The organism is Paraburkholderia fungorum, assembly GCF_003610895.1.
GTDB classification, from domain to species: Bacteria; Pseudomonadota; Gammaproteobacteria; order Burkholderiales; family Burkholderiaceae; genus Paraburkholderia; species Paraburkholderia fungorum_B.
On sequence record NZ_MCAS01000004.1, the window covers coordinates 57,672 to 115,342 of the forward strand.

Sequence of the window (57,671 nt, forward strand, 5' to 3'; positions counted from 1 at the left end):
AACTCCAGTACTGACGAAGTCAGCACGAATCGCTCGCTCTCTGGCAAGCGGAACAGAAAGCCTGCACTGACGAGTGTGGCGGTAATCCGCGAGACCGTGGGTTTCGGAATGCCCGTCAGTTCGGCCAGCTCGCGGTTGCTGAGCGGCGCGTCGGCGGCGGCGATCGACCGGAGCACGGTCAGGCCGCGTGCTAACGCAGTGACTTCGTCGCCCGAGCCGTCCTTGTCTTTGGCTTGGACTCCGGCATTTCGGGAGGGCGTGGGTCGGTTCATGTCATTTTTATGGAACTATATTTCAGTTTTCTGTTCGCGCGCCTATCGGTATGCGTTGTGCAAAGGCCGCGTCGAAGCCCCAAAATGGGGCATACACACCCATTTTTCATCTGAAGATTCATTGTATCGGAATATTTTGCCGCAGCGAATGAAGCCTCTTTAGATTTTGCTTGACTTAGTCAGCATAACCATAAAAAATGGAATCTCATTTCGAAAGACGGTTTCAGGTTCTATATTTTTGAATTTCTGAACCAACCGTGGGTCACGGAGTGTCTGGTCGAGAGTCTTGAATAGCCCCCCGTAACAGTCCACGTAGTTGTCTGTCTCGAGCTTCGAGTCCAGCGCACTAAATCGCGCGTCCGTCCAACTTTCGAATACCGTCTCTCAGGTTCTAGCACGGCCCTCGGAATGGCTAGAACTTTTCAAGGCGTCACGGAAACGTGACGCCTTTTTTTTATTTGTATTGCGGCGCACAACAGAGTCTGCGGCACTCTTGAAAGCATGAGTGATTGGCCGGGCGAATCTGGGTGGGCTAGACTGGCTTGAGCAACCGGAAGGAGAGATCTGGATGATACGCAAGACGCTCAATGCTTCGCAGCTCCAGCAGGAGGTCAACCGGCGAATCCATCGACTGCAGGAAATCGTCGAGGATGGTGTGAAGATCCGTGTGCCGCGGCCGCAGTTGCAAGAGGCTGACAAGACCGGCTGCAACTGGAGCATGACTCACTTCGGCAATGCGGTCGGCTTCGAGCGAGACATCGAGGGCGTGCTTAAGGCCGTGCGTGCGGAATACAACCTCAATACCGAAGTGAAAGACACCGGCAATCCGTTTGGGGACTAACGGCGAAAGGCGTCGATTCGTTGTTCGTTCCTGATGACGCGAGCTCTAATGGCTCATGCGAACGCCGGAACTTATCAATTAGGATAATTAAGTTATAAGCTCGGGGCGAACCGTGGCAGGAGGTGATGTGGGCGGAGAGCTGATGGGAAATCATCTGGTTATCCTGCGTGGCACCCAGATTGGGTGAAATCTCCGCAAGAGGCGCAGGAGCATAACCGCTCCGCACGTTGCAGCAGAACCTGCCGCGGAATCGGACCGTAACGGTGAAAACTGCCGTTCGGCCATGAGATTAAAGTTCTGGCTGCCGCACGTGCTCAATACACTAAGGTCTCCATCTGGACATCTGTGAGGAGCGACCGTGGAATTGACCGATTTCGACACACTGACTTTCGACTGCTATGGCACCCTGATTGACTGGGAGAGCGGCATCTTCGAAGGGCTGAAGCACCTGCTCGAGCGCGCGAAGACGCCGCTTACGCGGGACCAGGTTCTGGGAGCCCATGCCCGTCACGAGTCGTCGCAACAGAAGTACACGCCGGCAAAGCGCTATCAGGAGCTGTTGCCCATCGTCTACAAGCGACTGGCCGAAGAGTGGGGCCTGCCGTTCACGCACGAGGAGTGTGTGGCGTACGGTCGCTCGGTGCGGAACTGGCCGGCATTCGCGGATTCGGCAGAAGCGCTGCAGTACCTGAAGAAACACTACAAGCTGGTCATCCTGTCGAACATCGACAATGAAAGTTTCACGTACAGCAACGCCCGGCTGAACGTTGAGTTCGACGCTATTATCACGGCTGAAGACGTCGGCTCCTACAAGCCGTCGCCGCGCAACTTTGAGTACATGCTCGAGAAGCTCGGTGAGCGTGGCATCAGGAAGGAAAAGATTCTGCACACCGCCGAAAGCCTCTTTCATGACCACAAGCCCGCGAACGAGTTCGGTTTGGCGTCGTGCTGGATTTATCGCCGGTACTCGCAGCCTGGCTTCGGCGCGACGATGAACCCGGGCGCGCAGCCGAATATCGACTTCCGCTTCAACAGCATGGCGGATCTCGCGAAGGCGCACCGGGAAGCACTGGCGAAGCAGTAAGACAATGTTGTCTCGTTCGCATCGTCGACGCGGCCGTGCCGAGGTTCACGGTGCGGACGAGACCGTTGCTGCAGGACGGGATTGATTTCAAGCGACTGGAACATAGGGGGCGCTGTGGCTTTGACTGACTTCAAGGCACTCACATTTGACTGCTACGGGACGCTGATTGACTGGGAGTCGGGTATCGCATCGGGTCTGTCGGCGTTGGTGTCCCGGGCCACTGAACCTCTCACGCGTGATGAAATCCTTGAAGCACACGCACGTCACGAGTCGTATCAGCAGAAACTGACGCCAGCCATGCCCTATGACAGACTGCTTCAGGTGGTCTTCAAGCGGCTTGCCGAGGAGTGGGGCGCGCGCTACTGCTGGGATGAAGCCGTTGCCTACGGCGCGTCGATAGGCGATTGGCCGGCGTTTCCAGACTCGGCCAGCACGCTGCAATATCTGAAGAAGTATTTCAAGCTGATCGTCGTATCCAATGTGGACAACCGCAGCTTCAGGACGACGAACGAGAAGCTGGCTGTCGACTTCGACGCAGTCGTGACGGCGGAGGATGTCGGTTCATACAAACCATCGCGAAACGTCTTCGAGTACCTGTTCTCAACGCTATCGTCGATGGGCATTGAGAAGAGCGATACACTGCACGTCGCGGATAGCGTCTACCACGATCATGAGCCTGCGAGCGCATTGCAACTTCGTTCGTGCTGGATTCAGCGCCGCTATGAACAGCGTGGGTCCGGCGCAAACGTGAAGTATCTGGTCGAACCATCCGTTGATTACAGGTTCACGAGCATGGCTCAACTGGTCAAGGCGCACCACGAGGACCTGGCTCGCTGATAGCAAGGCCGCCTTCGATTGACACACCCGCCAATTCGAACAAGCACGATATGCGACAAAAGCTTGACCGGACCGACATCAAAATCCTTGCCGAACTGCAGAAGAACGGCAACATAACGAACACCAACCTGGCTGGTGCCGTTGGGTTGTCCGCCAGTCCTTGTCTGCAACGTGTGAAGCGCCTCGAAGCAGCGGGAATCATCTCGGGCTACGGCGCGCAATTGAACTTGTCCAGGCTGACCAGCACGGTGACCGTGTTCACCGAAATCATGCTGCATGACCACCGGCGCGAAGACTTCACGCGCTTCGAAGCAAATCTGCGGGACTTCGATGAGATTACGGAGTGCCACCTGGTGAGCGGCGGATACGACTACTTGCTGAAGTCCATCGTCAAGAACATCGGGCACTACCAGGAAGTCATCGAAAAGCTGGTTGACCGCAATATCGGCATCGAGAAATATTTCAGTTATATCGTGATTCGGTCACCCTTCGTCAAGCAGACAATGCCGCTCGAGAAGCTGCTGTCTGAAGACGAGGATTAATGGAGCATGTGTGGTTTGGCTTGCCAAGTGCACGTACCGTCCCGGTTCCTGACACATTTGCTATGTCATGATGGCAAGTGTGAATACACAGAAGACGGCTGCGGGAGGTCAAAGTGACAGATGGCAACGGATTAGCGGGCGGTCCTGGGCACAAAGCGGAATCGCTGGAAACACTCGCCGGGTATTTGGAGCGGGCCCTCGATAGCGCAACGAGCATCGTGATGATGCGACATACGGACGGCGCCTGTACGGTGTATCTGGGCGACCCCTCCGGTCTGCCTGAAGACCTGAAGCAGATAGGCACGATCGCAACATTGCTCGCGAACGACATGCTTGAGTCGACCTCTTCGGGGGCCAATCAGTTGCAGATCGGCGGCCAGGTCTATCGATTTGTCCGCAGCTTTACACAAGTCGGTGACGCTGCGGCGATCGTCTTTTCAACGGAGTAGGCAGCCGCCTGTCGCTGCCGGGCCGGACCTCTATACGCCAGTGAGCGGCGGCGGTGGGTCGCTCACTGGCTATTCATACTGGCATCAAACGTGAAAGAACTGCGCGACAATGCTGGCGCCAAGGAAAGTACCCGCGTTGGCGACGAACGATACGAGCACGATTCGCCAGCCTAGCTTGCGGAACGCCGGGATGTCCTTTGCAATGGACAATCCGGCAAACGTCAGCATCGGTGTCGTGACCCCGAGGAAGTCGTTCTGCGCGCTGTAGGCTGCAATCTGCGTGGCCCAAGGGCAGAGCGGCGAGGTCAGAAACATCGCCGCGATCGATACCCAGCACACCGCTGGGATCTTGCGTCCTGTCACCGTGGCAAGCGCATCACCCGCAACCGTCGCAAGCACCATGATCAGCATGCCCGGAAATGCGACGATTGGGCTTGTGCCGTGGGTCATCCAGTCGCAAATCAAGGCAAACAGCGCGGTCATGCCCCAGGCCAGCAGCTTGCCGCGATAGCTCAATTCGGGCGCGGCGGTCTCGACGTCGCCGAGTTTTGGCCGGGCCTCCTCGACAGCGCTGGTCGCCTCCGATGCCTGGGTCTTGCGGCCAATAATGGGTTCAAGCAGCCGATAGCCCCAGATAGCCATAGGCAGCGAAATGAACAGCGTGAAGTATGTGCCGACCGTGGTCGTAATGAGGTTGCTTGCCGCCGCAAACGTCAGCACAGTCTTCGCCATCTCCGGCGTTTGCTGCGCGGCAATTGCTCCGGATGCAGCGGCCATCATCGAACCTGAACCCACGCCTGAGCCCATCGCGAGCGCGAGAGGGTTGAAGATATGCAGGCTCGCTACAAACCCGGCGAAGATTGCGATGAACACGGCGCCGAAGACTGTACCGGTCAGATATTCTGCAAGCACCCCCCGGCCTTCGGCGGAGTTCATGCCATATTTTTCGCCAATGATGGCGAGACTCGGTTCGCGTCCGACCGAGAAGGTCGCACCGATCGCTTCACGCTTGATGCCCAGGAGGAGTGCGAGCGGCAAGCCCAGCAGAATGGTGCCGACAAAGTGGCCGAGTTCCTGAAAAGCCAGCGCCCAGCCGGCCGCCGCGAGTTTGGGCAACGCACTGCCGACCATCAGGCCGAGTTTGGAAACGAAGAGAAGCAGCGCGGGTTGCAGAATAGCGGCTGCGAGAAACTGGGTCTTCACGTCAAGCCGCGCGACGCCACCCCAACGGCCGCTGGCGAGGCCAAGCGCTGCGCCCATCAGCAGCGCCCAGATCATCGGCAGCAGGACAACCTTGCCCGGTCCGATCTTGAACGTAAACGACCCGATAAGCTCCGCGACAAGAAGAATGACCGCTGCGTAGAAGAACAGCTTGGTGGTCCTCATCCCGCTGTCGCCGGAGCGTTCCGCATATAACGTGTGTGCCATCTTGAGCTTGCCTCCAGACCTCTCCTCGCTGTTGAAGCAGCAGCGAGGACAGGTGTCGCGTTAAAGGTAGCCGAATGCCGTCGACGGCGCTTTGGCGGTTTCAACCCACACGCTCTTTGTCTGCGTGTATTCGTAAAGTGCCTCGACGCCACTCGAACGACCGTAACCGCTCAGACCATATCCGCCGAACGGCGACGCGACGTTGATGGTCTTGTAGCCGTTGATCCAGAAAGTGCCGGCGTTAATCTCGCCCGCAACACGGTGCGCGCGGCCGACATCGTTTGTCCAAACCGCACCGGCCAGACCAAACTCGGTATCGTTCGCAATACTGATCGCCTCCTCCTCCGAGTCGAACGGAATGGCCGCGACGACCGGGCCGAAAATTTCGGTTCGGGCCACGTCCATATCGTTAGTGACATTCGCGAGGACAGTCGGTGCGACGAAGTAGCCGCCGTCAGAGCGTTCAGCGGACCCTGCTGCAAGTGTGGCGCCTGCTGCAACACCGCTCGCAATCATCTTCATGACATGCTCGTATTGCGTGCGGTTGTTGATAGGACCGACTTCCGTGGCGTCGTCGATGGGCGAGCCCACCTTGATTTTCTTTGCGCCGGTCGCGACCATGCTCACAAATTCGTCGTACACAGAGCGTTGCACGATCAGGCGTGAGCCTGCGACGCAGCTCTGACCCGCACCGGCGAAAATGGCGGCCTGCGCGGTGAGCGCGGCTCGCTTCAGGTCGGCGTCTTCGAAAATGATGTTGGCCGATTTACCGCCAAGCTCCAGAACACATGGCAGCACACGCTTCGCTGCCGCTTCGGCAATGCGGACTCCCGTAGCCGGCGAGCCGACGAACACCACTTTCTTGATGACCTTGTGTGCGATGGCGGCCTGAGCGACCGTATGGCCGAACCCCGCCAGCACGTTGATGAGTCCCTTCGGCGCACCGGCGCGTTCGGCCAGCATGCCGACCACCAGCGACGTGAAGGGCGTCAGTTCCGAGGGCTTCAGCAAGACGGCGTTCCCCATCGAAATCGCCGGCGCCAGTTGCCATCCACACGTGAAAACAGGGGCGTTCCATGGCGTGATCTGGAGGACCGTTCCGGCCGGTTCGCGGCGCGTGTAGTTCAGGTGCGAAGTTGGGACGGGGATCACTTCACCATAGAACTTATCGGTCCAGCCGCCGTAGTATTCGAACATCTCGGCAACCTTGGCGACTTCGCCGCGGCAATCGCGAATCGGCTTGCCCGAACCCAGCGACTCGAGCCGCGCCAGATTCTCAGTATCTTTGCGCAACTCCCGCGCGATTTCGAACATGACGCGGCCGCGTGCGGCATGAGTCAGCGCCCACCACTGCTTCTGCGCACGTTGTGCCGCCTCGGCCGCAAGTTCGACCACCGCTGCGCCGCCGTCCTTGTATGCAAGGCTCGGCTTGCCGGTCGCTGCGTCGTACAGCTGGATGAGTTCGCCCGTGCCTTCCACCAGTTCTCCGCCCACGTATGAACCGATAGTCGTCGCGTTCGGGAAGAAGTGTACGAATGCGGCCAGCAGGTTTTCAGCTGCGTTGTTTTCCATTTCGATGCTCCTTGACCGGGTTACTTCTGTTCGACGAACTGAACAATGCGGTTGAAGTCTTCGGCATCGCCGATGAATTGCGCGCTTTCCGCCCACAGGCGCCCGGCTTCAACCGCGATGGGGGCGTTCACGCCCTGGCTCTTCAGCAGGTCCATCGCGAGGCGCAGATCCTTGCGCATCAGTTTCATCGTGAACCCCGAGTCGAACGTGTTGTTGAGAATCCAGGTCGGGTAGTTCGTGAGCGTCGCGCTGTTGCGCCCGGAGCCGCCGCTGAGCGCTTCAATCAGCTTCCCGGGATCGACGCCTACCGATTCAGCCGCGCGCACGGCCTCACTGGTTGCCAGCAGGTGGATGCCGGTGAGCAGGTTGTTGATGATTTTGGTGACATGGCCGGCGCCGACCGGGCCGACGTGTACACGTTTGGCGCTCATCACGGCGAGAATCGGCTCAACTGCGGCAACGTCTTCGTCAGAGCCACCGAGGACCATCGTCATCGTTGCGCTCGCCGCGCCCTTCGGGCCGCCGCTGACCGGGCCGTCAACCATACCGACCTTGACTTCCCTGAGTGCGGCCGCGACTTTGCGCGTGCTGTTCGGCTCGGCTGTCGTGGTGTCCACAACGATGAGACCCGGCTTTGCGCTTGCCGCCACACCGCCGTGGCCCAGAACCACCTCTTCAACGATTGCGGAGGTGGGCAGGGAGAGAATGAGAACGTCGGAGTCACGCGTGATGTCCGCAATGGAGGCGCGGGCAGAGACGCCTTCTTCCTGCAGCCGCTCGGCAACGCCTGGCGCCGCGTCGAAACCCAGCACGGTGTAACCGCCGCGCTTGAGCGAGAGGGCCATGCCGCGCCCCATGTTTCCAAGTCCGATGACACCAACTGTCTTCATAAGTGCACTCCGTTGCAATGACACCGCCGGCCGAATAGAGGTATCCATTTGCGGCCGTTTGCGGTTTTGGAGTGGCCATAGTCAGCTTTTGCGCCCCTATAATCAATCAACGCCAATATTGGAATCGTTCTGTTTTTTCGAACAGGGAGCTATGGCAGACAACCTTACAGAAAGCCGAATCGTCTATTTTTTCGAGGCGGTTCGATGCGGAACCATTCGCGCTGCTGCGGACTGGCTGAACGTGGCGCCTTCGGCGGTGAGCCGGCAGATTGGCTTGCTCGAGTCGGAGCTCGACGCGACTTTGATCGAACGCCATGCCCGCGGCGTCAAGCCGACGGAAGCGGGCGAATACCTGATCGAGTATTTCCGCGAGCAGCTTGCGCACAAGGACGACCTGATCTCGCGATTGCAGGGGCTGCGCGGACTTCGAACCGGCCACGTGAGTGTCGTGCTCGGGGAGGGCTTCGTGTCGGACGTTCTGGCGGGCCCGATGCAGCAATTCTGCAAGCTGTATCCAGGCATCAAGGTCAATCTCGACCTCGGCAGCACTAATGACGTAGTGCGGCGAATCTCGGAGGACGAGGGGGAAATCGGTCTCGTGTACAACCCGCCTGCCGAACCCAAGCTGGTTGCGCGCGCTTTCAAGCGCCAGCCTATGATGGCCATCGTCGGTCCTCACTTCCGGCGCTCGAGCAAACAGAAAGCAATGACCGTGCAGGAGCTGGCGGCTTATCCGATCGCTGCGACACATCCGACCTACGGAACCCGGCAAATGCTGCAGGCCGTCGAGTTTGCCGAGAAAATTCGCCTGGACCCGGTCGTGACGACGAACTCCATCAGCATCCTGAAGCAGTTCGCAAGGTCTGGCCTCGGCGTTGTCGTGCTGCCGGCATTTGCGGTCACGACTGAAATGGCTGCGGGCGAACTTCACGCAATCGAAATCGACCATCCGATCTTCCAGAATGCGGAAGCTCACCTGGTCACGCGCGTTGGGCGCAAGCTGTCGGTCGCATCGAACAAGATGCTTCAGATGATGACCTCGCAGATGGGTGCTTTCCGCTGAGGTGCGATGCGCGGCCGGGCGGCTGCCAACAGAAGAGGACTGGGAGACGCTATCCACGAAGGCAGGCACCGCGCACTCAGCCATCTAATTTTCAGAACAAATCTCTGATTCGACGGCACTTGCTGTTCTTTTTGGACATCGCAGACTCTCACAAAAAGGAGGCAAGGCGTGACCACCATTGAAGCCCAGGAACTGTGGGAGACAGTTCGTACCGAAGCGGAGCGCGAAGCAACGCTGCGGCCGATGTTGCGACGGTACTTCGACGCGGCTGTGCTAAAGCACGAGACGCTGGGTGAGGCGTTCGCGTCTCTTCTGGCGGCGGAACTCATGCGCGTCGACAGCGCTTTGCCCGACTTCGCCGAGGAGTTCGGCGCGCTTAGCAGACAGCGGGCGCTTGAGATCGGCGCGGCAGCCGATATCGCCAGGATTTCGTCCTCAAACCCCGCGTGCCCGAATGCGCTGACTGCGTTCCTGTCGTTCCGCGGTGTCCACGCCATTCAGTTTCACCGCATTGCGCACGCATACTGGGCAGCGGGCGAGAAGACATTCGCCGTGTTGCTGCAGAACTGGTGCGCCAAGTCATATAACGTCGATATCCATCCTGCTGCGCGCATCGGCAAAGGTCTCTTCGTGGACCACGCAATGGGCATCGTCATCGGCGAGACGGCGGTGGTCGAAGACGGTGTCAGCATCTGGCATGGCGTCACGCTGGGCAGCACCTTCGCCGAAGCAGGCGACCGGCATCCGAAAGTGCGGCGGGGCGCCACGCTCGCGGCCAACGCGACGATACTGGGAAACATTGAAATTGGCGAAGGTGCGGTCATTGCTGCCGGCAGCCTCGTTCGTACGTCTATTCCCGCGGGCATGATTGCCGCTGGTGTTCCAGCAAAGGTCATCAAGCCGGTTTCCGGCACCTATGCCGCTATAACCGCCCCATCCATAAAGGACTAGCGAATGATTCCTCCAGACCAGCATCGGCTTGGGATTGACCACCCCGTGATTTCCGTTCGAAACCATCCCGAGGCGGTCGAGAAGTTCATTCGCCTCGGTTTCTCGCCGAGTCCGATCTCTTATCACCCGTGGGGTTCGGTGCTGACGTTGATGATGTTCGAGAACAACTTCATCGAGCTCATCGGTATTGACGACCCCTCGAAGTTCGGCACGGGTGAAGTTGACGGGTTTTGCTACGGCCGCACCCTGGGTGAGTTTCTGGCGCGCTCCGAAGGACTGGGACTCGTCGCGCTGCATAGCAAGGATATCGAAGGCGACTTTGCCGCGGTGAAGGCGAGCGGTTTGCCAACACAGCAACGCGTCGATTTTCGCCGCAAGCTGACCAAAGCCGACGGCACCCCGGACGAAGCGGTCGTGTCACTCGGAATGGTGATGGACACCGGGTTGGGCGATGTGTCGAACTTCCTGTGTCAGCAGCATCGACCGGAGTTCATCTGGCGCAAGGATTGGCAGAATCACCCAAACGGGGCCAACGCCGTCCTGGAGGTCGTGTACGTCGCTGCCGAACTGGGTTCTCTGGAGGATAGATGGTCGAAGCTCTTTGGCGCGAAGCAAACAACCCGAGTCGACGGGCACGTCGAGGCTGATACGGGCTGCGGCAAGGTGGTCGCGCTTACACCGGAACAGGCAGCGGCGCGGTTTTCGACCGTCGGTCTGCCGGTCAGTTACACGGAGAAACCGCATGGCATCGCTTTGCAAGTGCGGGTTCGCGACATTGCAGTGACCGAACAGGTCTTGGGGGAGAACGGCGTCAGCTATGTTCGAACCAGCAAAGGAATTGCGGTAACGCCGGACTCAGCCGGCAATGCGATCATCGAGTTCGTTCAGACGGACTGAGCCGGGAACCGCTGTTTTCTTCTTCAACAAGCGCTTCTGGCGGGTGTTGCCGTCCGGGTGCAAAGACCGCCTCTTAACTACGTGGATCCGCCGCGCTGTAATTGCCGATGCTTGACGTTATCCACCAGCAGTCGCCGCATTGTGGTCAGTAACATTGCCCCATCTACGGGCTTGCGAAGGAACCCATCGTAACTAACGAAGGCGGGCGGACTCGGTTCTCCGGAAACCAGTATGAAAGCAACGTCGGCCAGACCGGGGAGGGTGCGCAAGCGGTGACACAGTTCGCTCCCCGACATTACCGGCATGCGCCAGTCGGCGACCACGATATCGACGGGGGATTCGATGAACATGGCCAATGCCGATTCGCCGTCACTCGCGCTTCTGACTTCGAATCCGTCTGCGATGCAGTTCGCCTCCCATGCTGCAAGGGTTTCCGCGTCGTCGTCCACCAACAGCACGCTTGCCATACCTGAATGTCCGAGTCGCCAATGGTTATTTGGCAGCTTGATGCCGGATAAAGTTTCACGCGGTTTCTGCTACGGTTTCAACGCTGGGCACACTCTCAGCGCGCAATCAACAAAGACGCCACTCCGCTTATGCTTTACACATTCCGGACTGGCGCCCTGTCTTTCGAGCTTTGCCGCGACGGACGGCTTCCTCGGCTTGCGGTTCGCCAACCATCACTTTCAGAAGTCCGTGACGGGCGCGGTAATTTCAGGCCTCGGGTGACTGACGGACTGACGTGAGGCACACCTGGGTCAATCGAGTTGCACCGGTTGGCCTCGGCGTTTCAGTCCACAAGACGGTTTTTGAAAAGCTGCCCCTGCTTCATGATGAGGTCCAGATGGCGCCCTTGCTCACCCAGCAGACCTATGTTTTTCAACGGGTCGCCATCGACGACCAGCAGATCGGCGACGGCGCCCGGCGCCACCACGCCTAGCTCGCCCGTCCTGTTCAAAACTTCTGCCGCCACGGACGTCGCCTGACAGATAACTTCGTAGGCCGAAAATGCGCGTGTGCGCAACATCAGCTCTTCGCTCTGGCGTTGATGCATCGTACCCAACAGGTCGGAACCGTACGCCATCTTCACCTTGTTGCGCTTGTAGATTTCCAGCGAGTCCAGACCCTTTTGCAGTACCGCGGCGTTCTTCACAAGGGAATCCGGCGGAAAACCAGCTTCAGCGCCATCGGTTCTGCAGGCTTCGTAGGTAATCAGGGTCGGCACGACGAAAGCACCTCGCTGTGCCATCACGTTGGCGGCATCGTCGTCGACGAGGTTGCCGTGCTCAATCGTGCGAACACCGAGCTCGACAGCGCGCTTGATTGCTTGAGCCGTGTAGGCATGCGCCATGACGTATGTCTGGTGTTGACGAGCTTCCGCGACAGCGGCGCGAATCTCGTCCTCGGAGAATTGCAGATTGCCAATCGGATCTGTTGGAGACGAGACGCCGCCGGACGCCATGATCTTGATTTGCGTTGCGCCTTGACGGATTTCCTGCCGGATCGCGCGGCGAATGTCGTCGACACCATCCACGATGCGGCCAATCGCACCGTAGTACTGTGAGCAGGGACAGTTGTCGGGGCCGTGATCCAGCCGGACACGAAAGTCTGCGTGGCCGCCGGTCTGGGAGAGAGCCTTGCCTGAGGTGAAAAGACGAGGGCCTTCAGCAAGCCCGGTCTCCACTGCTTGCGCAAGCGCGTAGTCGGCGCCGCCTGCATCGCGAACGCTTGTGAAACCTCGCTCCAACATTCCGCGCAGAATTGGTACCGCGCGGAACAACGCGAAAGCGTTGGGGAGCTTCGCGTTTGCGCCCAGGTTGGCCATGCTTGCCATGACGTGGACGTGGCAATCAATCAGCCCTGGCATCAACGTCTTGCCCTTGATGTTCAGGACCTTCGCCTGCGAGCCAGGCTTGATGTTTGCCGCGACTTCCCGGACAACCCCGTCTTCAATCAGAACATCGTAAGGCTGGTCGTCTTCGTTGTGGTTGACGTCGACAATCCGGCCGCTCTTCAAAAGTGTAAGCATCGTTTCCTCTTTCAAAAAGGCGAAACGTCGAAGCGGAAGAGAATCCGGCTTCGACGGGTTTCGCGCTGCGAGAATCTGCTATGCCGCGCGTGTGCGTGTGCGTGTGCGTTCGCGGCGTGGCGTGGCGTGGCGCAAGTTGTGTCAGAAGTCGTCCAGAGGTTTGGGGTAGACCATCGCGCCAAGGAAGCTCAGCAATGCGGCGAAGGCGACATAGCCGGCCGGTGCCAACTTGCTTCCGGACCAGGCAATAAGGAGCGTGATGACAAACGTCGCAAAGCCGCCAAAAATGGTCACCGCGACGTTGTAAGCGAGGGATAAGCCAGTCGAGCGCACGCGGCTTGGAAACATCTCCGCGAAGACAGCGAGAATTGGCGCCGTGTATGCCGAGATGAGCACCCCGAAGACGAGTTGAAAGATGACCAGCGAGGTCAACGAAGGACTGCGCACAATGTAGGCGAACATCGGAAACGCGAGCACCCCAATCAGCAACGCCGAACTTGCAACGATGAATCGGCGTCCGATGCGGTCCGACAGCCACCCGAACATGGGTGAGGCCACCAGAATGACGGCGCCGCCTATGAGCCCTGCGCGGAAGCCGAGACCCTGCGGCAAGCCCAGTGACTTCACGACGAAAGTCGGCATGTAATACAGCAGCACATAGGTACACACAGTCCACAGGATGACGAGTGAAATGGTTGCGAATGTCTGGCGCGGATACTCGCGAATTACCTCGCGCAGCGGCGTGTTGGACTTGGCCGCGTGCTTGAAGGTCGGCGTTTCGTCGAGTCCACGACGGATGAACCAGCCGACCGGTCCAATCAGCAGACCAAGAGCGAACGGGATGCGCCAACCCCAGGATTCCAGCGCTTCTGGACTCAGTTCGGAAGAAATGAAAACGCCAACGGCGGCCCCGGCGAGCACGGCAAAGCCAATGCTCGATTGGATATAGCTCGCGTAGAGACCACGAGAGTTTGCCGGAGCATACTCGGAGAGAAACGTTGCGGCCGTACCCATTTCGCCACCGTGCGCGAAGCCCTGAATAAGGCGGCCCACCACCAGCAGAATCGTCGCGCCGACACCAATCTGCTGGTACGTTGGCGCGCATGCGACGATGGCAATTCCGAGTGCCATCAGCATGATCGAGAGAGACAAGGCCTGCTTGCGGCCAACCCGGTCGCCGTAAATACCCAGAACAATGCCGCCAAGGGGCCGTATGAAGAAGCCCACGCCGAATGTAAGGGCGGCGAGCAACAGTGAGAGGACTGGGTCGTGAGTCGGGAAAAACAGCTTCCCGATCGTCACCGAGAAGAAGCTGTAGCTGGAGAAGTCAAAGACTTCCAGCGCCGTGCCGATGACAGTGGCGGCGACTGCTTTGCCCTTGTCGGCCTTGCCGGCAGCCATCGCCGGGTCGGCGGTCGTTCTGGTTGTGTTCACGAAGAACGCTCCAGTTGGTCTACTCAGGCCGAGACCCGAGGTGGTGTCGTGGCAACCACGCTAACCGTCAGGTGGTTGGTTTTTGGTCATTGGATGCGCAATTTAGCCCTTTGATACGCTGTTCTGCGCCATCCATGAACCACAGCGTACCAAATTGCAAAATTATTGGATATATTTAAGAACCACTGGATTGGCAGGGTATACCCGTGGAAAGAGGTGCTTCGGTTCTGCACGCAGCAAGCAACCCAGCTCTCGCGAACCGCTAAACAGCGATGCTTTTGCCATCGCATTCATGGCAGAGCGCGCTGGGAATGTTCCAGAGACAGGTTGGGTCACCGATCTTGCGCATCTGGCTGGCTACCATGCATCACTGATCCGAAATCGCCTCGAATTGGTGTGTGTTTGATCCAAATTTGGCTGGAGAGTGATTGCTATTCCTTGGTGCGAGGGAAATTGAGTGCTATTTCAGAGAAAATTGGCCTAGATAATTACCAGTATGGACAGTTTTTCGTTCCAGTTGTACATTTGTGCCCAGATGCTTCGGAACGAAGCCCGTGACGACTTAAGAGGAACACCCGATGTTGCAGTTAAGCGAGCGCGATGAGGCGATGTTGAATGGGGAGCTTGGACAAGGCGCGGCGCGCGCGATGCGGATTGTGACGCGCACGGCTGACGTCATGTCGGCACCGCATCTGATTGACATCAGCTCGGCGCATATCGATGGCTGTCTTTACCACGGGCAAACGAGTCTCGACTTCGTCGAACTGTTCGTTGCGGCCGGAGCAAAAGTGGCGGTGCCGACCACCCTGAACGTGGGCTCGCTCGATTTGATTCATCCCGAGCTCTATCACGGCGACCGTTCGATTCAGCGCGACGCGCAGCGGCTGATGGACGCGCATATTGAGCTGGGCTGCGAGTCGAGCTTCACATGCGCGCCGTATCAGTTGAAGAACAGGCCTGCAAAGGGAGAACAGATCGCATGGGCTGAATCCAATGCGATTGTCTTCGCGAACTCGGTGCTCGGCGCAAGAACTAGCCGCTACGGCGATTTTCTCGATCTGGCTGCAGCTATCACGGGGCGCGCGCCGTATGCTGGGCTGCACGTTGAGGCAAACCGCGCGGGTCAGATTGTTTTCAATGTCGAAGACTTTGCAAGCCGGTCCTCGCGCGATATCTACTTCGCGGCGCTTGGACTTCTGGTCGGCAAGGTTGCGGGCGCGATCGTCCCCGTGCTGGTTGGCCTGCCGAGCGACACAAGCGAAGACGAACTGAAGGCGCTGGGTGCTGCGGCGGCTTCCAGCGGCGCGGTCGCGCTCTTTCACGCAGTCGGCATTACACCCGAGGCGCCGACACTGGAAGCTGCGCTGCAGGGACATGCCCCATTGAAGACGGTCGACGTCTCCCTCTCCGAGCTCAACGAAATCAGGTGCAACCTCAACAGCGGCCGCGAGGGCGACGAGCTGGTCGCGGTTTCGCTGGGTACGCCTCACTTTTCAGTTTCAGAGTTTCTGCGGCTCTCGGAGATCCTCGACCGGTTCGAGGGTAAGTCCAGGACAGACTTCTACGTGAATACAAGCCGCTTCATTCTCTGGCAGCTGGATGAAATGGGCCTTGCGCGCAAGTTCGAGGAGCGAGGTATTCAGATTGTTGTCGATACATGTACCTACATCACGCCTGTCATGAAGAAACTGACTGGGCTCGTGATGACCAACTCAGGAAAATGGGCTTCGTATGCGCCGGCGAACATCGGCGTGACTGTGGCGTACGGAAGCATGAACGAATGCGTGCAATCGGCTTTTGATGGGAAGGTACGTTTCAATGACTAAGCATTCCGAGGATGTTTCGGGTTCCGCAAAAGCGGCAACTGCAGGCCGGATTCTCGTCGGTGATGTCCTGGTGGCAGGCACGGCGCAGTCTGAAAAGATCGTGCTCGACAAACCCCTGAGCTTTTGGGGCGGCTACGACTCAGAAGCGGGCAAGATTATTGACCGTACCCATCCACTGGTCGGCGAAAGCCTTGCCGGCAAGATTATGGTGATGGCCCACGCAAAAGGCTCGAGCTCGAGCAGCAGTGTGCTCGCTGAGGCAATTCGCAATGGCACCGGCCCTCTCGGTATCGTGCTCAGGGAGCGCGACCTCATTATCTCGATTGGTGCAATCGTTGCGGCCGAACTCTACAACCTCAATGTACCGGTTGTCTGTCTGGGACCCGTTGCTTTTGATGAGGTCGTTTCCGCACCGGGTCCTCTGCGTATTGAGGCTGTCGGCGGGGAGGGCGGGGCAAGAGTTTATCTTGACTCTCGCTAGGCGCGGTGCGCGTGCCGGGTGACCCGGGCACATATCCATGTCCGGGGCACTTATTCAGGTTGCGAGTCGATTTTCGCTGTAACCCCGTTGAAGTTGTATTGCGTAGCAATCGGCAGAAAAACTGAGATGTGATGACCAACATTGCTCGCGCAAGGGCGAGTCTTGGATAAGGATACCTAATGAAACTTAAGGCCGTAATCACTACGCTGCTGCTGAGCGGCATGTCAATTGGTGCTGCACACGCTGACCAGGTCGTAAAAATCGCGCTTTCCGGACCATTGACCGGTCCCCAGGCCGTCAGCGGCAAGGATGATGAGAACGGTCTTCGTCTGGCCGTTGAGATGCTCAATCAGAAGCCGATTAAGGTGAACGGGCAGGCAGTGAAATTCGCAGTACTGTCTGAAGACGATCAGGCCGACCCGAAAACGGGTGTCCAGGTTGCCCAACGTCTGATTGACCAGCAGCCCATCGCATTTCTCGGCCCGCAGAACTCCGGCGTTGCGATTCCGGTTGGCCGTTTGACGAGTGGGGCGCATATTCCGATGCTCACAGTCGCATCGAATCCTCAACTGACGAAACTGGGTTACGACAACATCTTCCGTACCGGCGCAAGTGATTCTGTACTCGGTTCTTCGATGGCAACCTTTGCCGTCGAGAAACTGCATGCGAGGACCGCTGCGGTTATCGACGACCGGACTGCGTATGGTCAGGGCCTCGCGGACGAATTTGTCGCGAAGGCGAAGTCGATGGGTTTGCAGGTCGTGGACCGCGAGTTCACCAATTCGTCGGCAACTGACTTTCTCGGCATTCTGACGACAATCAAGGGCAAGAATCCCGACGTCATTTTCTTCGGCGGCTACGTACCCCAAGGCGCGCCGATGGCGAAGCAAATGGTTGCCCGCGGAGTGCGAGCCAAGCTGCTCGGCGGTGACGGCATCTGTGCTGACGACATGGCAAAGGTTGCGGGTGCGGCTGCCGAAAATGCTTACTGCTCGATGAGCGGTTCGGGCCTTGACGGTACGGCGGAAGGACGAGACTACATCGCCCGCTACAAGGCGCGGTTCAAAACCGAACCGCAGGCCTATGGCATCACGTATTACGACGGCATGATGCTACTGGCCAATGTGATTTCCTCCGCGCAGACCACTGACCCGGTCAAGCTCGTGCAGGCGCTACGCAACGCGAACTTCAAGGGCGTCGCTGCAACGTATGCCTTCGACAAGGTCGGTGACCTGAACAACGCGCCTACGACTGTGTTCTCGTTTAAGAACGGTCAGATGACGGTAGTCAAATGAACTGATGGCGAGTGGGGATTGACGGCATTTCGCCCACGCTTCGCGATGACGGTTGAGGCGAAGCGTCTACGTGACAAGTGAATGACGCGAGGCGGTTCTTGTTTGAGCATTCGCAGAAGATGCTGTGCTCATCGCCCTGCAGGTGTTGTTGAGGTTGTAATTTCTCTTGTTGTACCAGTTGGCGCGCAATCGATCTGATTGCGCGCCTTTTTTGAGGCGAGACGGAAAAGAGAGCGCGCCACGATAACGCTACGGCAAGCACTGCCTGTGACGCGATTACGTTGGCGTGATGTCGCGCTTTACACGATGGATGTGCTGTTCGACGTAAAACGCCGCGGCATCTGCATCACCCGTAACGATTGCCTCATAGATGAGTCGATGCTCGGCAACGTAGAGACGGATGCGCTGCGGGTCGAATATCCCGTCATCCTTTATCCGTTTCCACAGGGATTGGTCCATTGTCTCCGCGATTTCTTCTGCGATTCTTGCCAGCAGCGCATCACCTGTCATCAGGGCAAGTTGCCGATGAAAGAGGCGGTCGCTGTTGTTCCAGAGCGCACGCTGTTCCGGGTCGGACACGTCGGTGAGCGTTTCCATCTGCGAGAGATAGTGCTCTGCGAGTTTGTCGCGCTTTTTATTTGCGGCAGCCCGGCGCGCGATTGCCGGCTCCAGTATCAGACGAACGTCGAGCGTGGCTGAAGGGCTGTAGTCGGACTGCAACTGGCCGTCCGGCGCTTGCGCTACCTCCACGTTCCTCGCCAGCACTTCGGGTGCGTTGCCCGCGACGTACGTACCGGAGTTTCTACGTGTGATGACGAGTCCTTCGTTCTGAAGGGCGCCGATTGCTTCGCGTACAGCGGGCCGCCCCACACCGAAAAGGGACGCGAGCTCACGCTCCGAGGGCAGTCGCGCATCGGGCACAAACCGTCCCGCGCGGATTTCGGCCCTGATTTTTTCAGAGACCTGCTCGTAAATCTGAAGCGGGCGGAAGTTCCGGGAAAACTCGGCCAGGGGGGACGCCATATTGGGAGGAGGACGGAGAGATAGGTGGTTCCAAATATACCACTTGAGCAAGGCCAACAGACCACATCGAAGAGGCTGTCTGCTTCAGGGTGTTCCCTATAGCCATGGTGGAGCACATAAAAAACCAAAAATCATTGATATTGTCTGTTTTGGATTGTTAAAGAACCACATGTGGTTTAAATTCGGTCCATCAGTTTTCAGCACGAACCTTGGTGTCCACCGTGAATTTTCAACCTCTCCGTGGGAAAAGCATGAACGCAGACAAGACGACCTTTGATGCCGGGACGACGGCTTCGCTTCTCGAATACGCCACGCTCGTGGACGTTCTGCGCGAGACGATTGTCGAGTATGGAGTCGGACGGATCGCGAGCCCCGAGCGCCTTGCCATACCGTTGCAGCACGGCGGGCTGATGCTCTCCATGCCGGCGAGCGCCGAAGACATTGCAATCCATAAGCTCGTGAACGTCTGTCCCGGCAACGTTGCGCGAAATTTGCCGACCATCAACGGGCAGGTCATCGCGTGTGACTCGCTTACCGGCGAGACGATGTTCGTTCTGGACGGCCCAACCGTGACTGGCCGACGGACTGCCGCCGTCTCCGCGCTGGGCGCAATGACGCTTGCGAACGGCCCGCTCAGGGAAATCCTGGTCATCGGTACCGGCAAGCAGGCGTCCAACCACGTCGAAGCGTTCGCCACACTCTTTCCCGATGCGCGAATCCTGTCGAAGGGCATCTCTGACGACGATACGCGAAGCTTTGTTGCGCGTCAGAAGGCGCTCGCCCCCAGGCTTGAAGCCTTGCAGGGCGAGATTCCGGAATCCGTCGACGTAGTCGTTACCGTGACGACGAGCAAGAGGCCTGTGTATAACGAAGCAGTGCGCGCTGGCCGCCTGGTAATCGGTGTAGGCGCATTCACGCCGGACGCTGCTGAAATCAGCAAGCAGGTCGTCGATGGCAGTTTCGTCGTGGTGGACGACCCGGTTGGCGCAAAGCATGAGGCAGGCGACCTTATTCAGGCCAATTTTGACTGGAACCGGGCAGGTTCGTTGGCGCAAGCGATTCAAGGCCAACTGAGGCCCGATGCGCCGGTTTTCTTCAAGAGTGTCGGATGCGCGGCATGGGACCTGGCAGCGTGCCGCGTCGCCCGCAAAGCGCTCGGTTAATCAGAAACTATTCCACCCCGCGCGGGCTCAACGGCCGGCTCCAGTCGACGCTCGGCCGGTTCGATAGAGCCAGCCGCGTGCCGCCGACGGACCTGAGCGCAAGTTGGCGCGGCGGCAATCACACCACGCGCGCCCGCTGACGTTTTTTGACTGGCTTATTCGGTTTGGGGAACGACCACAGCGTGAATGGCCACGAGCCATTGTGCCTCGAGCACCGAGAGCTGTTTTTTCGATTTCCTCAGGTATGCGAACGAGATCAATGGAAGACTCGATCGGCAACGCAATATCGCTTACGTCGGCCGCATCCAGCGAGGTTCCAGGATTATCTAGTCTCTGGGACAGCGGTGGGTGCGTATCGACCGGGTGAGCCTGGGTCACCATGTCGTCCACGAACGCGTGCAACTCGGGTTGCACGTCCCGTGAGAGCGCGACCGTCTCGACCAGCATCGGCTGCGGCTTGAGCAGGCCAAATGTGAAGCGCAAAAGCGACCAGCAGGCAGCAATCGCGGCCACTGCGATGCTCGCGACCAGCACCCCGGACACGCCACAAACCCGGCTCTCATTGTTCGATCCGTAGCAATAGTGAATTCACGCTATCGGCATGAAAAAAAGATAGGTGCGGCCTAAACTGAACACAAGTGAGAGAAGCCGTAACGGGGTGTCGAAATGTTGAAGATGATCGAGGGTGCAGTGTTCCTGGGGGCGCTGATGCTCTATCTGGTGCCCGCAATGATCGCAGACGCAAGAGAACGCGAAGACGCCTTTGCGGTGACCATGGTGAATATCCTGCTCGGATGGACGGTTATCGGTTGGTTCGCAGCGCTGGTATGGGCGCGGCATCCGGTGAGCGATCGCCGTATGAGACAGTTCGCCAGACGGGCACAACGCGCGGTTGCACGAGTCACGATTGATGCAATCGTTGCTCGGGCCGAACATCGTGATGGTTCTGTTCCGGTGCTCAACCCTCGCCTGGTGCCGATGGTCGCGCGAATTGCAGCAAACAGCCGTCACCCGCAAAGACATTAGCCGTTTGCGCGGAGCACACGTGAACGGGTTGTTTGCAATACGGAAGGCGGCCATGCGCTGTGGCTTTCTTTCGAACTGCCGGCCGAGTTGACGATGGCGACATCGCTCTTAAGCCACTGAAAGTACTTTTCTGGAGATTGAAAATGGATGTACCTGTTACCGAGGAGCAAATTCGTACGCTCGCGTTCTACCTTTGGGAGAACGAAGGAAGTCCCGAGGGCCGTTCTCAGGACTATTGGGAAAAAGCACGCCAGCAGCTAGGCATAGATGACTCGCTGGCTGCATTGGATGAAGAGGCTGATCTGCAGACGGCAGGCTAGCCATACCCGTATCCGGCATGCCATTCAAGGCGCCGCGCCGTCCCCCTGTTTTTTGTACTGCGACGCCAGCCGTTCCTGCTGGGCGGGAGACACCGGATCGTAGTGGCTGAGCTGGATATTGTAGTGACCGTGGCCGCCGGCGATGGCGTTGAGCCGTGACTGATAGTCGTTGAGTTCGGACAATGGCACCTGCCCGGCAACCACCACGGCATTGCCGGCGACCGTGCGGGTGCCATGCACCTGCCCGCGCTTGGCGGACAGGTCGCCGATGATGTCGCCCATCGCGCCTTCAGGCGTCATCACCTCGATGTCCACGATGGGTTCGAGCAGCACGGGCCGGGCTTTCAGCACTGCATCGATGAAGGCCTTGCGCCCGGCGGAGACGAATGCCACCTCCTTGGAATCGACAGGATGGCTCTTGCCGTCGAACACGGTGACGCGCACATCCTGCATCGGGAAGCCGGCGAGCGGTCCGCTGTCGATCACCTGCAACACGCCTTTTTCCACCGCGGGCATGAACTGGCCGGGGATGGCGCCGCCCTTGACCGCGTCGACGAACTCGAAACCCGCGCCGCGCGGCAGGGGCTCCACGCGCAACATCACTTCGCCGAATTGCCCGGCGCCACCGGTCTGTTTCTTGTGGCGACAATGGCCCTCGGCTCTCGCACCGATGGTTTCCCGATAGGCGATCTTAGGCGGCCGCGTGATGACCTCGAGCTTGTATTGCTCGGATAGGCGTTCCAGCATGAGGCGTAGATGCAACTCGCCCAGACCTCGGACCACGGTCTCGTTGGTGCTGACCGGGTGCTCGATGATCAGGCAAGGATCTTCCGCACTCAGTTTTTGCAGGACTTCCCAGAGACGCTGCTCGTTGCCGCGGCGCGCAGGTTCAATTGCCAGCCCGTAGATGGGCGTGGGGAAATCGAGCGGGGTCAGGTGGATGTTGCCGTCCTCGGGGGCGTCGTGCAGCACGGCATCGAAGCCGATCTCGTCGACCTTGGCCGTAGCGCAGATATCGCCTGGACCGGCCTGCGGGACGTCCACGTGTTCCTTGCCCTGCAGCATCATGAGATGGGCGACCCGGAACGGCTGGCGCGCATCGCCGATATAGAGTTGGCTGTCTCGCCTGATCGTGCCCTGATGGATACGAAACACGGCCATTTTGCCGATATAAGGGTCCACGACGATCTTGAAGACATGCGCCAATACATGCTTGTCGGCGTCCGGCTCGGCACGCACGACTTGCTGGCCGTTGCCGGCATCGCGGCAGAAGAGCGGCGGGTTGCCTTCCATCGGATTGGGCAGCAGCCGGACGAATACGTCGAGCAGTTCCGCAATGCCGGCGCCGTTGGCCGCCGACGTAAAGCAAACCGGCACCAGATGGCCTTCGCGCAGCGCCCGTTCGAAGGGCTCGTGCAACTGCTCCGGGCTGATGGCCTCGCCTTGCTCCAGGTAGAGCTCCATCAAGGCTGGGTCGATCTCGACCACCTGATCGACCAGCGCATTGTGCGCAGCCGCAACGGAAAGAAAATCGGATTCGCCGGCCGGGTTGAAAAAACAGTCCACCACCTGGTGACCGCGCTGTGCCGGCAGGTTGATGGGCAGGCATTCCTTGCCGAAGGCCTCCTGAATTTGCGCGAGCAGCCCCGGGAGATCGACCTTTTCGCCGTCGATGCCATTCACGACGATCATTCTGCAGAGCTTGCGTTCCTGCGCCCACGCCATCATGCGCCGGGCGGTCATTTCGATGCCGGTCTGCGCATTGATGACAATCGCGGCGGTCTCCACTGCAGGCAGGGCACTGATCGACAGCCCGGAAAAATCCGGATACCCCGGCGTATCCAGCAGATAAATACGGGTATCCAGGTAGTGCAGGTGGGCGAGGGAGGAACTCAGCGAGTGGTGATACTTGCGTTCGAGCGGGTCGAAATCGCAAACCGTGGTGCCGCGCTCCACGCTGCCGGGCGCGTGGAGCGCGCCGCCCCGGTGCAGCAGCGCTTCGACTAGCGATGTCTTACCGCATCCAGCATGCCCGACCAGGGCAATGGTGCGGATGGCGTCGGGGCTGTAGCGCATGGCTGCCCTCGTCCAGTAGTGGATGTGGGGCCATTATTGGCGAAAACCGGGCCGTGTGCCATACGGGATGATCGCTCCTTCTGGCTGGAGCGGACAGAACCCTTGCTCCGCCGCCCGGCGTATGGCCGATCGTGGTTAGCTCAAGCGGCTCGCCACTATTGCTGCGTGAGCATCAGATTCAGGTTCTGAACCGCAGCGCCCGATGCGCCTTTGCCGAGATTGTCGAAAACCGCGGATAACAGCACGTGCCCGTGCTCCGTGTTGGGAAAGACGCTCAGGCGCATGTCGTTCGTACCGTTCAGCACTTGTGGGTCCAGGTGCTTCAGGACGCACGAGTCCTCCAGCGGCAAGACCTGCACGTGGGCCGCCTCGGCATAGTGCCGCGCGAGGCATGCGTGTAAGGCGCCGCCATCCACGCCGGGCGCCAGTAGCCGCAACGCGAGAGGCACGGTCAGCACGATGCCCTGGCGGAACGCACCATACGCAGGGACGAAGATGGGCCGTTGCGCGAGCCCGGCGTGTTGCTGGATCTCCGGCGTGTGCTTATGGGCGAGTTCCAGGCCATAGACCTGATAGGAAGACGCGTTGACGGCGCCCGGCCGCTCATACTCCTCCACGCCGGCACGTCCGCGTCCGGAATAGCCTGACACCGCGTGAATGCTGACCGGATAGCTGTCCGGTAAGAGCCCGGCTTGCAGCAGGGGACGCAGCAGGCCAATCGCACCGGTCGGATAGCAACCAGGATTGGTGACCCGGCGTGCGTTTGCGACGCGTTGCGCCTGTCCCTGGGTCATCTCCGGAAAACCGTATGTCCAGTCGGGCTGCGTGCGGTGGGCAGAGCTTGCGTCGATTACCCTGACTGCAGGATTGACGATGGCAGCCACCGCCTCTCGCGCGGCGTTGTCGGGTAGACAGAGGATCGCAATGTCGCAGGCGTTGATGGCCTCGGCGCGACGCTTCGGATCCTTGCGTTCCGCAGCGGGAAGCGTGATTAGTTTCAGGTCGCTTCGGTCGCGAAGCCGTTCATGGATTTGCAACCCGGTGGTGCCTTGGTCGCCGTCGATGAAAACAACAGGAGAGCTCATGCGCGAAATACTCCGGTGACTGGGGCATGACAAGTAGAGTGAGTCGCTATCTTCCGCGCAGCGCTAGAATAGTGAAAGTTGAATTTCACAACGCTAACATTCAGCTTTTCTGAATCTGGACGTCGACATGCGAGAGATCAGCCTGGACCGTTTGCGCACCCTGGTCGCGATTGCCGACCGTGGCTCCTTTGCCGAGGCGGCGCGTGCGCTGCATCTGGCGCCGCCAACGGTCAGCCTGCACATCGCCGAACTGGAAGACCGCATTGGGGCGCCGCTCCTGTCACGCAAGCGCGGACATGTTCGACCGTCGGCGATAGGCGAGATGTTGATCGGGCGCGCGCGTCGCCTGCTGGCTGACGCGGAGCAGGCGTTGGACGACGTTCACCGCCAGGTGCAAGGGCTTGCCGGACGCGTGCGACTCGGGGCATCGACCGGCGCGATCGCGCACCTGTTGCCGCAAGCGCTCGAGGTGCTGCGCCAACACCATCCCGCTATCGATATTCAGGTTGCGGTACTCACTTCGCACGAAACGCTAACCCGGCTGGCCGATGGAACGCTGGATGTCGGGCTGGTTGCGCTGCCTCAGTCCCCGGTGGCCGGACTCGTCATAAAGCCCTGGCGGCGCGATCCCGTCATGGCTTTCGTGCCGGCACATTGGCGGTGCCCGGCTCGCATTACGCCCGAGTGGCTCGCGGCTCAGCCTCTGATTCTCAATGACACCACCACGCGTCTCTCGCGCCTGACTGCGGAATGGTTTGCGACTGGCGGTCACCATCCGGTACCGCGCATTCAGCTCAACTACAACGACGCAATCAAGAGTCTGGTCGCGGCAGGTTACGGCGCAGCGCTGCTGCCTCATGAGGCCACTACGCCATTGCCCGATCAGCGCATTGCGATGCGTGCGTTGCGCCCTGCGTTGTGGCGTCGCCTTGGCGTTGCGCATCGTGCGGGGTACGTCGAACGTGCGACCCAACACGTGCTCGATGTGCTGTGGGATTTCCGCTTGGCGTAGGAATTGCCATTTTCCGCCGTGGTTCGTTTCTGCTCGATACTTCTGCGAAGCCAACCACGTTGGAGCCGGGCCGGCCTTCGATCAGGCGGCCAGGCCCGGGGCTCGCAGCGGATAGCACTCAGGAAAGAGGCAGGGCGAGCCGCGCGAGCTCTGCAAAGTATTGCGCACCGGTGAGCAGTATCTCGTCGTTGAAGTCGTAGGTAGCGTTGTGGAGCGGAGTACCGCCTTCCTTGCCGGTGTCTCCGTTGCCGATGAAGACGAAGTTGCCTGGCACTGCCTGAAGAAATGCGCCGAAATCCTCGGAAATCATCATGGGTTGTACGCTGGCGTCGACGTTGTCCGCACCGGCTATGTTGCGGGCCGCCCTCACGGCGAGATCCAGATATTCCGGTGAGTTCACGGTAGGCGCAAATTCGTGCGTGTAGTCGAACGCGCATTCAGCTCCGTGCGCATGGCAGATGCCTTCGCTGATTTCGCGCATGCGGGTTGCGAGCATCGCCTGAACTTCCTCTGAATAGCTGCGCGTGTCGCCTTTGATCGTGACGTTCGACGGAATGACGTTGCGGATACCGTCCGTCATGAATTCCGTGCAGGAGATGACCGCCTGCAGGCCAGGATCGAGATTGCGAGACACGATTGTCTGCAATGCCAGCACGATTTGCGAGGCGATCACGATGGGATCGACGCCCATGTGGGGCCGCGCTGCATGCGTGCCACGGGCCTTGATGTGAATGACAAAGTTGTCTTCGCTGGCCATGATGCCGCCGGCGCGTGTGGCGAATGTCCCGGCGCGCATGCCGGGCATGTTGTGCGCGCCGAAGATCGCGTCGACAGGGTACCGTTCGAAGAGCCCGTCTTTCATCATCGCTTTCGCGCCGCGGCCATGTTCTTCGGCCGGCTGAAAAATGAATCGCACGGTGCCGTTGAAATCCTTTCTCTCCGCAAGCAGGCGCGCCGCACCGAGAATCATGGACATATGTCCGTCGTGGCCGCAGGCGTGCATCTTGCCTTGCGTTCGCGACGCATGCAGGCGACCTGGTACGTTCTCCGAGATATTCAGCGCGTCCATGTCGGCGCGCAGGCCAATGACGCCTCGGCCGTCGCCGACCGTGAGGTTGGCGACGAGCCCCGTCCCGCCAATTCCCCGATGCACGTCGAGGCCGAGGGCTTTCAAGGCAGTCGCGACGTAGTCCGAAGTAGCGACTTCCTCAAAGCCGGTTTCCGGGTTCTGGTGGAGGTGCCGACGCCAGCTCTTCAGCTGCGATTGCAAGGAGCTTTCCATAACGTATGTCCTTTTCGATGTCGATTCAGCTTGTCTTATCGAACTGTGGCGTCCAGCCAATGAGCCTGGCGTGAAAGAACGGAGTCGGCCGTTTCGCCTACGCATTCGTGATAGACCGCCGGCGCCGTCGCCCCCTCCGTGCCGATCACCAGAACACGCGAATCACCCGTCAAACCGACGGTGCGCGCCAACTGCGGATCCTGCATCAAGACTTCGATACCGGCGTAGCCTGCCGCACCGGATTCGCCGACTGCCAACGGAATGTCCGCGGCGCTGCCCGCCGCGAGCCTGCGCATTGCGCCGATCGCGTCTTCGTCGCTGATCGTCATGAAATCGTCTACGCACAGGCCAAGGAACTTCCACGCAAGCGGTGAAGCTTCGCCGCATGCAAGGCCCGCCATGATTGAATCGACTGAGCCTGTCGCCTTTGCCGCTCGACCCTCGAGCGCACTTTGATACAGGCAATCCGCCTGCTGCGGCTCGACGACAACGAATCGCGGACGTTTGCGGCCGTGAACTTCCCAGAGATAGCTGGCAACCCCGGCAGCAAGACCGCCGACGCCGCCTTGCAGAAATACGTGCGTGAAGGCGCATTCGTCTGCATGACTTTCGGACTGCTCGTCAATCTCGGCTGCGATCGTGCCATAGCCCTGCATGACGTCGCGGGGAATGGCTTCATAGCCTTCATACGATGTGTCTGAGACCACGTGCCAACCGTTTTCTTTCGCGAGGCGCGCTGCTTCTGCCACGGATTCGTCGTAATTGCCGCTGATGCGAATGATTTGCGCGCCATATGCAGCAATGGCCTGCTCGCGCTCGACGCTCACGTTGGCATGCAGGACGATCATGCAATTGCACCCGAGCGTTTGTGCCGCGGCGGCCAATGCCTTGCCATGGTTGCCGTCGGTCGCGCTGATCACGACCAGGTTTGTGAGCATTTCCCGGTAGCACCCCTGAATCAAACCCTTTGGATCGATGCTCTGCTCAGGCCACAGGCGCAGGATCAGCCGTACGAGCGCAATTGGTGCGCCCAGCGCCTTGAAGCTGCCGAGTGGTGAGCGGGCGGATTCGTCCTTGATGCTCAGTCGCCTGATGCCGAGTCGGGCAGCCGCATCGGGCAGATCCCATAACGGCGTGGCGCACCGGCTGAGCAGGCTCCAGTTCGAAAGCCAGATGCGGCTTTGCCCGGCGGACTCCACGTTCAGAATCGTTTTCAGTGCGTCGGGGTACTCAGTATGCGACGCGCGCGTGTTGGTGATTAGCATTGCTCTGCGGCTCCGTGAAATAGGTGTCCGGTTGACGTGTCGATGACAAAATAATATTGCTTGACGTGGTCAATTTAATCGCTAAATCTGTGGGTGCGGCGCAATGATTTCTCATTTTCGTATCGGGACTCCATGTAATGGCTACCACCCTCGACGTTTTCGATCGCAAGCTATTAGCCGAGGTCCAGCGGGACGCTCAACTTCCTCAAAATGAACTTGGCGTCCGGGTCAATCTGTCCACTGCCGCCGTGAACCGCCGTCTGCGAAGGCTGGCGGAAGACGGCGTGATCGATCGGTATGCCGCTATCGTCTCGCCGGAGAAGGTGGGGTGTCCGCTTACGATCGTGTCCATGGTGGAGGTCGAGAGCGAACAGATCGATCTGCTCGACGCCATGAAGCGGACCTTTGAACGGTGCCCCCAGATCCAGCAGTGCTACTACGTCGCGGGTGAATGGGATTTCGTACTTATCTTTACGGCGCGCGACATGGAGCAGTACAACGAGCTCACCCGGCAGCTGTTCTTTTCCAATAACAACGTCAAGCGCTTCAAGACACTCGTCAGCATGAGTCGTGTAAAGGTGGGGTTGGGTGTACCTGTGGATGTGGAAATCGACGAGTGAAGGGTACCGTCTGATCTGGGAACCCGTTCACACCGAACGCAAGCATCTGTGGCATCGCCGCCGCGACGCGGCTGACGATGCCCCGCTTTCCATCGTGACGGGAATGGCTATCTGACGACGCTCCTGTCCTGCCAATCACCCTGGCCGAACTGCCGGACGGTAATCGCGCCGTTGCGGATGTCGCCGTTTTCGTCAAACCTGATTGGCCCCGTCACACCGTCCAGCGTCAGGTTCTGGAGCTTGGGCAGATAGACCTTTGGATCGACCGAGTCGGCAGCCTGCATCGCACCGGCCATCGCCATCACGGCGTCGTACGCGTACGGCGCATAGAGTTGCACGGGCACGCCAAACCGCTGCTGGAAGCGCTTGAAGAAGGCATCTCCCTGCGGCATTCTCGACGGCGGTACGCCCGCCAGCGTGCAGTACGTGCCGCTGTTCATCGCGGTTCCCGCGAGCTTGATGAATTGCGGCGTGCACGCTTCGTCGCCAGCGATCAGTTTTGCCTTCAGTCCGAGCTTCTGGGCTTGCTGGACAAATGCTGCGGCTTGCGTATCCCCGCCTGTGAAGACGATCCCGTCGGGAACATGGCTCTTGATGGTTGTGAGGATTGCCATCCAGTTGGCGGTTTTGTCAGTGCCGTACTCACGATCCACAACGGTGCCACCTGAAGCCTTCACGGCCTTTTCGACCTCGTCGGCCAGTCCCTGTCCATATGCGGTGCGATCGTCAACGATCGCGATCTTCGTCGCCTTCAGTTCCTTCACAAGATAGGTGCCGATCACCGTGCCTTGCCGCACGTCGTTGGCAACCATACGGAAGACGTTTTTATAGCCTTGCGCCGTGAGCTTGGGGTTGGTTGCGGACTCGGTGATCATCGGTATGCCGGCATCCGAATAGATTTTCGATGCGGGGATCGATGTGCCGGAGTTGGCATGGCCGACCACACCCGCAACACGATCGTCGACCAGTTTTTGCGCGACAGTTACAGCGGTCTTCGGGTCGGCGGCATCGTCCTGCGAATCCAGCGCGAACGTGACCGGCTGCCCGCCGATACGCAGCTTCCTGGCGTTGAGATCTTCGATTGCGAGCCGGACGCCATTCTCGTCGTCCTTGCCTATGTGAGACAGCTCGCCAGTTAATGGGGATACCTGGCCGATCTTGACCGTGACGTCAGCCTCGGCAAGAAGCGGCTGCACGGCGAACAACATCGTCAGAAGAGGAGGGATGGATTTCAGGCTTTTCATGCTCGGGCGCTCGCTAGGTTGCGTCGACGGATGGAGGGACACGCTGGCACTGACGCGGCTTCTTCTGATTGCGTAGTGCTGTAAGCATCGTAAAAGCGCCCTGCGATAGCCAAAATCCGCCGATTGCACTGCGGTGCAATTTCTGATCGTTCCGATGCAGGGAAGTGAGAGATTTTTGATGTGCCTCGGTTCCATAACCGTGCCCCAGCGTTCGCGGACGAAGCGCCAGCCGTTTCAACTATCCGTCAGTTCTTTGAGCACCGCGTAAAACGTCTGAAAGCGCTTCGCGCCGATCTGCCGCTTCCATTCGCGTTCGATCTGGTGCACCGTGGCGCGCTGTATTTCGGCCACTTTCCAGCCCCTCTCGGTTAGGGAAACCAGGCGCGCGGGCGACCCCTCTACCGCCTCCCGCTGCACGTAGCCGAGCTCTTCGAGTTGAAGGAGCAGGTAGTTCATTGCCTGCTTGGACATGCCGGCGCGCTGTGCCAGGTCGATGGGGCGTTCGTTCTCGGGAGGGGGGAAACGCAACACTTTGAAGTGTGCGGTCTGGATGTCGGCAAAGCCAGCCGAAGCCAGTGCCTCGCCGAGGCGCTGTTCCACCTGGGCGAGGCAATAGCGCAACCGGGCCCCGATGAGCGGATCATCGGGGTTCGGATCGCCAGAAAATCTCCGGGGCGACGTGGATTGACGAGTGGTTCGCATATGGTAAAGTGATTTTACCGCAACTCGATGGAGTCTCGCGATGAATTCGACCCGTAATGAACTGATCACGATTGGCTCACTGTCGATGCGGTTCCTGGTCGATGGCCGGGACACCTCGGGCCATATGGCGATGGCGGAAATGATCGTCCAGCCGCTCGCCAAAGTCCCGCCTCCTCATCGCCACGTCGACGTTGACGAGACAATCCAGGTCCTGGAGGGGGCGCTGACCTACCGGGTCGACGACTGCGTACGCGTCCTGAACGCAGGCGACTATTGCTTTTCGCCGCGCGGCAGCGTTCATCACTTTTCCAATCCGGGCGATGTTCCCGCTCGCGCGCTGGTGGTGTTTTCACCCGCCAACATCGGGCCTGACTATTTTCGCGAGGTGGCCGGTGTGTTGGGCGCGGGTGGTCCTCCGGATATGGAAATGATGAAGTCCGTGATGAAGCGCCACGGGCTCGAACTGGCATCTTGAGCACAGCGAGGGCGGATCTCGCGCTACTGGCAGGCGTCGTATATGGTCCCGGCAACGCAGTCTGGGTGAACAGCCGAATGACGGCGCTCGGGTAAGGAGATTGCTGATGCGATGGTCGGCACGCCGTTTGGGATTGTCTCCTAGCCCCCAAATTCTTGATGGTCAAATCGTCCAGCAACGGCTGGATAATGCCATTGACACAATCCGAGTGCCCGCAGTGTTTGCGCAGATGTTTGCTGCCGCATGCCAGCTTACAAATTCAGAAAATTAAGGACATAGGACCAGGCGAAAAAAATGCTGCCAGAATATTTCGCGTAGTTCCGTCAAACCGTGCAGATTTGCAGTCCATATTACGTTAGACGTTTAAACGGAGACAAACGATGACACGAGTTCGCGTTGCGGGCTTCACCATCTCGCTCGACGGATACGGAGCAGGCCCGAATCAGGACATCGACAATCCGCTTGGCGTTGGCGGGACGGAACTGCACCAGTGGCTTGTTCCAACACGCATGTTCCAGCGGACCCTGTTCGGCAAGGAGGGCGGTACGACCGGAGTTGACGATGATTTCGCCACTCGTGGCTTTCAGAATGTCGGGGCCTGGATTCTCGGGAGGAACATGTTCGGACCCATTCGTGGGGACTGGCCGGACACAAACTGGAAAGGCTGGTGGGGAGACAATCCACCGTATCACGTTCCAGTGTTCATCCTGACTCATCATGCTCGTCCCCCCATCGAGATGGAAGGCAACACGACGTTCCATTTCGTAACAGGAGGCATTCGCGAGGCGCTCGACCGTGCACGCGAGGCCGCTGCCGGAATGGACGTGCGGATCGGTGGCGGGCCGGGCACAATCCGGCAGTATCTTCGTGAGGGCCTCATCGATGAACTGCACATTGCTATCGCGCCGGTCCTGCTCGGCCGGGGGGAATCGTTGTTCGGAGGGGTTGACTTGCGGGCCCTGGGATATGAATGCGTTGAATTCGTAGCGTCGGAGAAGGCCACGCATGTCGTTCTACGGCGTCAAGGGCAGACGGACACCTGACCATTTGCTGAAGGTCCACGTTCCTGACGGGCTGCGGCCTTGGCCTTAACGTTGAGTGTTCGCTTTTCCAATCACCGAACCTGTGCATTGGCTCGAACGGATCGGTCATCGTTGGGCAGAGTCCGGCTTGGAACCGTCGTTCGGCACCTTCCCTGCGGAGACGCTCGGGCGTCCGGTCCATCCGTAAAACTGCCGCTCCATTGCCGATTGTGTATGATGCGTAACCGGCTAACGTCGTCATAGGCAGCGGTTGTGTCACGCTGCGGTGAAGGCCCGCTTCCGCTGTGAGGAGATACTTCCATCGAAGTCCGTTTACGATCGCTCACGAGAGTCAGGATTGAACGGCTTCTGGGCAGCGAGCCATTCGGCATAGTCGGCAGTCGGATTGTTTTCCGTCCGCGGGACTTCCCGGCGCTTGAGTTCCGCGAGTATCTGGCAGTGCTGGCGTAGCAACGCTTCAGTGCTCATGGAAGTCAGATCTCTAGCCGGCGCCATGGAGTCAAGTTCAGCGAGTATCTGGGGCTGATACTTGAAGAGTAGCTGGTCAAAATGCGCAGGTGTGATCTTGAGTGGTTTGCACACGCAATCAACAAGAAACTCCTCGATAGCTGCGTATGTGGCGGGCGAAACCTTGGCGGGTAACTCCGGCACGATTCGGTTTACCACACCCATTACGCGGCTATCCAGGGCGATGCGATCTGTCGACAAGCCAAAACCGGTCGTAAGAAAATCGCGTGCTCCCTTGCTCTTTATATAGGACAAGTTTTCCGCGACGTAATTCAGGCGTTGCTCCGACGTCTCCAATGCCGAGACATCGCGAATAAAACCACGCGGCCCGCCTTTGTACGTCTTGAGGAAGGCTAAGTTCTTGATGAGGGCTGCGACCTTCGGGGACGACTCCGGATTGAGATCGGGAACGAATCGAGCCTTGATCTCACGCAATACGTTCCCGATCTCCTTCTCCGCCTCGGCCTCCGAAATCGAACACAGAAACCCGTAGTCCAACCTCGCTCGGATGTTCGTATCTTTGAGCCTCTTAGCAGGCTCCGCCTTCCCAACTACAACGACCTGACTCACTACCCGGATCCAGACTTCCGTATCCGTCATCTTCAAGCGGTCGTCGGGGGATGGCAGGAGAACGTCATGACCGAAACGTTCGTGGATCCAGCGAAATTTAGCGAGTTGTTCTTCGGTGAGCTTGGGCAGGTTCATGTCATTCAAATCAAGTTGAAGGCGATTGTTTTGCAGTCGCATTGTGTCATATCACTCACATTTGATGCGGAGCTAACCGGGCTCTGGAAAATAGATGTTTGGCCTTGAACGTAAGAGCCCCTATCCAGCCATCGGTTACGGCAAAGGCGCGGATGATCATTTAACCCTTGGAAGCTGCAATTGAAGGGGCGAGCGATTCAATGACCCTTCCGGGTCGCTCTAAGCCGCTTGCCATCGGCCCCAGTTCGGCCAGCAGGTGTCATTCCGTATCGATAGCGGGATCGTCGGCCGTCCGCATCGGGTGCCAGAAAATCGCATCGATGCGACGCGCCTATCAACCGGCTAACCTGATGCAGCCAGACCCATACCCTGCACGAGAAGAGGCCAGTCCGGTATCACTTGCACCAGGCCTGCGCCCAATCGTTTAGCGGTTTCAACGCGATCCGTAACGCCACCCCTGCCTCGGTCAGACAGTATCCCTGCCCGGCATGATCGATGAGCCCCGCCTCTCGCAACTCCTTGAGGCGGGTATTGAGCAGGCTGGGATTGGTATCGGCCGCTTCCTGCAGTGCACGAAACGTCAGCGGCTCGCCCCGCAATTCCCACAGGATGCGTAGTGCCGCCCGCCGCCCTAGCAGGTCGAGCGCGACCATAATGGGCCGGCCCGTCTTCGATCCGCGTACCGGCGCGCCAATTTTCGGTATCTTCATGCTTTACTTTTTATAGCAGTGTGATTAGGATTTGCTATTGAAAATATAGCACGAGGAGATGATATGCCCGCTCGTATCGCCGCCGCTCAGCCGCCGCTTCCGCCCGCCATCCATGCTGTCCTGGAGAAGACCATGCCGCCGGGCGTGCCGCCGCTTGGCCTCTTCACGACGATGGCTCGCGACGAGCGCCTGTTCGGCAAGTTCTTCGCCGCCAGCTTGCTGGACCGTGGCCACCTGACGCTGCGGCAACGCGAGTTGATCATCGATCGAACCACCGCGCTGTGTGGATCCGAGTACGAGTGGGGCGTGCACATGACTTTCTTTGGTGCACGTGCCGGTCTCTCGTCCGAGCAGATCGAGGCGCTGGTACATGGCACTCCTCAAGACGAATGCTGGTCGTCCGAAGACTCAGCCGTTCTGCAAATGTGTGACGCGCTGCATCGCGACTGCAATATCGACGAAGCTTCATGGCAGGCGCTGCGCGCGCACTTCGCCGAGGAGGCGGTCCTTGAGATGCTGATGCTGGCGGGTTTCTATCGAACAGTGAGCTATCTCACCAATGCTCTGCAATTGCCGCTCGAATCTTACGCGATGCGCTTTCCTGTCCGCGCAGCGACCTGAAGGCTGCAATTATTCGCCCGCCGGGCGGCAAGATCTCTAACAGTTTTCACAACCGAGGGAGCGTTCCGATGATTACCGTGATCACGTCGTTCAAGTTGCCAAAGCCGATCACACGCGAAGAGGCGCGAAGCCTTTTCCTGAGCAAAGCCCCGAGATATCGAGGCGTAGCCGGACTTCTTCGCAAGTGTTATGTCCTGTCGCAAGACGGGAGCACTGCAGGCGGAGTCTATCTCTGGCGTTCGCGCGCCGAAGCTGAGGCGATGTACACAGAGAACTGGAAGACAATCGCGCGGCAGACGTACGGTGCAGACCCTTCGGTCACGTACTTTGAGAGTCCCGTGGTGATCGATAACGTTACCGACGAGATTCTCTCCGATGAGTAGCCTCGATCTTTATGTTCCGAGGCCTGCAATAGCAACGCAAACGCATGTCTTCGCGTGAACGGACTTTTGTCAGTCATGCTGCACAAACCCTTCGCTATCTGAACCTGGAACGGGAGCCTTTTAATGGCAGATGGACACGTCAAAGCCATCATGTTTGACTTTGATCTCACGCTGGCGGACTCGTCTAATGGAATCGTGGAATGTACACGGTATGCATTGCGAACGATGGGCGTCCCGCAGGTCGAGAGCGAGCGGATTCACGCCGTTATCGGCTTACCCTTGCAAGGTATGTTTCAAATACTGACCGGGATCGCAGAGACGGAACGTGCTGACGAATTCGCACGTCTGTTTGTCGAGCGAGCCGATGAAGTCATGGTGTCATCCACCCGGATCTATCGGCAAGTTCCTGACCTATTCGAGCGGTTGCGGGCTCAGGGCATCCATGTGGCGATCGTGTCGAGCAAGTTCCGCTACCGTATCGAGGCGATCCTGGACGCCGCCCGGTTGCGCCCGCTGGTGGATGTGATCGTTGGGGGAGAGGACGTGACTCGCCACAAACCACACCCTGACGCGCTTGTGCTGGCATTGACGCATCTGCGCGTGCCGGCCGCCTCGGCAATATATGTCGGCGACCATCCTGTCGATGCCGACGCGGCGCGGGCCGCGGGCGTGAGTTTTGTTGGCGTATTGAGCGGCACGATGTCGGGCGAAGAATGGTCCGCCCGGGGCGAGCGCTGCGTCAAGGAGCATATTGGAGAGCTGGCCCAATGGGTACGCTGATCAGAAGCTTTTCTGGACTTTCCGTGACGGAATCGTCATTGCGGCGACTCCAGCGACTACACACCCCAGCCCCAACCACGCTGACGCAGACAGCGATTCCCCGAGAAACACGATGCTTATCGCGACGCCGATAGGAACCCGCAGATAGGCTTGCGCCGTTGTACCAACCGAACCCAGCGTTTGCACAAGTCGAAAGTAAATAACGAACGCGAGCGCGGTCGAAAAGATCGCGAGCGCCGTAAGCGCCATGAGTGATTGCAACGAAGGATGGAGTGTCCAGGGGCGGTCAACCACCAGACTGACAGGAACCAGCAGGATCGCGCCGACAATGAGCGAACCCGCGGCAGGAGCGGCGGGCGAGAGTCCTTTGAAGGACCGTCCGTAAATCGCCGCCGCTGCATAGCAAACCGTCGCTGTGACGATCGCCAACTGTGGAATGAGCTGCCGCCCAAGTCCTTCGAACGCGCTGACACCAACAACCAGACATATACCGGCGAGCCCGGCGACGACGCCGAACAGTTTGCGAGGTGTTATGTGTTCATGGCGAGTGATAAGCCACGTTCCGAGAAACGCCATGACAGGTGAGGCCGAATTCAGGATTGTCGCCAAACCGGCGTCCACCGAACGCTCGGCCCACGCGATGAGCGTGAAAGGAACAACGCTGTTCAGCAAAGCCTGTACGAAAAAACGCCGCCACACTGCTGCGTCGCGAGGCATGGAAATGCGCCGAGCGGTCATCCAGAGCAGAAGGGCCGATCCGGCAATGAGCGTTCTCGCTGCGATCAGCGTGAGCGGGGGTATGGTAGCAACGCCAATCTTGATAAATGTGTAAGACGCTCCCCACAGTGTCGAAAGTGTCAGAAGCAGGATCAGGTCAAGAATGGTGTTGGGTCCGCTCGTACTCGTTGCATGTATTTTGGACAATTCGTTTTCGCAGTGACGGGGTGGAGATCTACGCGGCCCGTGGCGCACCGCATGGGCGAATTATGGAAGTACCCCGGAGCGAATGTTTCAGCATGGAGCGAAATGTGGATTGCCGTCACGTCAACCGCCCCTTGCCGTTGCAACGTGCGTCGCAAGCTTTGTGCATGGCCTCCACAGGTTGGAAGCCGTCAAGGTAAGGGCAGGGTGGAGCGAATGCGTTAGCCGGGCTCTTTCTGAAAGTCGATCCGGCCGCATGGCTTACGCGTATGCCGCATGCATTCACGCGTCTTGCTGTGGTTCGGTTGTCACGACCAGCCCCGTTTCGTAGGCGAAGCGAAACAGATCGGCATCGCGTTCAATGCCGAGCTTGCGCATGGCGTTCATCTTCTGTGAACTGATCGTCTGTTTGGTGCGATGCAACTGGCTCGCGATTTCGTTGATCGACAGGCCCGACACATAAAGGCGCACCACTTCCGCCTCGCGCTTGGTCAATTGCCGCGCGCCTGTTTCGCTCATCCGGCCGTGCGCGGCGGAGGCCTCCGGCGTCTGGGTGCTCGGTGAAAAATAGGCGGAGCCCGCATACACGGTATGGATGGCCGAAATCAGATGGCCCACGTCGTCGATCTTGTTGAGCACCGAGCGGATGCCGAGTTTCAACATCTCCTGCACCATTGCCGGGTTGCTGATCGTGGTGAAGACGATGATCTTGAGGTCAGGGTAGCGGCGCCGCAGAAATGACAGCAACGCCATGCCGTCGCCGAATTCACCGCCTGGCATGGCGTAGTCGGTGATGAGAATGTCGCACGACACGTGCGATAGAAGCTCGACGATCTCGGTCGAGTTGCGCGCGGTACCCGCTACGTTGAGCGTATGTATGCCGGATAGTTCATGTTTGATGCCGGCTATCAGCGCGGGATGATCGTCTGCCAGCACAAGATTGATTTTCATGGGTGACGTGGCCAGGTGGCGTTGGGCGACGGTTTGCCGTCAGCAGTCGGGTACATGGGCAGAATTTAGCCGATCTTGTTGCGCTGCGATGTCGGACCCGTCTGTAGTGATGCGTCATTCACATCAGACTAGTCATATATTACGCAATCTGGCGCTTGTCCGGTCTGCTTGCCTGTCGGTCGGCTCCCGTTCGGGCCGCAAGTCGATGGATAATCCGGTCAAACGCAGCCGCGTGCATCGCCATGCCGCCGCGCACTTCATCCACTGTAAACGGAGTTTCGTGCACCTATGCCCCAAACCCTCCAGCGTGGTGTGCTTGGCCGGCTGCGGCGCTACCAGCGCCTGCTGATGTTCGGTGGCGGCGTGGTCATCACGGCGGTCGTTCTGCTCGCAACCGCTCTCGATACCGTGTCGACCGTGCGTGCGCACATTGTCAATGAGCGGCAGGCTTTTCTCGTCGACAGGAGTCTCGTGATGAACGAGATCCAGGCGAGCGAGGGGTCGTTCCGCAACGGCCTGATCAACGCTGAACTGATCTGGAGCGAGCCGCCGTCGGTCGATTCCGCGCTCGTCGAGCGCTTTCACGCCGGCGGCGACGAAATGGTGCTCCAGCCGTTTCCCACGCTGCGCTCACAACTCGTGTTCGGCGCACCAGGTAATCCCCCGTCCTATACGGAGATCGATCGCTTTCTCGGGCTGGCCACGCAACTCGCGCGCAGCAGCACGGCGAACTCGCTGCAGCGCGGACAGCAGCTCAGCGGTTACTACTACAACGTGAAGCGCGATCTGGCCGCGCTGATTCCCGCGCCTTCGCCGCGCGACGCGCGTATGGCCGCGGTGCTGGCAGACCGCCGCAAGCTGATGGATGCGTTGATCAACGATCTCGGCGATCTGATGAACAGTCCGGCCGACGACTCGCTCAGCCAGCTGCGTCCGGTGCGCTGGATGCCGCCGTCGATCAATCCGCTCACCGGCGCCGTCTCGGTGCGGCTTGCCGGACCTGCGTTCGATCACGGCAAGCCGTTTGCCGTGCTGGTCACCGAGTATGCACCGCAGGCGCTGACTGCGCCGCTTTCGGTGGACCGCTTCGATGGCACGTTTCTGGTCGTGTCGGCCGACGGCCAGCTGATTGCGACTGCGGCGCAGCATGAGCCGGAGCAGGCGTTGATCGATAGTGTGCTCAAGTCGGGCGTCTCGCAGAAGAAGGGCGGCGCCCCCCTCGAGTCATACAGCGACGGCATCTTTACGATGCGCGGCCCGCTGGGCGATACGGGGTGGACGCTGGTCTATGCGTTTTCGTGGCGCAACATTGCGTCTGGTGTCGCAACCCAGATCGGCACGACCGCCAGCACCACCACCGCGATTCTCGTCGTTCTGTGGGTGCTGCTTTTCATGTTCAACCGGCGCATCTTCGTTCCGATGTTCGAACGCTCGCGGCGCGTATTCGAGAGCGAACATCTGAGCCGCACGCTGATCGAGACGGCACCCGTCGGGCTCGGACTAATCTCGACCGGTACGGGTGTGCCGCTCTTGCGCAGCCCGGTCATGGTGGCGATGGCATCGCGGGTCGTTGTGGACGCGCCGACGCTGTCGGCTGAACTCGTGCGCCGTCATGCACGCCACGCGCAAGGCGCTGCGTCGCGCACGGAACGTGACGTCGTCTACGACGATATCGCGCTGCCGACGCGTGAAGGCGCTCAGGTGGACCTGGCGGTCAGTCTCGCCCCCGCACGTTACCAGGGCGAGGACGTGCTCGTAACCGCGTTCACGGACATCACGGCAAAAAAGCTGCTCGAGCAGCAGTTGCGCGACGCGAAGCGCGCGGCTGATTCGGCGAATCTCGCCAAGTCCGCTTTCCTCGCGGCAATGAGCCACGAGATTCGCACGCCGCTCAACGCCATTCTCGGCAATCTCGAACTGCTCGCTCATTCGCCGCTCAACGCAGCGCAAAAGGACCGGTTGACGACGATCCGCACGTCATCGGACGGGTTGCTGGCAATCATCAGCGACGTCCTCGATTTTTCGAAGATCGAAGCGGGGGAGATGCTGCTCGAGCAGATCGAATTCGACGTGGTGGAGGTGATCGGGCGTGCGCTGACGATCTTCGCGCCGGTCGCCCTCGCGAAGGGTGTGCAGCTCTATGGCGTGTTCAACACGGCGAGCGCACAGCCGATGCGGGGCGACCCGGTGCGCCTCGGGCAGATCCTGCACAACCTGCTCAGCAACGCGATCAAGTTCACGCGGGTGGGCAAGGTGACCTTGAGGGTGTCCATAGAGGCGCGGCAAGACGGTGCGGCGGGCCTTGTCGTGGCAATCGAAGACACCGGCATCGGGATGTCGTCCGAACAGCAGCACGGGCTCTTCCAGGCGTTCTCGCAGGCCGATACGTCGATCAACCGGCGTTTCGGCGGTACGGGGCTCGGCCTCGCACTGTGCCGCCGTCTGCTCGACGCGATGGGTGGCACCATCGAGGTCGCGAGCGAACCGGACATGGGCAGCCGCTTTACGGTGCGGCTGCCGCTCGGTGGCCGCCAGCCGGTCGAATCTCAAGCCACCGTGTTTGCGGGCGAGCCGGTGATCTTCCTGTCGTCCGCCGACGAATGGCGGGAGTTCGCGGAGCCGCATCTCGCGGCATGGGGGCTGCGCGTCGAGACGTACCGGCATCCGGCACTCGTCGGCGAAGCGGCGCTGGATGCGGCCCGGGCGCTGATTATTTGCGGCGAACACGATACGTGGCATCCCGTCGAGGAAAACCGCCTCGTGGAAGGTGCGGCCTGGGTAGTCGAGTGTCATCGCGACGGGCCTGTCCAACCGGTGCGCACGGGGCGCGTCGTGAGCGTCTCGTGTTACTCGCTAAAGGGTCTCGAAGCGGCGCTGCGTCTGGCTCTGCGTGGCGAGGCACAGGCTGCGCGACCGCAACCGGCCGCGCGCGCGGACGACGCGCCGCTGGCCATGCCGCGCCGCCTGCGCGTGCTGGTGGCTGAAGACAATGCAGTCAACCAGCAGCTCTTCGCTGAACAGTTAGCGATGCTGGGTTGCGAGGCGCGCGTCGTGGATCGTGGGGCGGCTGCACTCACAGCGCTGTCCGAGGGCCAGTGGGATGTCCTGCTCACCGATCTCAGCATGCCGGAGATGAGCGGTTATGAACTGGCGGACGCCGTCCACGCACGCTGGCCGTCGCTGCCGATCATGGCCGTCACGGCGCATGTCACCGTCGAGGAGCGTGCCCGCTGTGAGGCGGCCGGTATGCAGCAGGTGCTGACCAAGCCTTTGTCGTTAGGGCAACTGGCCGATGTCTTACTCGTTGTCGCCGGCACGGCACAGGCAAGTGTCGCGCAACCCGTCGACGACCGGCAGTCGATGCTCGGCGGCAAGCCGATTCCAGCGCATCTGCGGGAGACTTTCACGGAATCGTGCACGGCGTCGCTCGCAACGATCCGTGCCGCACAGATGAACGGAGATGTCGCGGGTGTGCTCGCCGAACTGCATTCGCTGAAAGGCGCGCTGGGCGTGTTCGGCCAGAAGCCGCTCGCGCTGCAGTGCGGGGAGATCGAGCTACAAGTTAAACAGGACGGAATCGCGGGGTTGGGCGACGCGTACGTACAGTTCGAGGCGGCTGTGGCGGCATTGATCGGACGTTGAGCGGACGTTGAGCGGCGATACATCCGTATCAGCAGTGGTCGGCGGCGCGTGGATCGCCCGTGCCCGGAGGTGCATCGTCACGTTCCCACTGCTCGATCATTTTCCGGCGATGTTTCGGCGATGCGAGCAGGAACTCGTTCATCGACGAGATGAAACGTTGCTGATTAAATTCGTTTAGCTCAGCGAATATCAGCAGCGCATGATTCGCAGCGGATCTTTTCTGTTTTGTCACGGGTGCCTTCGAAATTACGTATGCGCAGAGCGATTCGCCCGCACACACGCGTCGGATTCATAAAACGTTCGCCTGATCGGCCAGCATAGGCGGCGAGTCGGTCTGAAGCCGGTCTGAACGCGTGCGAGCCCAGTGTAGCGACTGCTTGAGCGAAGCAGAATGTGACGGATACTAAAAGCGGCGCACTCATCAGCTAGTGCGCTTGTGCTCGGCCTGCCGCTATCGGCAGGCCGTTTTTTTTGGGGCAGATGCATGCGGCCCCAACGTGAATTGGATGTGCCATGCACCTGCGATTGCTCTGATGCGAGAGACACGGTCGCGAAATTTCGGACTGGTCAAATAGTTTGGGAAGGACCGTTTGACGACAATGTGCTTGCCGTTTGCGTGCTGATCCGCCACCTGAAAATCAGGAAGCGTCATCTGGAATTCACGCGGCGGCGCGACGGGCATCGCTTTGTATGCCCGGACGCTTTATCAGCAATCAACGTCAATACGGAAATTCCATGAAGAAGGCCATCATCGGCTCCGCTGTCCTCGCAGCACTGTCGTCCTCTGTTTTTGCCGCAGCTCCGCAAGTCGGCGCGGGTAACCCTGGTGTCATCACGTTCACGGGCGAAATCGTCGCGGGCGCTTGTGGTATCGACAGCAACTCGCTCGACCAGACTGTCTCGCTCGGCCAGGTGCCGGCGCACGACTTCGCCAAGGTCGGCGACCGCTCGCCGGCACAGAACTTCGACATCGTGCTGACCGACTGCGATACCACCACGTCCGCCAACGCGTACTTCACCTTCACCGGCACGGCCGACACGATCGTTCCGGGCCTGTTCGCGACGACGGGTGGCGCGGGCAACGTCGGTATCCGTCTGCAGACGGCAGCGGGTGAGTACCTCGACAACGGCACGGAGCAGAAGGCGCCGGTCGTGCTGTCGAACGGCAACAACACGGTGCGTTTCGGCGCGATGTACGAATCGACCGCAGCGACGGTGACGCCGGGTGAAGCGGACTCGGTTGCGAACTTCACGGTTCGCTATCAGTAAGCCTCGCAGGTCTGACAAAGGGGGCGCGCAGCGCCCCCTTTGCTTTTCCAAATTCATCGACGTTCCACCGGAAGACACGAGTTGTGCGTATCAGGAAGTCACTGTTGTGGATGTCCGCGCTGGCAGTTTGCGGCCACGCGCAGGCGACCGAATTCAATTCGTCGTTCCTGAGCATTGACGACGAAAGCGGTCTCAATCTCGCCCAGTTTTCTCATGCCGACTACACGATGCCAGGGACGTATCTGCTCGACGTGTCGGTCAACGATCAATATTTCGGCCGGCTATCGATCGATTTCGTTGCCGGTGACGAACCCGATACCAGCTACGCTTGCCTGCCGGAAGCGCTCGTCTCGCAATTCGGCTTGAAGCCGAAGCTTTTCGAAACGCTGCCGCGTACCCGCGATAGAACCTGCGTCAACATTGAATCGATCGAAGGCGCGAAGATCACCTATGTGAAGAGTACCGCACGACTGAAGATCAGCATTCCCCAGGTTGCCTTCGAATACGACGATCCGAATTACATTCCGCGCGAACGCTGGAGCGACGGCATCGACGGCGCCATGCTCGACTACCGCGTGATCGCCAACACGAACCGTCAACTGGGCACCGGCTATGCCGGCGCGCAGACCAATTCGCTGCAAGCCTACGGCACGGTCGGCGCGAACTGGGGTGCATGGCGCTTTCGTGGCGACTACCAGGCACAGACGAGCTCCGGCGGTAACGGCGCATATGGCGGCGCCGATCGCAATTTCCAGTTCAACCGGCTGTACGCGTTTCGAGCGCTACCGTCGATTCGCTCGACGGTAGCGCTCGGCGACAACTATCTGAACTCGGATATCTTCGACACCTTCGCGCTCACCGGCGTCACGATGCAGAGCGACGACCGCATGCTGCCGCCGTCGATGCGCGGTTACGCGCCCTTGATCACCGGTGTGGCGCGCACCTCGGCGACGGTCACTGTCTCGCAGCAAGGACGCGTGCTCTACGCCACCAAAGTTTCGCCGGGCGCCTTTGCGTTGCAGGACATCAGTGCGAACGTGCAGGGCACACTCGACGTTACCGTGCAGGAAGAAGACGGCAGCGAGCAGAAGTTTACGGTCACGAGCGCGGCGGTGCCGTTCCTCGCGCGCCAGGGCGAGATCCGCTATAAAGCGGCCGTCGGCCAGCCGCGTCTGTTCGGCGGCGCGGGTATTACGCCGCTGTTCGGTTTTGCCGAGGCGGCCTATGGCCTGCCGCTGGATGTGACGGCATACGGCGGCACGATAGCGGCCTCCGGTTATATGTCGCTTGCCGGCGGGCTCGGCAAAGACCTCGGCGAATTCGGCGCAGTGTCGGTCGACGTGACGACTTCGCGCGCGTCGCTCTGGTGGAACGGCAAGACTCAGAGCGGCCAGTCGTACCGCTTCAACTACTCGAAGCACTTCGATACGCTCGATACCGACCTGCGTTTCTTCGGCTACCGCTTTTCCGACCGCACCTATACGACGTTTTCGCAATTCAGCGGCGATCCCACCGCCTATGGTCTCGCGGGCGGCAAGCAACGTTATTCGATGACGCTCGCGAAGCGTATCTGGGGCGTGTCCACGTATCTCTCATACGACCATTCGAGCTATTGGGACCGTGAGGCGGACGACCGCTTCGGCCTCACGCTCGCGCGTACGGTGTCGGTCGGCACGCTGAAGAACGTCAGCCTGAACTTCTCCGCTTTCCGTAACCAAAGCGTGACGGGCAGCGGCAATCAGGTCTTCGTCTCTGCGACGATCCCGCTCGGCAACCGGCAGACCGCCGCAGCGAACGTCACGTCGAGCAGTACCGGCGGTGTGAACGTCAACGCGGGCTTCATGGGCGACAACGGCGACGGACTCAGCTATTCGGTGTATGGCGGCACCTCGGACGGCAGGCCGTCCGCCAACGCGAATGCCCGCCTGCGGACATCGTCGTATCAGGTCAGCTTGCAGGCGGCCACGGTAGTGAATACGTTCGCCGCGGCTTCACTCGAAGTTGACGGCTCGGTCGTGGCGACGCGTCACGGCATCACGCCGCATGCGAACGGTGCAAACGGCGACACGCGCCTGTTGGTATCCACCGATGGCGTACCGAATGTCGCCTTGTCGGGCAGTCAGGCGCGCACGAATTCGGCGGGCTATGCGGTGATTGGCTCGGTATCGCCGTTCGACGCATTCGATGCTCGCGTGAACGTCAACAAGCTCGCGCTGGACACCCAGGTGACGAATCCGGTGCAACGCCTCGTGCTGACCGATGGCTCGATTGGCTACGTGCATTTCGAGGCCGCGCGCGGCCGCAATCTGCTCGTCGCACTCACCCGGAGCGACGGCCGCGTGGCGCCGTTCGGCGCCTCCGTGCAGGACGCGAAGACCGGCAAGGAAGTCGGCATTGTCGGCGAACGTGGCATCACCTATCTCACGCAGGTGCAGAAGAACAGCGAACTGGCCGTGCACGTGGGCGACACGCTCCTGTGCCGGCTCGGCACGCTGCCGGACGACCTGCAGCTCGAAGGGGCGGCGACGCCCATCACATGCAACCCGGAGGCGCCGATCGCCGGCGGCTCCTGACCAAGGACGACTTCTCATGATGAAAACCGGTTTCCTGCGTTCCACCTCGCTGCGGCTCTGCACCGCTTTCCTGCTGATGGGCCCGCTGTTTGCGCATGGCGCGATCGTTCCAGACCGCACACGGGTCATCTACGACGAAGGTGTGCAGTCGGCGAGCATCACCATCGCCAACAAGAGACCGAAGTATCCCTACCTCGTGCAGTCGTGGATCGAGGATAAGGACGGCAACAAGGTCTCTTCGCCATTCATGGTGCTGCCGCCGCTGCAACGCGTCGAACCGAACGACCGCAACATTCTGCGCATCGTGATGCTGCCCGGCAGCGTCTTGCCGGCCGATCGCGAGTCGGTGTTCTACCTGAATATCCGTGAGATTCCGCCGAAGACGGACGCAGTCAACGCCTTGCAGATCGCCCTGCATTCGAAGCTCAAGCTGTTCTATCGGCCCAAGGGCGTGCAGCCCGCGCGCGGCGAGGACCCCACGCTGGCGATGACCATGCGGATCGACACGGCCTCACGCAAGCTGGTGTTCGATAACCCGACGCCGTATCACGTCACCGTGGTCGAACTGAAAAGCGGCGAGAAAAAGACGCCCGTGCCGCTCGAAGCCGTGATGGTACGTCCGATGAGCCAGAGCGAAGTGCCGTTCAATGAAACCGCGCCAGCCACGCTGTACGTGGCGCATATGAACGACTATGGCGGTCAGACGGAAGTTCAGTACACCTGCAATGCGGGTGCCTGCGCGAGCGTGAAACCATGACGAGACCGAGCTCATCCGCGAGATTCAGTGGACGTATGGTCAGGCTCGTGCTGCTCTTCATCCTCTGTTTGCAGGCGCATTCGGCGTGGGCCATGCGCTGTGTGACGAGCGCGGGCGCTGACAAGTTCATCGAACCGATCGGGTCGGTGCAGAGCTACCCGGTCAATGTGCCCGACGGCTATATCATCTGGATCTCGCCGACCCGCACCACCACCGGCTACTGCTACAAGGATCTCAGCGGCCCGGGCAGTCTGCCGTTTGACGATCCCGTCTCGTTCTACGCGAATCCGGCAAACATCGATCCGGCCGTGTGGGGACTCGAGATCGGCATCCGCTACCAGGGCGTCGACTACTTCGGTGCGGGCAGCGCGCCGGGGCAGGGTGTGCCGACAGGCAACGTGGTTCCTGCCTGCTCACAGGACAATTTCAACGCCGGGCTGTGCCCGAAAATCCCGGTGAGCATCACGTATCAGGTCGTGGTGAGGAAGCGCGGAGCATGGGTTGGAATACCTCAGGATACCTACACGGTGTTCCAGTTCGACGGCAAGTTCGGGATCAACTGCTGCAATACGAGCTTTCAGTACATCCTGAGCGGGCTGGAAAATCTGAAGCCGACGCCGTGTACTGTCGACGTCACCGTCAATCCCGAGCCGGGCGTCATCGACTTCGGCCAGGTGCAGAGAGTTCCAACGGGATTCTCGCCGGTCAAACCGACGAGGCCATTTTCGCTGGCGCTGGACAAGACATGCAATGAGTCGGTGCAGATAGGGGGGTACTTCGAGACATCGAACCCGGTGCAGAACAATCTGATTCTGCCGGAGCAGGACAGCCAGTTCGGCATTGGCATTCAGGACCGCAACGGACAGCAGATACCGGTTGGTGAGCCGTTTCCTCTGGCGACTTTCACAGCGACTCAAGCCCATATCGAAGTGCCGATGACAGCGACACTCCAGCCGCTCGGCACACCGAAGATTGGTCCGTTCAACGCTGTGGTGACGGTGCGGGTGTTGTACGACTGAGCGTTGCAGCCGCGCCGCTGCGTGTCCCAGAGGGAGTAAAAGTGGCGCGAATGAGTGCATATAGGACCAGTCCTATATGACTCCTCAAAATGTCGTACTGGTCAAATAGATGGCGTCGCAGCGAAAAGAGAACATGACATCACTTCCTCTTCGCACATGTGAGACGACACTATGAACCACGCCTATCTTGTAATCTGGAACGCGACAACCTCGACCTGGTGTGCTGTATCTGAGACTGCGGCCCGTCGCAAGAAAGGCGCGCGTCGTCTCACTCCGCTGGGAGCGTGCCTGCTCCTCGCCGGTGTCGGCATGGCCGCCGGCGCGGCGCACGCGCAGTCCATCACGTTCCCCACCACCTCCACCGTCGACATTGGCAACACAACCACTGGGGTCACGAGCCTGCTGGTGGGCAATAACGTCACCGGCACGCTCACGGGGGCAGGCGGTACATTGGTGTATTCGGGTGGACCCTTCGCACTGGGCGGCACGGTCTATCGGACGACGCAGACCCTCGATATGTCGGGGCTCAGCAATTTCGTTTTTAACAGTCCCACCAGCTTATTCAGCGTGAGCGGGCAGATGAGTGGAGGCGCGGTGCAGGCGGGTTCGACCGCCGGCACTCTGGTTCTGGCGGGCGACTCCAATACGATCACGGCTTCCAGGTTTGGGATAGGCGACAGGAATCGTTCTCTGTCCGCGAACGCAACCAACGACGGCACAGTCTCGCTCGGGCAGCGTAATACCATCAACGCCGACTTGATCATGATTGGCAACAACCAGGCTGGCGGCACGCTCAATTTTCAGAGCGGGGTTGCGGACGGCACACTCGTTGTGCGTGGTACGGATGGCAGCAGCCCGGTCTCTACCTGGAGTATCGGCACCGGCGCCAACAGTAATTACAGCGGTAGCACCGGCACGGTGGATCTTTCCCAGGGTTCGCTGGATGCACGAGTCGACAACCTGACCCTCGGTGCGGCCGTCTTTGGCTCGCAGTCAGCAAGCGGCACCTTCAAGCTGGGTGCTGGCCTGCTGGACGCCAATTCAATCACCCTGGGGCAGCGCAGCAGTACCACGGGCGCCGGCGGGGCAAGCGGCACGCTGACGATTGGCAGCGGCACGGTACGTGCACAGACGCTGACGATAGGTGACCGCTCGGGCACGACGGGAACCGCCACAGGCATTGTGAACCTGAACGGCGGCGGCGCGCTACGTGTGCAGACCATCCAGCCCGGCGCGGGTACCGCGACGCGCACGATCAACTGGAACAACGGCACCATCGGCAACTACGCCGATGGCGCGGACATGACGATCTCCGGCGCCAACATCGTGCTGGCGGGAACCGGCACACATACGTTCCAGATCGACGGTGCCGATGCAGTCGGTACGGTGAATTCGACGCTGAGCAATGCCACCGGCGCCAAAGGAACACTTGTCAAGGCAGGCTCCGGTACGCTCGTGCTCGCCGCGAACAACACCTATAGCGGCGGCACGACGGTGAACGATGGGCTGGTCAATTTCCGCACACTGTCCAACCTTGGCACGGGCAACGTCACGCTCGACGGCGGCGGTTTGCAATGGGCTACTGGCAATAGCGTGGATGTCTCGCCGCGTCTGAACGCGCTCGGTCAGAACGGCGCCTTTCTCGACACCAATGGCAATGACGTGACGCTCGCCCAGGGGATCTCGGGCGACGGCGGTGTGCTGGTCAAACAGGGCGCGGGCACGCTGACCCTGACCGGCGACAACACGTATGACGGCGGCACCCAGATCGACGCCGGCACCGTGCAGATCGGCAACGGCGGCACGGCCGGCAGCATCCAGGGTGATGTGCTGAACAACGGCGCGCTGGTGGTCGACCGTGCCGATGAGGTGACGCTGTCGGGTGCAATCTCCGGAACTGGCACGCTGACGCAGGCAGGCACGGGTACCACGATTCTCACGGGCGACAGCACGTTCGCCGGCCCGACCACGATCGACTCGGGCACATTGCAACTCGGCGATGGCGGCACCAGTGGCAGCCTGACGGGACCGATCGTCAACAACGCGGCACTCGCTGTTGACCGTTCCGATACGGTGGTCCTGCCTGGCGTGATTTCCGGCACGGGCTCACTCACGCAAATGGGCACCGGGACCACCGTGCTCGCGGGCGAGAACACATACACCGGCGGTACGACGATCGACGCCGGCACGCTGCAGATCGGTAACGGCGGCACCACGGGCAGCATCGTCGGCGATGTCACCAATAACGGCACGCTGGCGTTCAATCGCGCCGACACGGTGACGTTTTCGAATCTGATCAGTGGTACGGGCGGTCTGGTGCAGGCGGGGCCGGGCACCCTCAACCTGGAGGGCGATCAGACCTACAGTGGACCGACCACGGTGCAAGGCGGCGTGCTGGCGGTGAACGGTTCCATTCAGTCGGCGACGAACGTCATGGCTGGCGGCACGCTCGGCGGCTACGGCACCATCATTGGTGACGTGCAGAATGCGGGCGTAGTCGCACCGGGCAGCGCCGGCACGCCGGGCGGATCGTTCGGAAACCTGATGATTCACGGCAACTACGTGGGCGACGGCGGCAAGCTGGTACTCAACACCGTACTGGGCGACGACAGTTCGCCGACCGACCGTCTGGTGATCGACGGCTCTGCGTCGGACGCCGCTCGGGCCGTTGAAAGCGTCTCGGCCTCGGGCGATACCGGGCTGGTGGTCAAGCGGGCAGGCGGCACCGGTGCGCAGACGAACGTCGGTATCCAGGTGGTGTCGGCGGTCAACGGTGCGACCACCGAGGCGGGTGCGTTCACGCTTGACTCGGCGTCGGACGGCTATCGCAAGGGCTTTGGCACGGTGTCGGCCGGTGGCTATGACTACATGCTCGAGCGCGGCGGCAACGGTGGCAATGCACAGGACTGGTACCTGGTCTCGGCGGCGCCGCCCGTTACACCCATTACGCCCGTCACGCCTGTTGATCCGGTAGACCCCGTGAAACCCGTCGAACCGGAGGTGCCGGTTGATCCGGGCAAGCCCGTTGCGCCGCCCAATCCAGGCGAGCAGGAAGACAACGCCGGCACGGCGCCCGTTACGCCCACGGCGCCAGCACCGCTCGTTACGCCCGAACCGGATGCCTACCTCGGCAACGCGTGGGCCGCGACGATGATGCCTATCCACACGCTGCATCAGCGTCAGGGTCAGGCGGGCGGCAACGTCGACGGAGGTACCGGCATTGACGACGCGGCATGGGTGCGCGTGGAAGGCCAGAGCATGTCGATGACCGGCAACGGCCGTGACGTGTCGGGCAACAACCGTACGATCCACGCAGGCGGCGACGTGCTGCGCTTCAAGGACGGCGGCGACGGCAGTTTCCGGGTCGGTGTGATGGGCATGTACGGTAGCCAGACCAACTGGTCGACGCGTGAGCTGTGGAACCCGCTTGCCAATAACTTCCAATCGGCTACCGCGCGCGGCAGTGTCGAAGGCTACAACGTCGGTCTCTATGGCACGTGGTATGGCAATCGCGACATCCTGTCGGGTCCGTACGTCGATACGTGGCTGATGTACGGCGCGTACAGCAACACCGTCGGCGGCAGCCTCGCGACCGACTCGTACCGTTCAAGCACCGTCACCGGTTCGCTCGAAACGGGTTACTCGATTCCGGTGTACCAGCGGGGCAACACGCGTGTGTTCGTCGAGCCGCAGGCTCAGGTGATTTACTCGCACTACAGTGCGGACGAGCATGCCGCACCGGCCGGCCTGATCGGCGGCCAGAGCGACAACAACGTGCTGACACGTGTGGGCGTGCGCTTGCATGGCACAACGCCGGTAGGCAACAGCGGCGCGCAACTGCGTCCGTTCGTCGAGACTAACTGGTGGCATGGTCCGTCGTCGCCGTCGGTCGCGATCGACGGCAACATGTTCAACCTGAGCATGCCCGCCAACCGGATGGAATTGAAGACCGGGTTGCAGGGACAGGTGACAAAGAACCTCTCGGTGACGGGTTCGGTGGGAGTGCAAACCAATTTCGGTGGCTACGGCGTCGTGACGGGGCAACTGGCAGCGAAATACAGCTGGAAGTAATGCCGGGTAAGCATCGCTTTGTCAGTCACAAGGAGGAGACGGGACTAGATATAAACCCTTAGTCATCCGATGCAAGGTGACGGACACGCATCGCGTCATTCAGGCGTTTCAACCAAAATTCACCACAATTACATTAACAACACCTACCACGGCGCCGATAGTATTGTGGAAATTACTACTCGCAACTGGAGACAACGCCTGCGTCACGCTTGATTTCCGCATGCATACCGTTCCGATGCGTCCCGTCACAACCTGCCGCTGGTGAGGTACCCGGTGACGGCGTCGCCAGCAGGTGAAACCGGGTAGACGGTGACGATCGTTTCTTGCGATCCTGCCTGCCTCCTGCGTGCGTTGGCGTCGTCGGCGCCTCCCTCGCCAATGCTCGTCGTTTGCGCGAGGCGTCTGAGGAATCAGATTATTTCGCGGCAGACCGGCAGTCCCATACAGGAGGCAATATGCATATAGGCGTTCCGAAGGAGATCAAAAACCACGAGTATCGCGTCGGTCTCACGCCGTCTTCCGTGCGTGAGATCGTCGCGCACGGACACAGCGTGGACGTCGAGACAGGCGCTGGCGCAGGCATCGGCGCAACGGACGACGCGTACCGGGCCGCGGGCGCGCAGGTTGCGTCCAGCGCGGAAGCGGTGTTTGCCGCGGCCGACATGATCGTCAAGGTGAAAGAGCCCCAGGCGCGCGAGCGAGCGATGCTGCGACGCGGACAGATTCTTTTCACCTATTTGCACCTCGCGCCGGACCCCGAGCAGTGCGCCGATCTCGTCCGAAGCAACGCGGTCTGCATTGCGTATGAGACCGTCACGCAACGCGGCGGCGGACTGCCTCTGCTCGCGCCGATGTCAGAAGTTGCGGGCCGCATGTCGATTCAGGCGGGTGCGTTCAGCCTGGAACGCGCGCACGGTGGCAAGGGCATCCTGCTTGGCGGCGTGGCGGGCGTGCCCCCCGCGAAGATTGTGATTCTCGGCGCCGGCGTGGTCGGCTCCAATGCCGCGCAGATGGCTGTCGGCACGGGGGCGCAGGTCGTCGTGATCGACCGCAGTGTCGATGCGTTGCGTCGCATGGATCGGCTGCTGGGCGCACGTGTGATCACCTTGTATTCGAATCAGGACAACATCGAACGGTACGTGCTCGATGCCGACCTCGTGATCGGCGGCGTGCTCGTGCCCGGCGCCACTGCGCCCAAACTCGTCACGCGCAAGATGGTCGAGGCGATGAGCCCCGGCTCCGTCATCGTCGATGTCGCGATCGACCAGGGTGGGTGCTGCGAAACCGCGAAGCCCACGACTCACGCGGAGCCTACGTACAGAGTTGGCGAAGTCGTCCACTACTGTGTCGCGAACATGCCAGGCGGTGTGCCGCGCACGTCCACTTACGCGTTGAATAACGCGACGCTTCCCTTCGTTCTGCAGATTGCCGACCAGGGCTGGCGCAAGGCGCTTACCGATGACGAACATCTGCGTCGAGGCCTGAATGTCGCGTTCGGCAAGGTGACCTGTCCCGAGGTCGCCGAGGCACTGGGCTACACCTGCGAGGATGCAGTCGCCATCGCCGCTGAATAACAAAACCATCGAGACGCCGGCTGGTAGGGGTATCCGGTTTAGATACCCGTACCAGCCGCGCCATTTGCCCGCCTGATCGCTATCGTTCGCGATACCGCCGGCCGTGACGCAAAGTCGTCGCGCAGTGTTCGATTGTCCGTCTAGTTCAGACGGCGCCAGACCGAAATCGGCACATCTCCATTCGGTCGGGGCGCTACGCGATAGCTCAGTTCGCCGCCTTTAAGCTCGTAGCTTCGCTTCTGCTGCTCGCCCTCCCAATTGGGAAACGAAGCATTCTGAATATGAAAAATCAAGGTTCCGCCGGCCGGGTCCACGCTGATCGTACCGAAGTGCGTGCTGGAACCCATGACGGCCGCTTTGTACTCGGCCGGCGTTCCTGTGCCCTTGTCGCCTGAAGCGAATTGAGGGCGTTCTGCCTTGAAAATCTGCAGCGAGTAGTGTCCCTGCGCGTCGATGAGCAGCAGTCCTCTGGGCGCGGCACCGTAGTCGCGATCCCGCGAGCCATCGGGATGCTGGACATCGGCTGCCGCCAAAGTCCACGTCCCTGCCAGCGAGGGCTCGACGGCTATCGTATCGGCACGCACGACGCTCGCCAGTAACGTGCACGCAGAGAAGACAGTCGCCAGGATGCCGTGCTTAAAAACCCTATTGCCGTTCATACAGTGAATTTCTCCGTGAGTTGATGCAGAAACCTGCTCGTATCAAGACCTGATCGAGATATCCGTGACGTGCGCATTGCGATCGAACACCGTCATCAATGGTAGCCAGACGAATGTGTAATGAATGCGATAATTCAGCGTCATTACTTCAGAAAAACTGAATCATGCCGCTGCCTAACCTGGATATGGACGCCTTGAGAACGTTTCTGTTGACCCAACAGCTCGGGAGTCTGAACCGCGCTGCTGAACGGATAGGCCGCTCGCAATCGGCAGTCAGCCAGCAGATGCGCAAGCTGGAGGAACAGGTAGGCCAGGCTTTGTTTCGCAGACGAGGGCGAGGTCTGGCGTTGACCGAATCCGGCGATCTGATCCTCTCGTACGCGCGCCGTATTCTTGATCTCAACGATGAAGCCGCTCGGGCCGTTCGGGGGACAAGTGTTGCGGGTGCTGTGCGCTTTGGCTTACCAGGCGATTTCGCGGAAACGTGGCTCCCGGCGGCCCTGGGGCAATTCAAGAAGACGCATCCGGCAGTTCTCGTAGAGATCGCGGTTGACCGCAATGGTCTCCTGCTGGAGCGGCTGGACCGGGGCGATCTCGATCTCGTGCTTGCGATGGGCAATGAGAGTCGCCGGGATGCTGAACACGTGGCCACGTTGCAGATGGCATGGATCGGCCCGGCCGGGATCGACATGCGTGCCCGCCGTGATGCCCCTCTGGACCTGGCGCTGTACAACTCGCCTTGCCTTTTTCGTCGCGCCGGTATCGAGGCGCTCGAACAGGCAAACATTTCGTGGAGATTGGCCTACACCACCTCCAGCCTTCAAAGTCTTTGGGCCGGCGTGATGGCAGGGCTTGGCATCACATTGAGAACGGCGAGCGGGCTGCCTTCGTCTCTCAGGCAACTCGATGCCAAGGATGGTCTCCCGCCATTGCCGGCGGTCCAACTTTGCCTGCACGCCGGACAGCGCGCGATTTCACCGGCCTTGGCCGAGCTGAAACGCGTTGTCATCGAGAATGCCATGAACCATCTCGGCGTGTAGATGTAGACAGGCTGAATCGTCTGCCGGCCGTGAGCCGATATGCGCTGCCATCGATGATGGAGGTAGGGGTAGCGGCGTTTGCCGTTGTGGATGAATCCGGCGGCCTTTGGTGGCGGCGAGCACAGCGCGCCGGGACAGTAACTGGCTAACAGCGGCAGCTTCGGCGCCGCATGTCAGGTTGCCGGCACAATCGCTTGACCCGCATTGCCTGTCGTCGCGGCTTGAGGATTTTTTCGTAAAAACGGAGGATAACGAAATTATATAAATGGTTTTCCGTTCATCGATCTTCCTGGCTATTGAGTCAATCCGTGGTGCTGAATCATCCAGAGCCTGGCATCGCTGGCAAACCGCTTCTTCGCTTCGGCTTGTGACAGAATGCGGTTGGGATTTCTCATCAGAAGACGCGCTTCGATCTGTCCGGATAACACCATTGAACTTTCTTGCTACCACCGTCCCGATCTCGCTGGTCAACGGCGTTCTGGCCAGCGCGGACCCCGCCGCGGTCGAGCGTCTGGCTGAGCAATCGGGTATCTCCCGTGAACTGCTGCACGCGGCGGGCGCCCGGGTAACGCAGGAGCAGTTCGCCACGCTCTACCGGATGCTTGCCAACGAACTGGACGACGAGATGCCCGGCATTTTCAGCCGGCCGCTGCGTAACGGGACCTTGAAATACCTGTGTTTGAGCCTGCTCGATGCATCGCGGCTCGATGTCGCGATGCATCGGATGAGGCAGTTCCTGCATCTGATTCTCGATGAATTCAGGCTTGAAACGCGTCGCGAAGATGGGTTTTGCCGCGTTGAATTAGTGGCAAATCCGCAAGGTCCGGCTCTCACTGTGCTCGCACGTCAACTCATGCTCAAGTTCGTGCATGGGCTCGCGTCGTGGTTGATCGGTCAGCGGATTCCATTGATCGAAGTGGAGTTCGATTTTCCGCGTTCGCCGAATGCGGCTGACTATCTTTATCTTTTTCCGGGTCCTGTGCGGTTCAATTGCGCGAGAACCTGCATGTGTTTCGAGGCGCGGTATCTCGACATGGCGATTCGCCAGCACAAACCGGATCTAAAGAAATTTCTGTTGCGTGCGCCGGAAGACTGGATCTTTGTGTCATTTGCCGAACAAATGGCCAGCCATCGTGTTCGGCAATATATTTCCAGTTGTCTTCCGCAGGTTCCGACCATCGAGGTGGTCGCACGCGATCTGCATTACTCCGTCCGTACGTTGTGCCGGCGGTTGTCGGCCGAAGGCACAACCTTCCAGGCGGTCAAGGATGAATTGCGCCGTGACATTGCCATTCAGCGTCTCACGCGCTCGGCCGATGCGATTCGCGCCATTGCCTATGACGTCGGCTTCGACGACCCGACGGCGTTTCATCGGGCATTCCGTCATTGGACCGGCAGCACGCCTCACGCCTATCGTCAGCCGGTCTGATTCAAGGCGCTAGATGGAAGCGGCGGCGTACGTGTTGGCCAGATGTTTGCCGAAGCGCTGCCGGAGGGCGAGCTTCTGTAGCTTTCCTGTTGCGGTGAGCGGCAGCTCGGAAACAAACACGACGTCGTCCGGAATCCACCATTTCGCAACCCGTCCGTGATAGAACGCCAATAGTTCCGGCGCGCTCAAGGTACTGTCAGGTCGGCGTACTGCGATCAGCAAGGGGCGTTCGTCCCACTTCGGATGCTCGCACGCAATGCAGGCGGCCATGGCGATTTCCGGATGCGACATGGCGATGTTTTCCACTTCGATGGAAGAAATCCATTCGCCGCCGGATTTGATGACGTCCTTGCTGCGGTCCGTAATCTGCATGTAGCCGTCGGCGTCGATCGTTGCGACGTCGCCGGTGGGAAACCAGCCGTCTTGCAACGCGGACTGCTCCTCGCCAAAGTAGTTTTCCATCACCCAGTGGCCGCGCGCCATCAAATCGCCGGCGGACTTACCGTCCCACGGCAACTCTTCGCCGTTCGCGTCGACGACCTTCAGGTCGATTCCGGCTACCGTGTGCCCCTGTTTTGCGTCGATGCGCGCGCGCTCGTCCGCAGGCTTGTCCGCGTAGCTTTGCAACGGCGTGCAGATGGTGCCGAGCGGTGACAGTTCCGTCATGCCCCATGCGTGTATCGCGGTAATGCCGCAATCGCGTAAAGATGCAGCCAGTTGCGGGGGGCATGCCGCCCCGCCGACCAGAGCGCGCTTGAAAGTTCCGCTGCGCTTGCCCGTGCGGCGCATATAGTCCACCAGTCCGAGCCAGATAGTCGGCACACCTGCAGAAAAGGTAACCCCTTCCTGCTCGAAGAGTGCGCATAAGGAATCGCCGTCGAGCCTGGCGCCCGGCAGAACCAGTTTGGCCCCTGCCAATGCGGCGGAAAACGGCAAGCCCCAGGCGTTCACATGGAACATTGGCACTACCGGCGCGATGGTGTCGGTCGCCGACAGGTTGAGCGCATCCGGCATCACCGTTGCGTAAGCCATCAGCGCGAGCGAACGATGCGAATACAGCACCCCCTTGGGATTGCCGGTGGTGCCTGACGTGTAGCACAGAACGGCGGCTTCGCGCTCGTCGAACTGAGGCCATGCGAAAACCCCGGGATGTTCGCCGATCAGGGTTTCGTAACTCTCCAGTGGGACTGCGAAGGTCTGCGGCAGTGCCGCGTCGTCGCACAGCATGATCCACGTTTCCACATGCGGACACTGCGGGGCAATCTGTTCGACGAGTGCTGTGAACGAAGCATCGAAACAGATCACCCGGTCGCGTGCATGATTGATGATGTAGGCGATCTGTTCGGGGAAGAGCCGCGGATTGATCGTATGACAAACCGCGCCAATGCCAGCCACGCCGTAATACAACTCCATGTGGCGGTAGCCGTTCCATGCGATCGTGCCGATGCGATCCCCCGCGACGATGCCACGGCTCGTCAATGCGCCGGCCAGTTGCATGGCTCGCGTGTGGCAATCCCGGTAGGTGTACCGGTGGATGTCGCCCTCTACGCGGCGCGATACGATTTCGACCCCACCGGCATGGCGCGCCGCTCGCTGTAGCAACGACGACAGCAACAACGGCGCATACATCATCTGGCCAGCCATATTCATGAACCTGTCTCCTGACTTAGTCTTCGACCGCGATCTGCCGCGCGGTTATCGCGGACCATTCTAGTCAGGAGCGCTTGTTTGAACATTGGCACACCTGGCCGATTGATTGACAAAATCTGCCAATCCCGGCTTATCGGAGGCGCGTAGCGGTGCGTGTCGGCGACCGGCGCCGCAGTTCGTCAC

52 protein-coding genes (1 of these 52 only partly in view) are annotated in these 57,671 nt (G+C 60.1%); 30 read left to right on the top strand and 22 right to left on the bottom strand.

The window, feature by feature from the left end; translation table 11 throughout:
• Positions 1-272: the 5' portion of an IclR family transcriptional regulator gene (locus BCY88_RS05375; protein WP_120343271.1), read on the bottom strand. Its footprint begins 565 nt before the window's first position; the window shows 272 of its 837 coding nt (coding positions 1-272); its start codon is at positions 270-272; its stop codon lies off the left edge, out of view.
• Positions 273-840: 568 nt separating this feature from the next.
• On the opposite strand from BCY88_RS05375, the gene BCY88_RS05380 reads away from it, so the two are divergent.
• The 5 genes from BCY88_RS05380 to BCY88_RS05400 all read left to right on the top strand — a co-directional run bounded on the left by BCY88_RS05380 (position 841) and on the right by BCY88_RS05400 (position 4,025).
• On the top strand, positions 841-1,113 hold the full coding sequence (locus BCY88_RS05380) for a hypothetical protein (RefSeq protein WP_120343272.1): 273 nt from the start codon (positions 841-843) through the stop codon (positions 1,111-1,113).
• 358 nt (positions 1,114-1,471) lie between these two features.
• Positions 1,472-2,197 (top strand): haloacid dehalogenase type II, encoded by a 726-nt coding sequence (locus BCY88_RS05385; RefSeq protein WP_120343273.1) that lies wholly within the window; start codon positions 1,472-1,474, stop codon positions 2,195-2,197.
• Between the two features lie 114 nt (positions 2,198-2,311).
• The gene (locus BCY88_RS05390) at positions 2,312-3,034 is read left to right on the top strand and encodes a haloacid dehalogenase type II (RefSeq protein WP_120343274.1); all 723 of its coding nucleotides are present in this window, start codon (positions 2,312-2,314) and stop codon (positions 3,032-3,034) included.
• Positions 3,035-3,084: 50 nt separating this feature from the next.
• Positions 3,085-3,576 carry an Lrp/AsnC family transcriptional regulator gene (locus BCY88_RS05395; RefSeq protein ID WP_120343275.1) on the top strand — a complete coding sequence of 164 codons (492 nt, stop codon included), beginning with the start codon at positions 3,085-3,087 and terminating at the stop codon, positions 3,574-3,576.
• Positions 3,577-3,689: 113 nt separating this feature from the next.
• Positions 3,690-4,025: a hypothetical protein gene (locus tag BCY88_RS05400; RefSeq protein ID WP_120343276.1), complete on the top strand. Its 336-nt coding sequence runs from the start codon at positions 3,690-3,692 to the stop codon at positions 4,023-4,025.
• 84 nt (positions 4,026-4,109) lie between these two features.
• Here BCY88_RS05400 and BCY88_RS05405 read toward each other — a convergent pair whose 3' ends face one another.
• Genes BCY88_RS05405 through BCY88_RS05415 form a run of 3 tightly spaced genes read right to left on the bottom strand, consistent with a single transcriptional unit; the run spans position 4,110 to position 7,915 of the window.
• Entirely contained in the window at positions 4,110-5,453 is a 1,344-nt protein-coding gene (locus BCY88_RS05405; RefSeq protein ID WP_120343277.1) for a DUF3100 domain-containing protein, read from the bottom strand.
• Between the two features lie 60 nt (positions 5,454-5,513).
• A complete protein-coding gene (locus BCY88_RS05410; RefSeq protein ID WP_120343278.1) occupies positions 5,514-7,025 on the bottom strand; it encodes an aldehyde dehydrogenase family protein in 1,512 nt (503 codons plus the stop codon).
• A gap of 20 nt (positions 7,026-7,045) precedes the next feature.
• Positions 7,046-7,915, bottom strand: coding sequence for an NAD(P)-dependent oxidoreductase (locus BCY88_RS05415; protein WP_120343279.1), 870 nt, complete (start codon positions 7,913-7,915; stop codon positions 7,046-7,048).
• A gap of 151 nt (positions 7,916-8,066) precedes the next feature.
• Between BCY88_RS05415 and BCY88_RS05420 the strand changes: the two genes are divergently transcribed.
• The 3 genes from BCY88_RS05420 to BCY88_RS05430 all read left to right on the top strand — a co-directional run bounded on the left by BCY88_RS05420 (position 8,067) and on the right by BCY88_RS05430 (position 10,826).
• Complete coding sequence (locus BCY88_RS05420) at positions 8,067-8,978, top strand: LysR family transcriptional regulator (protein WP_120343280.1); 912 nt, start codon at positions 8,067-8,069, stop codon at positions 8,976-8,978.
• A 168-nt stretch (positions 8,979-9,146) separates the two neighbouring features.
• Positions 9,147-9,929, top strand: a complete 783-nt coding sequence (gene epsC, locus BCY88_RS05425; protein ID WP_220669657.1) for a serine O-acetyltransferase EpsC — start codon at positions 9,147-9,149, stop codon at positions 9,927-9,929.
• Between the two features lie 3 nt (positions 9,930-9,932).
• Positions 9,933-10,826, top strand: a complete 894-nt coding sequence (locus tag BCY88_RS05430) for a VOC family protein (protein ID WP_120343281.1) — start codon at positions 9,933-9,935, stop codon at positions 10,824-10,826.
• A 77-nt stretch (positions 10,827-10,903) separates the two neighbouring features.
• Here BCY88_RS05430 and BCY88_RS05435 read toward each other — a convergent pair whose 3' ends face one another.
• The 3 genes from BCY88_RS05435 to BCY88_RS05445 all read right to left on the bottom strand — a co-directional run bounded on the left by BCY88_RS05435 (position 10,904) and on the right by BCY88_RS05445 (position 14,256).
• Entirely contained in the window at positions 10,904-11,293 is a 390-nt protein-coding gene (locus BCY88_RS05435; protein WP_120343282.1) for a response regulator, read from the bottom strand.
• A 323-nt stretch (positions 11,294-11,616) separates the two neighbouring features.
• A complete protein-coding gene (locus BCY88_RS05440; protein ID WP_120343283.1) occupies positions 11,617-12,855 on the bottom strand; it encodes a metal-dependent hydrolase family protein in 1,239 nt (412 codons plus the stop codon).
• Positions 12,856-12,996: 141 nt separating this feature from the next.
• Positions 12,997-14,256: an MFS transporter gene (locus tag BCY88_RS05445; RefSeq protein WP_120343416.1), complete on the bottom strand. Its 1,260-nt coding sequence runs from the start codon at positions 14,254-14,256 to the stop codon at positions 12,997-12,999.
• Between the two features lie 611 nt (positions 14,257-14,867).
• Between BCY88_RS05445 and BCY88_RS05450 the strand changes: the two genes are divergently transcribed.
• The 3 genes from BCY88_RS05450 to BCY88_RS05460 all read left to right on the top strand — a co-directional run bounded on the left by BCY88_RS05450 (position 14,868) and on the right by BCY88_RS05460 (position 17,891).
• Positions 14,868-16,115 (top strand): aconitase X, encoded by a 1,248-nt coding sequence (locus BCY88_RS05450; RefSeq protein ID WP_120343284.1) that lies wholly within the window; start codon positions 14,868-14,870, stop codon positions 16,113-16,115.
• Positions 16,108-16,596 carry an aconitase X swivel domain-containing protein gene (locus tag BCY88_RS05455; RefSeq protein ID WP_120343285.1) on the top strand — a complete coding sequence of 163 codons (489 nt, stop codon included), beginning with the start codon at positions 16,108-16,110 and terminating at the stop codon, positions 16,594-16,596. Before BCY88_RS05450 ends, BCY88_RS05455 begins: the two co-directional genes overlap by 8 nt.
• Before the next feature lie 179 nt (positions 16,597-16,775).
• Positions 16,776-17,891, top strand: coding sequence for a branched-chain amino acid ABC transporter substrate-binding protein (locus tag BCY88_RS05460; RefSeq protein ID WP_120343286.1), 1,116 nt, complete (start codon positions 16,776-16,778; stop codon positions 17,889-17,891).
• A 276-nt stretch (positions 17,892-18,167) separates the two neighbouring features.
• Here the strand turns inward: BCY88_RS05460 and BCY88_RS05465 are convergent, their stop codons facing one another.
• Entirely contained in the window at positions 18,168-18,914 is a 747-nt protein-coding gene (locus tag BCY88_RS05465) for a FadR/GntR family transcriptional regulator (protein ID WP_120343287.1), read from the bottom strand.
• A gap of 251 nt (positions 18,915-19,165) precedes the next feature.
• Here BCY88_RS05465 and lhpI point away from each other — a divergent pair, with 251 nt between their 5' ends.
• A complete protein-coding gene (lhpI, locus tag BCY88_RS05470) occupies positions 19,166-20,077 on the top strand; it encodes a bifunctional Delta(1)-pyrroline-2-carboxylate/Delta(1)-piperideine-2-carboxylate reductase (RefSeq protein ID WP_120343288.1) in 912 nt (303 codons plus the stop codon).
• A 27-nt stretch (positions 20,078-20,104) separates the two neighbouring features.
• On the opposite strand, the gene BCY88_RS39520 is transcribed toward lhpI, so the two are convergent.
• Positions 20,105-20,620: a hypothetical protein gene (locus BCY88_RS39520; RefSeq protein WP_147408500.1), complete on the bottom strand. Its 516-nt coding sequence runs from the start codon at positions 20,618-20,620 to the stop codon at positions 20,105-20,107.
• Between the two features lie 123 nt (positions 20,621-20,743).
• Between BCY88_RS39520 and BCY88_RS05480 the strand changes: the two genes are divergently transcribed.
• Positions 20,744-21,103 (top strand): superinfection immunity protein, encoded by a 360-nt coding sequence (locus tag BCY88_RS05480; RefSeq protein WP_120343290.1) that lies wholly within the window; start codon positions 20,744-20,746, stop codon positions 21,101-21,103.
• Positions 21,104-21,246: 143 nt separating this feature from the next.
• On the top strand, positions 21,247-21,423 hold the full coding sequence (locus BCY88_RS05485) for a DUF2934 domain-containing protein (protein WP_120343291.1): 177 nt from the start codon (positions 21,247-21,249) through the stop codon (positions 21,421-21,423).
• A 24-nt stretch (positions 21,424-21,447) separates the two neighbouring features.
• On the opposite strand, the gene fusA is transcribed toward BCY88_RS05485, so the two are convergent.
• Together fusA and argC are read right to left on the bottom strand one after the other, a co-directional pair.
• Complete coding sequence (gene fusA / locus BCY88_RS05490; RefSeq protein WP_120343292.1) at positions 21,448-23,499, bottom strand: elongation factor G; 2,052 nt, start codon at positions 23,497-23,499, stop codon at positions 21,448-21,450.
• 155 nt (positions 23,500-23,654) lie between these two features.
• Entirely contained in the window at positions 23,655-24,584 is a 930-nt protein-coding gene (gene argC, locus BCY88_RS05495; protein WP_120343293.1) for an N-acetyl-gamma-glutamyl-phosphate reductase, read from the bottom strand.
• Positions 24,585-24,711: 127 nt separating this feature from the next.
• On the opposite strand from argC, the gene BCY88_RS05500 reads away from it, so the two are divergent.
• The gene (locus tag BCY88_RS05500) at positions 24,712-25,596 is read left to right on the top strand and encodes a LysR family transcriptional regulator (protein ID WP_120343294.1); all 885 of its coding nucleotides are present in this window, start codon (positions 24,712-24,714) and stop codon (positions 25,594-25,596) included.
• Between the two features lie 118 nt (positions 25,597-25,714).
• Here the strand turns inward: BCY88_RS05500 and BCY88_RS05505 are convergent, their stop codons facing one another.
• Together BCY88_RS05505 and BCY88_RS05510 are read right to left on the bottom strand one after the other, a co-directional pair.
• Complete coding sequence (locus tag BCY88_RS05505; protein ID WP_120343295.1) at positions 25,715-26,878, bottom strand: M20 aminoacylase family protein; 1,164 nt, start codon at positions 26,876-26,878, stop codon at positions 25,715-25,717.
• Between the two features lie 35 nt (positions 26,879-26,913).
• Positions 26,914-28,143: a diaminopropionate ammonia-lyase gene (locus BCY88_RS05510; RefSeq protein WP_120343296.1), complete on the bottom strand. Its 1,230-nt coding sequence runs from the start codon at positions 28,141-28,143 to the stop codon at positions 26,914-26,916.
• 137 nt (positions 28,144-28,280) lie between these two features.
• Between BCY88_RS05510 and BCY88_RS05515 the strand changes: the two genes are divergently transcribed.
• Complete coding sequence (locus tag BCY88_RS05515) at positions 28,281-28,763, top strand: Lrp/AsnC family transcriptional regulator (protein WP_120343297.1); 483 nt, start codon at positions 28,281-28,283, stop codon at positions 28,761-28,763.
• 107 nt (positions 28,764-28,870) lie between these two features.
• On the opposite strand, the gene BCY88_RS05520 is transcribed toward BCY88_RS05515, so the two are convergent.
• A complete protein-coding gene (locus BCY88_RS05520) occupies positions 28,871-30,007 on the bottom strand; it encodes a branched-chain amino acid ABC transporter substrate-binding protein (protein ID WP_120343298.1) in 1,137 nt (378 codons plus the stop codon).
• A 234-nt stretch (positions 30,008-30,241) separates the two neighbouring features.
• Positions 30,242-30,709, bottom strand: coding sequence for a MarR family winged helix-turn-helix transcriptional regulator (locus tag BCY88_RS05525; protein WP_120343299.1), 468 nt, complete (start codon positions 30,707-30,709; stop codon positions 30,242-30,244).
• Between the two features lie 40 nt (positions 30,710-30,749).
• Between BCY88_RS05525 and BCY88_RS05530 the strand changes: the two genes are divergently transcribed.
• Both BCY88_RS05530 and BCY88_RS05535 read left to right on the top strand, forming a co-directional pair.
• Positions 30,750-31,184, top strand: coding sequence for a cupin domain-containing protein (locus BCY88_RS05530; RefSeq protein WP_120343300.1), 435 nt, complete (start codon positions 30,750-30,752; stop codon positions 31,182-31,184).
• 380 nt (positions 31,185-31,564) lie between these two features.
• Positions 31,565-32,227 carry a dihydrofolate reductase family protein gene (locus tag BCY88_RS05535; RefSeq protein WP_120343301.1) on the top strand — a complete coding sequence of 221 codons (663 nt, stop codon included), beginning with the start codon at positions 31,565-31,567 and terminating at the stop codon, positions 32,225-32,227.
• A 312-nt stretch (positions 32,228-32,539) separates the two neighbouring features.
• On the opposite strand, the gene BCY88_RS05540 is transcribed toward BCY88_RS05535, so the two are convergent.
• Together BCY88_RS05540 and BCY88_RS05545 are read right to left on the bottom strand one after the other, a co-directional pair.
• Entirely contained in the window at positions 32,540-33,481 is a 942-nt protein-coding gene (locus BCY88_RS05540; RefSeq protein ID WP_147408501.1) for a hypothetical protein, read from the bottom strand.
• Positions 33,482-33,834: 353 nt separating this feature from the next.
• Entirely contained in the window at positions 33,835-34,149 is a 315-nt protein-coding gene (locus BCY88_RS05545) for a winged helix-turn-helix transcriptional regulator (protein WP_120343303.1), read from the bottom strand.
• Positions 34,150-34,212: 63 nt separating this feature from the next.
• Between BCY88_RS05545 and BCY88_RS05550 the strand changes: the two genes are divergently transcribed.
• The 3 genes from BCY88_RS05550 to BCY88_RS05560 all read left to right on the top strand — a co-directional run bounded on the left by BCY88_RS05550 (position 34,213) and on the right by BCY88_RS05560 (position 35,933).
• The gene (locus tag BCY88_RS05550; protein ID WP_120343304.1) at positions 34,213-34,770 is read left to right on the top strand and encodes a carboxymuconolactone decarboxylase family protein; all 558 of its coding nucleotides are present in this window, start codon (positions 34,213-34,215) and stop codon (positions 34,768-34,770) included.
• A 68-nt stretch (positions 34,771-34,838) separates the two neighbouring features.
• Positions 34,839-35,153, top strand: a complete 315-nt coding sequence (locus BCY88_RS05555) for a YdhR family protein (protein WP_120343305.1) — start codon at positions 34,839-34,841, stop codon at positions 35,151-35,153.
• Positions 35,154-35,276: 123 nt separating this feature from the next.
• Positions 35,277-35,933, top strand: coding sequence for an HAD family hydrolase (locus BCY88_RS05560; protein WP_120343306.1), 657 nt, complete (start codon positions 35,277-35,279; stop codon positions 35,931-35,933).
• On the opposite strand, the gene BCY88_RS05565 is transcribed toward BCY88_RS05560, so the two are convergent.
• Positions 35,934-36,848, bottom strand: coding sequence for a DMT family transporter (locus BCY88_RS05565; RefSeq protein WP_120343417.1), 915 nt, complete (start codon positions 36,846-36,848; stop codon positions 35,934-35,936).
• Between the two features lie 288 nt (positions 36,849-37,136).
• Positions 37,137-37,805 (bottom strand): response regulator, encoded by a 669-nt coding sequence (locus BCY88_RS05570; protein WP_120343307.1) that lies wholly within the window; start codon positions 37,803-37,805, stop codon positions 37,137-37,139.
• A 288-nt stretch (positions 37,806-38,093) separates the two neighbouring features.
• Between BCY88_RS05570 and BCY88_RS05575 the strand changes: the two genes are divergently transcribed.
• Positions 38,094-41,447: a hybrid sensor histidine kinase/response regulator gene (locus tag BCY88_RS05575; RefSeq protein ID WP_120343308.1), complete on the top strand. Its 3,354-nt coding sequence runs from the start codon at positions 38,094-38,096 to the stop codon at positions 41,445-41,447.
• Between the two features lie 28 nt (positions 41,448-41,475).
• On the opposite strand, the gene BCY88_RS05580 is transcribed toward BCY88_RS05575, so the two are convergent.
• Complete coding sequence (locus BCY88_RS05580) at positions 41,476-41,679, bottom strand: hypothetical protein (RefSeq protein ID WP_147408502.1); 204 nt, start codon at positions 41,677-41,679, stop codon at positions 41,476-41,478.
• Positions 41,680-42,182: 503 nt separating this feature from the next.
• On the opposite strand from BCY88_RS05580, the gene BCY88_RS05585 reads away from it, so the two are divergent.
• The 6 genes from BCY88_RS05585 to ald all read left to right on the top strand — a co-directional run bounded on the left by BCY88_RS05585 (position 42,183) and on the right by ald (position 52,710).
• On the top strand, positions 42,183-42,716 hold the full coding sequence (locus BCY88_RS05585) for a fimbrial protein (RefSeq protein WP_120343310.1): 534 nt from the start codon (positions 42,183-42,185) through the stop codon (positions 42,714-42,716).
• Positions 42,717-42,826: 110 nt separating this feature from the next.
• Positions 42,827-45,289: a fimbria/pilus outer membrane usher protein gene (locus tag BCY88_RS05590; RefSeq protein ID WP_183081291.1), complete on the top strand. Its 2,463-nt coding sequence runs from the start codon at positions 42,827-42,829 to the stop codon at positions 45,287-45,289.
• Positions 45,290-45,365: 76 nt separating this feature from the next.
• Entirely contained in the window at positions 45,366-46,046 is a 681-nt protein-coding gene (locus tag BCY88_RS05595) for a fimbrial biogenesis chaperone (protein ID WP_259461260.1), read from the top strand.
• A gap of 35 nt (positions 46,047-46,081) precedes the next feature.
• Positions 46,082-47,065, top strand: a complete 984-nt coding sequence (locus tag BCY88_RS05600) for a fimbrial protein (protein WP_404935679.1) — start codon at positions 46,082-46,084, stop codon at positions 47,063-47,065.
• A 171-nt stretch (positions 47,066-47,236) separates the two neighbouring features.
• Entirely contained in the window at positions 47,237-51,136 is a 3,900-nt protein-coding gene (locus tag BCY88_RS05605; protein WP_120343314.1) for an autotransporter outer membrane beta-barrel domain-containing protein, read from the top strand.
• Positions 51,137-51,591: 455 nt separating this feature from the next.
• Positions 51,592-52,710, top strand: a complete 1,119-nt coding sequence (gene ald / locus BCY88_RS05610; protein WP_120343315.1) for an alanine dehydrogenase — start codon at positions 51,592-51,594, stop codon at positions 52,708-52,710.
• A 140-nt stretch (positions 52,711-52,850) separates the two neighbouring features.
• On the opposite strand, the gene BCY88_RS05615 is transcribed toward ald, so the two are convergent.
• On the bottom strand, positions 52,851-53,369 hold the full coding sequence (locus BCY88_RS05615; RefSeq protein WP_120343316.1) for a lipocalin-like domain-containing protein: 519 nt from the start codon (positions 53,367-53,369) through the stop codon (positions 52,851-52,853).
• A gap of 164 nt (positions 53,370-53,533) precedes the next feature.
• Between BCY88_RS05615 and BCY88_RS05620 the strand changes: the two genes are divergently transcribed.
• Both BCY88_RS05620 and BCY88_RS05625 read left to right on the top strand, forming a co-directional pair.
• A complete protein-coding gene (locus BCY88_RS05620) occupies positions 53,534-54,409 on the top strand; it encodes a LysR substrate-binding domain-containing protein (protein ID WP_120343317.1) in 876 nt (291 codons plus the stop codon).
• 430 nt (positions 54,410-54,839) lie between these two features.
• Positions 54,840-55,838, top strand: coding sequence for an AraC family transcriptional regulator (locus BCY88_RS05625; protein ID WP_259461253.1), 999 nt, complete (start codon positions 54,840-54,842; stop codon positions 55,836-55,838).
• Between the two features lie 9 nt (positions 55,839-55,847).
• Here BCY88_RS05625 and BCY88_RS05630 read toward each other — a convergent pair whose 3' ends face one another.
• Positions 55,848-57,482 (bottom strand): 3-(methylthio)propionyl-CoA ligase, encoded by a 1,635-nt coding sequence (locus BCY88_RS05630; RefSeq protein WP_183081300.1) that lies wholly within the window; start codon positions 57,480-57,482, stop codon positions 55,848-55,850.
• Positions 57,483-57,671 lie beyond the last annotated feature (189 nt).

Coding starts and splice junctions, on each gene's coding strand:
- BCY88_RS05600 (WP_404935679.1), top strand. CDS start 46,082: ATGGTCAGGCTCGTGCTGCTCTTCATCCTCTGTTTGCAGGCGCATTCG.
- BCY88_RS05445 (WP_120343416.1), bottom strand. CDS start 14,256: ATGGCTGCCGGCAAGGCCGACAAGGGCAAAGCAGTCGCCGCCACTGTC.
- BCY88_RS05530 (WP_120343300.1), top strand. CDS start 30,750: ATGAATTCGACCCGTAATGAACTGATCACGATTGGCTCACTGTCGATG.
- BCY88_RS05395 (WP_120343275.1), top strand. CDS start 3,085: ATGCGACAAAAGCTTGACCGGACCGACATCAAAATCCTTGCCGAACTG.
- BCY88_RS05455 (WP_120343285.1), top strand. CDS start 16,108: ATGACTAAGCATTCCGAGGATGTTTCGGGTTCCGCAAAAGCGGCAACT.
- fusA (WP_120343292.1), bottom strand. CDS start 23,499: ATGCGCTACAGCCCCGACGCCATCCGCACCATTGCCCTGGTCGGGCAT.
- BCY88_RS05545 (WP_120343303.1), bottom strand. CDS start 34,149: ATGAAGATACCGAAAATTGGCGCGCCGGTACGCGGATCGAAGACGGGC.
- BCY88_RS05585 (WP_120343310.1), top strand. CDS start 42,183: ATGAAGAAGGCCATCATCGGCTCCGCTGTCCTCGCAGCACTGTCGTCC.
- BCY88_RS05525 (WP_120343299.1), bottom strand. CDS start 30,709: ATGCGAACCACTCGTCAATCCACGTCGCCCCGGAGATTTTCTGGCGAT.
- BCY88_RS05415 (WP_120343279.1), bottom strand. CDS start 7,915: ATGAAGACAGTTGGTGTCATCGGACTTGGAAACATGGGGCGCGGCATG.
- BCY88_RS05575 (WP_120343308.1), top strand. CDS start 38,094: ATGCCCCAAACCCTCCAGCGTGGTGTGCTTGGCCGGCTGCGGCGCTAC.
- BCY88_RS05460 (WP_120343286.1), top strand. CDS start 16,776: ATGAAACTTAAGGCCGTAATCACTACGCTGCTGCTGAGCGGCATGTCA.
- BCY88_RS05480 (WP_120343290.1), top strand. CDS start 20,744: ATGTTGAAGATGATCGAGGGTGCAGTGTTCCTGGGGGCGCTGATGCTC.
- BCY88_RS05615 (WP_120343316.1), bottom strand. CDS start 53,369: ATGAACGGCAATAGGGTTTTTAAGCACGGCATCCTGGCGACTGTCTTC.
- BCY88_RS05570 (WP_120343307.1), bottom strand. CDS start 37,805: ATGAAAATCAATCTTGTGCTGGCAGACGATCATCCCGCGCTGATAGCC.
- argC (WP_120343293.1), bottom strand. CDS start 24,584: ATGAGCTCTCCTGTTGTTTTCATCGACGGCGACCAAGGCACCACCGGG.
- BCY88_RS05515 (WP_120343297.1), top strand. CDS start 28,281: ATGGCTACCACCCTCGACGTTTTCGATCGCAAGCTATTAGCCGAGGTC.
- BCY88_RS05440 (WP_120343283.1), bottom strand. CDS start 12,855: ATGCTTACACTTTTGAAGAGCGGCCGGATTGTCGACGTCAACCACAAC.
- BCY88_RS05500 (WP_120343294.1), top strand. CDS start 24,712: ATGCGAGAGATCAGCCTGGACCGTTTGCGCACCCTGGTCGCGATTGCC.
- BCY88_RS05410 (WP_120343278.1), bottom strand. CDS start 7,025: ATGGAAAACAACGCAGCTGAAAACCTGCTGGCCGCATTCGTACACTTC.
- BCY88_RS05560 (WP_120343306.1), top strand. CDS start 35,277: ATGGCAGATGGACACGTCAAAGCCATCATGTTTGACTTTGATCTCACG.
- BCY88_RS05485 (WP_120343291.1), top strand. CDS start 21,247: ATGGATGTACCTGTTACCGAGGAGCAAATTCGTACGCTCGCGTTCTAC.
- BCY88_RS05505 (WP_120343295.1), bottom strand. CDS start 26,878: ATGGAAAGCTCCTTGCAATCGCAGCTGAAGAGCTGGCGTCGGCACCTC.
- BCY88_RS05380 (WP_120343272.1), top strand. CDS start 841: ATGATACGCAAGACGCTCAATGCTTCGCAGCTCCAGCAGGAGGTCAAC.
- BCY88_RS05630 (WP_183081300.1), bottom strand. CDS start 57,482: ATGGCTGGCCAGATGATGTATGCGCCGTTGTTGCTGTCGTCGTTGCTA.
- BCY88_RS05465 (WP_120343287.1), bottom strand. CDS start 18,914: ATGGCGTCCCCCCTGGCCGAGTTTTCCCGGAACTTCCGCCCGCTTCAG.
- BCY88_RS05435 (WP_120343282.1), bottom strand. CDS start 11,293: ATGGCAAGCGTGCTGTTGGTGGACGACGACGCGGAAACCCTTGCAGCA.
- BCY88_RS05535 (WP_120343301.1), top strand. CDS start 31,565: ATGACACGAGTTCGCGTTGCGGGCTTCACCATCTCGCTCGACGGATAC.
- BCY88_RS05430 (WP_120343281.1), top strand. CDS start 9,933: ATGATTCCTCCAGACCAGCATCGGCTTGGGATTGACCACCCCGTGATT.
- lhpI (WP_120343288.1), top strand. CDS start 19,166: ATGAACGCAGACAAGACGACCTTTGATGCCGGGACGACGGCTTCGCTT.
- BCY88_RS05420 (WP_120343280.1), top strand. CDS start 8,067: ATGGCAGACAACCTTACAGAAAGCCGAATCGTCTATTTTTTCGAGGCG.
- BCY88_RS05405 (WP_120343277.1), bottom strand. CDS start 5,453: ATGGCACACACGTTATATGCGGAACGCTCCGGCGACAGCGGGATGAGG.
- BCY88_RS05605 (WP_120343314.1), top strand. CDS start 47,237: ATGAACCACGCCTATCTTGTAATCTGGAACGCGACAACCTCGACCTGG.
- ald (WP_120343315.1), top strand. CDS start 51,592: ATGCATATAGGCGTTCCGAAGGAGATCAAAAACCACGAGTATCGCGTC.
- BCY88_RS05510 (WP_120343296.1), bottom strand. CDS start 28,143: ATGCTAATCACCAACACGCGCGCGTCGCATACTGAGTACCCCGACGCA.
- BCY88_RS05620 (WP_120343317.1), top strand. CDS start 53,534: ATGCCGCTGCCTAACCTGGATATGGACGCCTTGAGAACGTTTCTGTTG.
- BCY88_RS05550 (WP_120343304.1), top strand. CDS start 34,213: ATGCCCGCTCGTATCGCCGCCGCTCAGCCGCCGCTTCCGCCCGCCATC.
- BCY88_RS05450 (WP_120343284.1), top strand. CDS start 14,868: ATGTTGCAGTTAAGCGAGCGCGATGAGGCGATGTTGAATGGGGAGCTT.
- BCY88_RS05555 (WP_120343305.1), top strand. CDS start 34,839: ATGATTACCGTGATCACGTCGTTCAAGTTGCCAAAGCCGATCACACGC.
- BCY88_RS05590 (WP_183081291.1), top strand. CDS start 42,827: ATGTCCGCGCTGGCAGTTTGCGGCCACGCGCAGGCGACCGAATTCAAT.
- BCY88_RS05520 (WP_120343298.1), bottom strand. CDS start 30,007: ATGAAAAGCCTGAAATCCATCCCTCCTCTTCTGACGATGTTGTTCGCC.
- BCY88_RS05540 (WP_147408501.1), bottom strand. CDS start 33,481: ATGCGACTGCAAAACAATCGCCTTCAACTTGATTTGAATGACATGAAC.
- BCY88_RS05595 (WP_259461260.1), top strand. CDS start 45,366: ATGGGCCCGCTGTTTGCGCATGGCGCGATCGTTCCAGACCGCACACGG.